This is a genomic window from Aliivibrio sifiae (assembly GCF_002954715.1).
GTDB classification, from domain to species: domain Bacteria; phylum Pseudomonadota; class Gammaproteobacteria; order Enterobacterales; family Vibrionaceae; genus Aliivibrio; species Aliivibrio sifiae.
The window spans coordinates 2183141-2239277 of sequence record NZ_MSCP01000001.1 but is presented as its reverse complement, the minus strand read 5'-3'; the positions used below and the strand labels follow the sequence as shown (position 1 = coordinate 2239277).

62 protein-coding genes and 10 tRNA genes (1 of these 72 only partly in view) are annotated in these 56137 nt (G+C 40.0%); 23 read left to right on the top strand and 49 right to left on the bottom strand.

The features are described 5' to 3' along the window. Window positions 1-448, top strand: partial view of a metalloprotease PmbA gene (gene pmbA, locus BTO23_RS10105; RefSeq protein ID WP_060992748.1) — the final stretch only. It extends 896 nt beyond the left edge of the window; 448 of the gene's 1344 nt are visible here — the last part of the coding sequence; its start codon lies beyond the left edge, outside the window; the stop codon is at window positions 446-448. A gap of 89 nt (window positions 449-537) precedes the next feature. On the opposite strand, the gene mgtE is transcribed toward pmbA, so the two are convergent. From mgtE to BTO23_RS10045, 12 genes are all read right to left on the bottom strand, one after another. Beyond that, window positions 538-1893, bottom strand: coding sequence for a magnesium transporter (mgtE, locus tag BTO23_RS10100; RefSeq protein WP_060992537.1), 1356 nt, complete (start codon window positions 1891-1893; stop codon window positions 538-540). 150 nt (window positions 1894-2043) lie between these two features. Beyond that, the gene (locus BTO23_RS10095) at window positions 2044-2322 is read right to left on the bottom strand and encodes an HPr family phosphocarrier protein (RefSeq protein ID WP_060992536.1); all 279 of its coding nucleotides are present in this window, start codon (window positions 2320-2322) and stop codon (window positions 2044-2046) included. Between the two features lie 3 nt (window positions 2323-2325). Continuing rightward, entirely contained in the window at window positions 2326-3180 is an 855-nt protein-coding gene (gene rapZ, locus BTO23_RS10090; RefSeq protein WP_060992535.1) for an RNase adapter RapZ, read from the bottom strand. Between the two features lie 21 nt (window positions 3181-3201). After that, the gene (ptsN, locus tag BTO23_RS10085; RefSeq protein WP_060992534.1) at window positions 3202-3645 is read right to left on the bottom strand and encodes a PTS IIA-like nitrogen regulatory protein PtsN; all 444 of its coding nucleotides are present in this window, start codon (window positions 3643-3645) and stop codon (window positions 3202-3204) included. Between the two features lies 1 nt (window position 3646). Next, entirely contained in the window at window positions 3647-3934 is a 288-nt protein-coding gene (gene hpf, locus BTO23_RS10080; protein WP_060992533.1) for a ribosome hibernation promoting factor, read from the bottom strand. A 19-nt stretch (window positions 3935-3953) separates the two neighbouring features. Beyond that, on the bottom strand, window positions 3954-5381 hold the full coding sequence (locus BTO23_RS10075) for an RNA polymerase factor sigma-54 (protein WP_425427818.1): 1428 nt from the start codon (window positions 5379-5381) through the stop codon (window positions 3954-3956). 64 nt (window positions 5382-5445) lie between these two features. After that, entirely contained in the window at window positions 5446-6171 is a 726-nt protein-coding gene (lptB, locus tag BTO23_RS10070) for an LPS export ABC transporter ATP-binding protein (RefSeq protein WP_060992531.1), read from the bottom strand. Window positions 6172-6173: 2 nt separating this feature from the next. Then, window positions 6174-6671 (bottom strand): lipopolysaccharide transport periplasmic protein LptA, encoded by a 498-nt coding sequence (gene lptA, locus BTO23_RS10065; protein ID WP_060992530.1) that lies wholly within the window; start codon window positions 6669-6671, stop codon window positions 6174-6176. After that, on the bottom strand, window positions 6652-7215 hold the full coding sequence (gene lptC / locus BTO23_RS10060) for an LPS export ABC transporter periplasmic protein LptC (protein WP_060992529.1): 564 nt from the start codon (window positions 7213-7215) through the stop codon (window positions 6652-6654). Before lptC ends, lptA begins: the two co-directional genes overlap by 20 nt. Further along, complete coding sequence (gene kdsC / locus BTO23_RS10055) at window positions 7212-7772, bottom strand: 3-deoxy-manno-octulosonate-8-phosphatase KdsC (RefSeq protein WP_105063425.1); 561 nt, start codon at window positions 7770-7772, stop codon at window positions 7212-7214. The genes lptC and kdsC overlap by 4 nt, the downstream gene beginning before the upstream one ends. Then, window positions 7772-8746 (bottom strand): arabinose-5-phosphate isomerase KdsD, encoded by a 975-nt coding sequence (gene kdsD, locus BTO23_RS10050; protein ID WP_060992527.1) that lies wholly within the window; start codon window positions 8744-8746, stop codon window positions 7772-7774. The genes kdsC and kdsD overlap by 1 nt, the downstream gene beginning before the upstream one ends. Before the next feature lie 203 nt (window positions 8747-8949). Then, a complete protein-coding gene (locus BTO23_RS10045; RefSeq protein WP_060992526.1) occupies window positions 8950-9918 on the bottom strand; it encodes a calcium/sodium antiporter in 969 nt (322 codons plus the stop codon). Between the two features lie 197 nt (window positions 9919-10115). On the opposite strand from BTO23_RS10045, the gene mlaF reads away from it, so the two are divergent. The 9 genes from mlaF (at window position 10116) to idi (ending at window position 16146) form a co-directional block, all read left to right on the top strand. Further along, window positions 10116-10922, top strand: coding sequence for a phospholipid ABC transporter ATP-binding protein MlaF (gene mlaF / locus BTO23_RS10040; protein ID WP_170066727.1), 807 nt, complete (start codon window positions 10116-10118; stop codon window positions 10920-10922). After that, a complete protein-coding gene (gene mlaE / locus BTO23_RS10035) occupies window positions 10915-11709 on the top strand; it encodes a lipid asymmetry maintenance ABC transporter permease subunit MlaE (RefSeq protein WP_105063423.1) in 795 nt (264 codons plus the stop codon). Before mlaF ends, mlaE begins: the two co-directional genes overlap by 8 nt. A gap of 2 nt (window positions 11710-11711) precedes the next feature. Beyond that, window positions 11712-12206, top strand: coding sequence for an outer membrane lipid asymmetry maintenance protein MlaD (mlaD, locus tag BTO23_RS10030; protein WP_060992524.1), 495 nt, complete (start codon window positions 11712-11714; stop codon window positions 12204-12206). After that, window positions 12206-12847, top strand: coding sequence for a phospholipid-binding protein MlaC (gene mlaC / locus BTO23_RS10025; protein ID WP_105053969.1), 642 nt, complete (start codon window positions 12206-12208; stop codon window positions 12845-12847). The genes mlaD and mlaC overlap by 1 nt, the downstream gene beginning before the upstream one ends. After that, complete coding sequence (locus BTO23_RS10020) at window positions 12847-13167, top strand: STAS domain-containing protein (protein ID WP_060992522.1); 321 nt, start codon at window positions 12847-12849, stop codon at window positions 13165-13167. The genes mlaC and BTO23_RS10020 overlap by 1 nt, the downstream gene beginning before the upstream one ends. Then, on the top strand, window positions 13167-13424 hold the full coding sequence (gene ibaG, locus BTO23_RS10015) for a BolA family iron metabolism protein IbaG (protein WP_060992521.1): 258 nt from the start codon (window positions 13167-13169) through the stop codon (window positions 13422-13424). The genes BTO23_RS10020 and ibaG overlap by 1 nt, the downstream gene beginning before the upstream one ends. A gap of 12 nt (window positions 13425-13436) precedes the next feature. Further along, entirely contained in the window at window positions 13437-14705 is a 1269-nt protein-coding gene (gene murA / locus BTO23_RS10010; protein ID WP_060992520.1) for a UDP-N-acetylglucosamine 1-carboxyvinyltransferase, read from the top strand. An 88-nt stretch (window positions 14706-14793) separates the two neighbouring features. Beyond that, the gene (locus tag BTO23_RS10005; RefSeq protein ID WP_060992519.1) at window positions 14794-15513 is read left to right on the top strand and encodes a 1-acylglycerol-3-phosphate O-acyltransferase; all 720 of its coding nucleotides are present in this window, start codon (window positions 14794-14796) and stop codon (window positions 15511-15513) included. A 90-nt stretch (window positions 15514-15603) separates the two neighbouring features. Then, entirely contained in the window at window positions 15604-16146 is a 543-nt protein-coding gene (gene idi / locus BTO23_RS10000) for an isopentenyl-diphosphate Delta-isomerase (protein WP_081091586.1), read from the top strand. Window positions 16147-16197: 51 nt separating this feature from the next. On the opposite strand, the gene BTO23_RS09995 is transcribed toward idi, so the two are convergent. The 5 genes from BTO23_RS09995 to arcA form a co-directional block, all read right to left on the bottom strand. Further along, the gene (locus BTO23_RS09995; RefSeq protein ID WP_060992517.1) at window positions 16198-16587 is read right to left on the bottom strand and encodes a RidA family protein; all 390 of its coding nucleotides are present in this window, start codon (window positions 16585-16587) and stop codon (window positions 16198-16200) included. Window positions 16588-16707: 120 nt separating this feature from the next. After that, window positions 16708-17172, bottom strand: coding sequence for an aspartate carbamoyltransferase regulatory subunit (gene pyrI / locus BTO23_RS09990; RefSeq protein ID WP_060992516.1), 465 nt, complete (start codon window positions 17170-17172; stop codon window positions 16708-16710). Window positions 17173-17185: 13 nt separating this feature from the next. After that, window positions 17186-18115: an aspartate carbamoyltransferase gene (gene pyrB, locus BTO23_RS09985; protein WP_061004642.1), complete on the bottom strand. Its 930-nt coding sequence runs from the start codon at window positions 18113-18115 to the stop codon at window positions 17186-17188. A gap of 279 nt (window positions 18116-18394) precedes the next feature. Further along, the gene (gene argF, locus BTO23_RS09975; protein WP_060992514.1) at window positions 18395-19399 is read right to left on the bottom strand and encodes an ornithine carbamoyltransferase; all 1005 of its coding nucleotides are present in this window, start codon (window positions 19397-19399) and stop codon (window positions 18395-18397) included. A 96-nt stretch (window positions 19400-19495) separates the two neighbouring features. Further along, on the bottom strand, window positions 19496-20716 hold the full coding sequence (arcA, locus tag BTO23_RS09970) for an arginine deiminase (protein ID WP_060992513.1): 1221 nt from the start codon (window positions 20714-20716) through the stop codon (window positions 19496-19498). A 153-nt stretch (window positions 20717-20869) separates the two neighbouring features. Here arcA and rraB point away from each other — a divergent pair, with 153 nt between their 5' ends. Beyond that, complete coding sequence (rraB, locus tag BTO23_RS09965; protein ID WP_060992512.1) at window positions 20870-21286, top strand: ribonuclease E inhibitor RraB; 417 nt, start codon at window positions 20870-20872, stop codon at window positions 21284-21286. Between the two features lie 87 nt (window positions 21287-21373). Then, window positions 21374-22210 (top strand): glycosyl hydrolase 2 galactose-binding domain-containing protein, encoded by an 837-nt coding sequence (locus BTO23_RS09960; protein WP_061004638.1) that lies wholly within the window; start codon window positions 21374-21376, stop codon window positions 22208-22210. Between the two features lie 110 nt (window positions 22211-22320). Here BTO23_RS09960 and BTO23_RS09955 read toward each other — a convergent pair whose 3' ends face one another. From BTO23_RS09955 to pepA, 3 genes are all read right to left on the bottom strand, one after another. Next, a complete protein-coding gene (locus BTO23_RS09955) occupies window positions 22321-25182 on the bottom strand; it encodes a valine--tRNA ligase (RefSeq protein ID WP_105063421.1) in 2862 nt (953 codons plus the stop codon). A gap of 110 nt (window positions 25183-25292) precedes the next feature. After that, window positions 25293-25736: a DNA polymerase III subunit chi gene (locus BTO23_RS09950; RefSeq protein ID WP_060992509.1), complete on the bottom strand. Its 444-nt coding sequence runs from the start codon at window positions 25734-25736 to the stop codon at window positions 25293-25295. 93 nt (window positions 25737-25829) lie between these two features. Further along, the gene (pepA, locus tag BTO23_RS09945; protein WP_060992508.1) at window positions 25830-27338 is read right to left on the bottom strand and encodes a leucyl aminopeptidase; all 1509 of its coding nucleotides are present in this window, start codon (window positions 27336-27338) and stop codon (window positions 25830-25832) included. A 189-nt stretch (window positions 27339-27527) separates the two neighbouring features. On the opposite strand from pepA, the gene lptF reads away from it, so the two are divergent. After that, window positions 27528-28640: an LPS export ABC transporter permease LptF gene (gene lptF / locus BTO23_RS09940; protein ID WP_060992507.1), complete on the top strand. Its 1113-nt coding sequence runs from the start codon at window positions 27528-27530 to the stop codon at window positions 28638-28640. Beyond that, the gene (gene lptG, locus BTO23_RS09935; protein WP_060992506.1) at window positions 28633-29709 is read left to right on the top strand and encodes an LPS export ABC transporter permease LptG; all 1077 of its coding nucleotides are present in this window, start codon (window positions 28633-28635) and stop codon (window positions 29707-29709) included. The genes lptF and lptG overlap by 8 nt, the downstream gene beginning before the upstream one ends. A gap of 76 nt (window positions 29710-29785) precedes the next feature. On the opposite strand, the gene BTO23_RS09930 is transcribed toward lptG, so the two are convergent. Continuing rightward, on the bottom strand, window positions 29786-30250 hold the full coding sequence (locus BTO23_RS09930; RefSeq protein WP_060992505.1) for an RDD family protein: 465 nt from the start codon (window positions 30248-30250) through the stop codon (window positions 29786-29788). 179 nt (window positions 30251-30429) lie between these two features. Between BTO23_RS09930 and BTO23_RS09925 the strand changes: the two genes are divergently transcribed. Beyond that, a tRNA-Leu gene (locus BTO23_RS09925) sits at window positions 30430-30514 on the top strand. Window positions 30515-30646: 132 nt separating this feature from the next. Here BTO23_RS09925 and BTO23_RS09920 read toward each other — a convergent pair. The 14 genes from BTO23_RS09920 to mutY form a co-directional block, all read right to left on the bottom strand. Next, window positions 30647-30904, bottom strand: a complete 258-nt coding sequence (locus BTO23_RS09920) for a DUF2999 family protein (RefSeq protein ID WP_060992504.1) — start codon at window positions 30902-30904, stop codon at window positions 30647-30649. Window positions 30905-30961: 57 nt separating this feature from the next. Then, window positions 30962-31348 carry a diacylglycerol kinase gene (locus BTO23_RS09915; protein WP_060992503.1) on the bottom strand — a complete coding sequence of 129 codons (387 nt, stop codon included), beginning with the start codon at window positions 31346-31348 and terminating at the stop codon, window positions 30962-30964. A gap of 154 nt (window positions 31349-31502) precedes the next feature. Next, a tRNA-Asn gene (locus BTO23_RS09910) sits at window positions 31503-31578 on the bottom strand. Window positions 31579-31584: 6 nt separating this feature from the next. Beyond that, window positions 31585-31660, bottom strand: a tRNA-Phe gene (locus BTO23_RS09905). Window positions 31661-31667: 7 nt separating this feature from the next. Beyond that, window positions 31668-31743: transfer RNA gene (locus BTO23_RS09900), tRNA-Thr, on the bottom strand. A gap of 75 nt (window positions 31744-31818) precedes the next feature. Next, window positions 31819-31894, bottom strand: a tRNA-Asn gene (locus BTO23_RS09895). Between the two features lie 32 nt (window positions 31895-31926). Then, window positions 31927-32002: transfer RNA gene (locus tag BTO23_RS09890), tRNA-Thr, on the bottom strand. A 43-nt stretch (window positions 32003-32045) separates the two neighbouring features. Then, window positions 32046-32121 (bottom strand) — tRNA-Asn (locus tag BTO23_RS09885). 6 nt (window positions 32122-32127) lie between these two features. Next, a tRNA-Phe gene (locus BTO23_RS09880) sits at window positions 32128-32203 on the bottom strand. 7 nt (window positions 32204-32210) lie between these two features. Next, window positions 32211-32286: transfer RNA gene (locus BTO23_RS09875), tRNA-Thr, on the bottom strand. 76 nt (window positions 32287-32362) lie between these two features. Continuing rightward, a tRNA-Phe gene (locus tag BTO23_RS09870) sits at window positions 32363-32438 on the bottom strand. A gap of 109 nt (window positions 32439-32547) precedes the next feature. Continuing rightward, window positions 32548-33684: a membrane-bound lytic murein transglycosylase MltC gene (mltC, locus tag BTO23_RS09865; protein WP_060992502.1), complete on the bottom strand. Its 1137-nt coding sequence runs from the start codon at window positions 33682-33684 to the stop codon at window positions 32548-32550. Between the two features lie 108 nt (window positions 33685-33792). Then, window positions 33793-34065 carry an oxidative damage protection protein gene (locus BTO23_RS09860; protein ID WP_060992501.1) on the bottom strand — a complete coding sequence of 91 codons (273 nt, stop codon included), beginning with the start codon at window positions 34063-34065 and terminating at the stop codon, window positions 33793-33795. A gap of 2 nt (window positions 34066-34067) precedes the next feature. Beyond that, on the bottom strand, window positions 34068-35120 hold the full coding sequence (mutY, locus tag BTO23_RS09855) for an A/G-specific adenine glycosylase (RefSeq protein WP_061030290.1): 1053 nt from the start codon (window positions 35118-35120) through the stop codon (window positions 34068-34070). 216 nt (window positions 35121-35336) lie between these two features. Between mutY and trmB the strand changes: the two genes are divergently transcribed. Together trmB and glsB are read left to right on the top strand one after the other, a co-directional pair. Continuing rightward, window positions 35337-36053 (top strand): tRNA (guanosine(46)-N7)-methyltransferase TrmB, encoded by a 717-nt coding sequence (gene trmB / locus BTO23_RS09850; RefSeq protein ID WP_061004624.1) that lies wholly within the window; start codon window positions 35337-35339, stop codon window positions 36051-36053. A 128-nt stretch (window positions 36054-36181) separates the two neighbouring features. Next, window positions 36182-37102 carry a glutaminase B gene (glsB, locus tag BTO23_RS09845; RefSeq protein WP_060992498.1) on the top strand — a complete coding sequence of 307 codons (921 nt, stop codon included), beginning with the start codon at window positions 36182-36184 and terminating at the stop codon, window positions 37100-37102. Between the two features lie 303 nt (window positions 37103-37405). Here glsB and hemW read toward each other — a convergent pair whose 3' ends face one another. The 7 genes from hemW to BTO23_RS09810 form a co-directional block, all read right to left on the bottom strand. Beyond that, complete coding sequence (hemW, locus tag BTO23_RS09840) at window positions 37406-38566, bottom strand: radical SAM family heme chaperone HemW (RefSeq protein ID WP_060992497.1); 1161 nt, start codon at window positions 38564-38566, stop codon at window positions 37406-37408. A 3-nt stretch (window positions 38567-38569) separates the two neighbouring features. Continuing rightward, window positions 38570-39166, bottom strand: a complete 597-nt coding sequence (locus BTO23_RS09835; protein ID WP_061004618.1) for an XTP/dITP diphosphatase — start codon at window positions 39164-39166, stop codon at window positions 38570-38572. A gap of 10 nt (window positions 39167-39176) precedes the next feature. Further along, window positions 39177-39608 (bottom strand): DUF4426 domain-containing protein, encoded by a 432-nt coding sequence (locus BTO23_RS09830; protein WP_105063420.1) that lies wholly within the window; start codon window positions 39606-39608, stop codon window positions 39177-39179. A 45-nt stretch (window positions 39609-39653) separates the two neighbouring features. Next, window positions 39654-39947: a DUF167 family protein YggU gene (yggU, locus tag BTO23_RS09825; RefSeq protein ID WP_060992746.1), complete on the bottom strand. Its 294-nt coding sequence runs from the start codon at window positions 39945-39947 to the stop codon at window positions 39654-39656. Between the two features lie 7 nt (window positions 39948-39954). Next, the gene (locus BTO23_RS09820) at window positions 39955-40509 is read right to left on the bottom strand and encodes a YggT family protein (RefSeq protein WP_060992494.1); all 555 of its coding nucleotides are present in this window, start codon (window positions 40507-40509) and stop codon (window positions 39955-39957) included. Between the two features lie 62 nt (window positions 40510-40571). Then, entirely contained in the window at window positions 40572-41390 is an 819-nt protein-coding gene (gene proC, locus BTO23_RS09815; RefSeq protein ID WP_060992493.1) for a pyrroline-5-carboxylate reductase, read from the bottom strand. Between the two features lie 48 nt (window positions 41391-41438). Beyond that, window positions 41439-42149: a YggS family pyridoxal phosphate-dependent enzyme gene (locus BTO23_RS09810; protein ID WP_060992492.1), complete on the bottom strand. Its 711-nt coding sequence runs from the start codon at window positions 42147-42149 to the stop codon at window positions 41439-41441. A 23-nt stretch (window positions 42150-42172) separates the two neighbouring features. On the opposite strand from BTO23_RS09810, the gene BTO23_RS09805 reads away from it, so the two are divergent. Next, window positions 42173-43210, top strand: coding sequence for a type IV pilus twitching motility protein PilT (locus tag BTO23_RS09805; RefSeq protein WP_061004615.1), 1038 nt, complete (start codon window positions 42173-42175; stop codon window positions 43208-43210). 2 nt (window positions 43211-43212) lie between these two features. Further along, window positions 43213-44319, top strand: coding sequence for a PilT/PilU family type 4a pilus ATPase (locus tag BTO23_RS09800; RefSeq protein ID WP_060992490.1), 1107 nt, complete (start codon window positions 43213-43215; stop codon window positions 44317-44319). A gap of 135 nt (window positions 44320-44454) precedes the next feature. On the opposite strand, the gene ruvX is transcribed toward BTO23_RS09800, so the two are convergent. The 7 genes from ruvX to metK all read right to left on the bottom strand — a co-directional run bounded on the left by ruvX (window position 44455) and on the right by metK (window position 49858). Beyond that, window positions 44455-44880: a Holliday junction resolvase RuvX gene (gene ruvX / locus BTO23_RS09795; protein WP_105063419.1), complete on the bottom strand. Its 426-nt coding sequence runs from the start codon at window positions 44878-44880 to the stop codon at window positions 44455-44457. Continuing rightward, a complete protein-coding gene (locus tag BTO23_RS09790; protein ID WP_060992745.1) occupies window positions 44877-45440 on the bottom strand; it encodes a YqgE/AlgH family protein in 564 nt (187 codons plus the stop codon). Before BTO23_RS09790 ends, ruvX begins: the two co-directional genes overlap by 4 nt. Before the next feature lie 65 nt (window positions 45441-45505). Then, on the bottom strand, window positions 45506-46453 hold the full coding sequence (gshB, locus tag BTO23_RS09785; protein WP_105063418.1) for a glutathione synthase: 948 nt from the start codon (window positions 46451-46453) through the stop codon (window positions 45506-45508). Window positions 46454-46466: 13 nt separating this feature from the next. After that, window positions 46467-47198 carry a 16S rRNA (uracil(1498)-N(3))-methyltransferase gene (rsmE, locus tag BTO23_RS09780; protein ID WP_060992487.1) on the bottom strand — a complete coding sequence of 244 codons (732 nt, stop codon included), beginning with the start codon at window positions 47196-47198 and terminating at the stop codon, window positions 46467-46469. Between the two features lie 78 nt (window positions 47199-47276). Beyond that, window positions 47277-47981 carry an endonuclease gene (locus BTO23_RS09775; protein ID WP_060992486.1) on the bottom strand — a complete coding sequence of 235 codons (705 nt, stop codon included), beginning with the start codon at window positions 47979-47981 and terminating at the stop codon, window positions 47277-47279. 114 nt (window positions 47982-48095) lie between these two features. Further along, window positions 48096-48590 (bottom strand): SprT family zinc-dependent metalloprotease, encoded by a 495-nt coding sequence (locus BTO23_RS09770; protein WP_060992485.1) that lies wholly within the window; start codon window positions 48588-48590, stop codon window positions 48096-48098. A 113-nt stretch (window positions 48591-48703) separates the two neighbouring features. Beyond that, window positions 48704-49858: a methionine adenosyltransferase gene (gene metK, locus BTO23_RS09765; protein ID WP_060992484.1), complete on the bottom strand. Its 1155-nt coding sequence runs from the start codon at window positions 49856-49858 to the stop codon at window positions 48704-48706. A 387-nt stretch (window positions 49859-50245) separates the two neighbouring features. Here metK and tkt point away from each other — a divergent pair, with 387 nt between their 5' ends. The 4 genes from tkt to fbaA all read left to right on the top strand — a co-directional run bounded on the left by tkt (window position 50246) and on the right by fbaA (window position 55977). Further along, a complete protein-coding gene (gene tkt / locus BTO23_RS09760; protein ID WP_061004607.1) occupies window positions 50246-52240 on the top strand; it encodes a transketolase in 1995 nt (664 codons plus the stop codon). A gap of 156 nt (window positions 52241-52396) precedes the next feature. After that, window positions 52397-53416, top strand: a complete 1020-nt coding sequence (epd, locus tag BTO23_RS09755; RefSeq protein ID WP_060992482.1) for an erythrose-4-phosphate dehydrogenase — start codon at window positions 52397-52399, stop codon at window positions 53414-53416. A gap of 166 nt (window positions 53417-53582) precedes the next feature. Next, on the top strand, window positions 53583-54746 hold the full coding sequence (locus BTO23_RS09750) for a phosphoglycerate kinase (RefSeq protein WP_060992481.1): 1164 nt from the start codon (window positions 53583-53585) through the stop codon (window positions 54744-54746). A gap of 154 nt (window positions 54747-54900) precedes the next feature. Beyond that, on the top strand, window positions 54901-55977 hold the full coding sequence (gene fbaA / locus BTO23_RS09745; RefSeq protein ID WP_060992480.1) for a class II fructose-bisphosphate aldolase: 1077 nt from the start codon (window positions 54901-54903) through the stop codon (window positions 55975-55977). Window positions 55978-56137 lie beyond the last annotated feature (160 nt).

Below are 56137 nucleotides of genomic sequence, written 5' to 3'. Positions count from 1 at the left end.
AAGTAGTCCATTTGATAGCGAAGGGCTATATACGCAAGATCGTGAAATTATTACCGATGGTGTGTTAGCTACGTATTTATTAACAAGTTACGCTGCTCGTAAATTGAACATGACTCCAACTGGTCATGCGGGTGGGATTCATAACTGGTTTGTTAAATCAACAGGCCAGAGTTTTGAACAGATGCTAAAAACAATGGGAACCGGTCTTTTAGTCACAGAGCTTATGGGTCAGGGCGTAAATACAGTGACGGGTGATTACTCTCGTGGCGCGGCTGGTTTCTGGGTTGAGAATGGTGAGATCCAATACCCAGTTTCAGAGATAACTATTGCGGGTAATTTAACTGAAATGTACCAAAATATTATTGCCGTTGGTAGTGATGTTGAAACGCGTTCACAAATTCAAACCGGTTCTATCTTAATTGAATCGATGAAGATTGCAGGTCAGTAATACCGCCTGAAGCGATACCAATAAAAGAGATACAAAAAAGCGCGCTGTCATTAATGAGAGCGCGCTTTTTTAATTGGGGGTACTTGGTATTACATTAAAATAGTAGCTAAACCTAGGAAAGCAGATAAACCAATAATATCGGTGATGGTGGTTAATGCCATTCCTCCCGCTAATGCAGGGTCTATATTCATTTTCTTTAGAAGTACAGGGATTGCAACACCAGCAACTCCGGCTACCGTTAAGTTAACGAGCATTGCAGCAGATATGATTGCTCCAAGCATAATGTCACCTTTCCAAACCATGACGATACCGCCAATGATAGATGCCCACAAAATACCATTGAGTAGACCAATGCCTGCTTCTTTGAGTAATAATTCTTTTTGGTTACTGTCACCTATATGACCAACGGCTAAACCACGGATCACTAGAGCAACCGTTTGGTTTCCGGCAACCCCCCCCATTGAAGGTACAATGGTCATTAACACGGCAATAGATGCCATTTGTGCTAATGTCGCTTCGAACATATTAGAAACAGATGCAGCAGCAAGTGCTGCCAGTACATTCATACCTAACCATACACTACGACGTCGAGCTGATTTAACCACTGGCGCAAAGGTATCTTCTTCATCGTCCATACCCGCCATACTCATCATTGAGTGTTCGGCATCCTCACGAATAACATCTACCACATCATCAATCGTGATACGACCAAGAAGTAAATGGTTTTCATCAACAACAGGCGCGGAGACCCAGTTTCGACGTTCAAATAGGTTGGCGACTTCACCATCGTCAGTATTTACTGGAATGGCTTCATCTGCATCATCCATGACTTCACGAACTAAAGTATCTTGTTGAGTAGTAAGTAATGTCGTTAAGGATAAGTGACCAATTAAACGGCTTTCTTCATCCAGAACATAGAGAGCATCGGTTGATTCAGGAAGATCGCCTTTCATGCGCAAATAACGCAAAACAACATCGATCTCAACATCCGCTCGAATTGTGATGAAGTCGGTATTCATCATACCGCCAGCAGTATCTTCTGGATAAGATAGAGCCGTTTCTACACGAAACCTGTCTACCGTATCCATCTGACTTAATACTTCACGAGAAACATCGTCAGGTAAGCTACGAAGAACGTAAGCGACATCATCTGTCTCCATACCTTCAGTTGCTTCTGCAATGCTCTCTGGAGCCATTCTAGAGACAATACCGTCTTTTACGTCTTCGGACAGTTCGTCAAGAATTTCACCGTAATCTTCAGGATCGGTTAATTGCCATAATACATTACGGCTTTTCCTGGGTGATGCTTCTAATAGATGGGCAATATCCTCGGGTTCCATGTCTTGTAATAAACGACGTACATGGACAAACATCCCACTATCAAGCGCATTAGATACTTCTTGAAGAGTTTGATGGGTTTGATCGAAATCTTGTGGTTCTTGCATGCTCTCCCCCATTTAATAGCAGTTCTAACTCGAATTATGAGTATAGACAATCTAGATTAGATAATGGGCTGAATAGTAACGTAATTTAGAGGGGACGATAAGTGAATTTTGTGAGGATTAGGTCAAACTATTGATGTTATAAATAATAACTCATTCATCTTCGTCAAAACCGGCTTCAATAAGATCGCAAATAGCATTCAGAGCGTGTTCAGCATCAGGACCATCGGCTGAAACATCAACAAATTGTCCTTGCGCAGAATCAAGCATAAGTAACCCCATGACACCGTCAGCGGTTGCTTGTTTATTTTCATCATTCGTTAATGTTATTACTGCATCAAAGCTTTGTGCCATCTCTACTAGTTTAATAGCAGCTCTTGCGTGTAAACCAAGACGATTTTTAATTAAGAGGTGACGAGATGAAATTGGCATCGATTAGTGTCTCTCTAGCGTCTTGTGACGGATTTGAACTTGTTTTCCTTGCAGCTTAAAGTACTCACCTAGTTGCTGAGTAATATAAACAGAGCGGTGTTGTCCACCAGTACAACCAATAGCAACCGTTAAATAGCTACGATTGTTTTTCTCTAGCGCGGGTAGCCAAGTTGTGAGGAAATCTTGGATTTGTTCTTTTAATTTAATGACATCATCGTGCTTTTCTAAGTAATCAGCGACTGGTTTATCTAAACCTGTCATTGGTCTTAGCCCTGGTTCCCAGTGTGGATTAGGTAAGAAACGAACATCAAATACGTAATCAGCATCAGTTGGTAAACCGTGTTTAAAACCAAAGGACTCAAAGACCATAACTAATTCTTTTGATTCTCGCCCAAGAATTCGAGAGCGTAATGTTTCACTTAAATCATGAATTGATTTTGTTGTGGTATCGAGGACAAGATCGGCTTCTTCTTTAAAATCACTAAGAATATTTTTCTCTAACTCAACGGCTTGTTCTAAAGAGCATTGCTCTCCGATGAGAGATAATGGATGTAGGCGGCGCGTTTCACTGTATCGTTTTATTAGCTCTTTATCTTCGGCATCTAAAAATATCACGGTAACATCATGAGACTGCTTTAATTCAGCTAACGTATTTTTTAGTAATGACGGATCTTTAGGCAGGTTTCTAATATCAACACTCACAGCCACATTTTGGCTGCTGTGTTGAATGGATTCAACAAACTGTGAAAGAAGGTCAACAGGTAAATTATCAACACAATAATAGCCTAAATCTTCTAATACTCGAAGTGCGACAGATTTACCTGCCCCCGAGTTACCACTAACTACCATGAGTTTCATTATGATGACCTTTGAATCGATTTAAGAAGTGAAAAGTTGATACAGTTCTTGATCAGTTTCGGCGTGGCGAAGTTGACGTAAAACGTGTTTATCATTGAGTTTTTCAGCAACACTGGATAATGTTTTTAGGTGTAACTTACATTGCTCATCTGGCACCAGTAAGGCAAAAAGAATATCGACAGGACGGTTGTCTATCGCATCAAACTCGATTGGTTCTTGGCACTGAAGTAAAACAGCTACTGCATTATCACAGTTAAAAATTCGACCATGAGGAATAGCGATACCGTTACCAATACCCGTACTTCCCATTTTTTCTCGGTTTAATAAACTTTCAAAAAGATCTTGAGGATTTTGGTCTATATGAGGGGCAGCAATTTCACTGATAAGTTCTAATGCGCGTTTTTTGCTTGTGCATTGGACTGCACTTTTAGTGCAATCCAATGAAAGAATGGTGCTTAATTGCATGTTAATGACTACTTAGTTTTTCTTTATGTTTATTGAGTTGGCGAACAAGTTTGTCCACCAAACCATCAATAGCGGCATACATATCTTCTGCGTCAGAATGGGCGTGTATGTCACCTTGATTTACATGAAGTGTTGCTTCGGCCACATGCAGTACTTTTTCTAGCTTTAATACCACATGCACATGATTTATATGTTCAAAAAAACGGTCTAATTTTTGGAATTTGGTCTCTACATATTCACGAAGGCTATCTGTTAGTTCGACGTTTTGACCTGCGATGTTTATTTGCATAACACTTCCTTTCTGTTAATTAAAGTAAACGTTTACGCTGATTCGACGGGGCAATCCCAAGTGATTCACGATATTTTGCAATGGTTCGTCGTGCTACTTGGATCCCTTGCTCAGCTAATAAAGTGGCGATTTTACTGTCACTTAATGGTTTGGCTTGATTCTCAGCCGCAACCAATTTTTTCACTAGTGCCCGAATAGCAGTTGATGAGCATTCACCACCATTATCCGTACTAACATGACTAGAGAAGAAATATTTTAATTCAAAAATACCACGAGGGGTATGCATGAATTTTTGTGTTGTTACACGAGAAATAGTTGATTCGTGCATTTCAACATCCAGCGCGATGTCATTAAGTACCATTGGCTTCATCGCCTCAGCACCATATTCGAAGAAATCTTGTTGATGTTCAACTATACAACGTGCAACTTTGAGCAGCGTCTCGTTTCTGCTCTCTAAACTTTTAATTAACCATTTTGCCTCTTGCAAATTGGTTCTAATAAATTGTCCATCAGGACTGTTGCCCAACCCTTTACCTAATGCTGCATATTCGGCATTAACTTTTAAGCGAGGAACGCTGTCTGGATTAATTGTTACTACCCATTTTCCGTTATGTTTAAATACTGAAACATCCGGAATTACGTATTCTGTATCTGTATCAATTACACGGTTACCCGGGCGAGGATCAAGCTTATGAATCAGCATCATCACTTGCTTTAAATCTTGTTCTTTAAGCTTAGTCTCTTTTGCTAGTTGTCGGTAGTCTCGATTACCTAATAAATTGATATGCTCTGTTAAAATAAGCTTTGTTTCAGGAAGCCAAGGGGTATCCTGAGGGTAGGTAGCCAGTTGTAATAGCAGGCATTCAGCCAGATTGCGTGAAGCTACGCCTAATGGGTCAAATTGCTGAATTCGCTTCAATACGGCTTCTACTTCGTCCATCTCTACGTCATCATTGCCAATACATTCGAGTACTTCATCAAGGTTAATTGTGAGGTAACCGTAGTCATCTAGAGACTCAATAATAGTGGTGGCAATAGTACGGTCAATATCACTGAATGGCGTTAAATCAGCTTGCCACATTAAATAATCTTGAAGGCTTTCTGTCGTTTCACCTTGATATAGTGGCGTATCATCATCAATGGCTAATCCAGTACTTCCACTGTTAGCACTATAAACATCATCCCAGCTCGCATCCATTTCTAACTCTTCAGATATATTATTGCTATCAATAACATCACTGCTGTCAGTTACAGGTGCTTCTTGTTCTGCTGTGGCAGTTTCTTTTTCAGGTGTCGGCTCTGGAGATAATAAACTTTCAGGCGTGCTTAATTGCTCTTCTTCAACATCAAGAAGAGGATTCGAGTCGAGAGCTTCTTGAATCTCTTGCTGCAGGTCAAGTGTCGATAACTGTAGTAATCGAATGGCTTGCTGCAACTGTGGAGTCATTGCAAGCTGTTGGCCCATTTTTAGCTGAAGAGATGCTTTCATTATTTAGCGATACCTTTATATATTACAACTTAAATTGATCACCAAGATAAACGCGTTTTACGTGTTCATCATTCAATACGTGATCTGGGGTGCCGTTTGCAATCATGTGACCCTGACTTACTATGTAAGCGTGTTCACATACATCAAGGGTTTCACGAACGTTATGGTCTGTAATTAACACACCTAAACCGCGATCTCTTAAATGTTGAATGATTTTTTTGATATCGATTACAGAAATAGGATCAACACCAGCAAAAGGTTCATCAAGCAGTATGAACTTTGGATTTGCAGCTAGGGCTCGAGCTATTTCTACTCGACGACGTTCACCACCAGAAAGGGCCATACCATTACTGTTACGAATATGCTGAATATTAAACTCATCCAATAACTCTTCAAGCTTATCTAAACGCTCTGGTTTTGATAAATCTTTACGAGTTTGAAGCACTGCCATTATGTTATCAAAAACAGATAACTTTCTAAAAATAGAGGCTTCTTGCGGTAAGTAACCAATCCCCATCTTTGAACGGTTGTGCATTGGTTGCAGTGATATATCAACACCATCGATAGTGATAGAACCTTCATCACGAGAAACTAAGCCTACGATCATATAGAAAGAGGTTGTTTTCCCTGCACCATTTGGTCCTAATAAACCGACAATTTTGCCCGATTCAACGGTCAGGCTTACATCGGAAACCACTTTACGGCTACCGTATGTTTTTGCGAGATTTTTTGCTTCTAAGATGGCCATAATTATTTATTATTCAATTGGCTAGGCTGAAGGATAGTTGTAACGCGTTCGTTTTTACCACCATCAGCAATTAGTTTTTGGGTCTGCATATTATAAGTAATAACTTTACCTTGGATAATACTGTCATCTTGAGTTAATTCAGCATTATCAGTCATTTTTAGAAATTCATTTTCTAACTCATAACGTAATTTATTTGCCTTGCCCTTCAGTGTTTTACCATCATCAGTCAATTGACTAAAGCGAGCTGGTTTACCGTAAGCTTCTAGGATCTCACGGCCTTCTTGACCTTGAGGTCGAATCACGACCAATTTGTCTGCAAAGATTTTAATGCTGCCTTGCTTTAAGGTGACATCACCAAGAAAAGTCACTTGGTTACTTTGCATATCAAAGTTTTGTGAATCTGAGTTTATGTGAATTGGCTGCTCTGTATCGCTGCTTAGTGCCCAACTTGGAGAGCTAAATAGCAGGCCAGCAAGTAGACTAATTTGTGAAAGCTTCATAGATACCTTGTACATTCTTTAATAGGGTCGCTTGTTGACTGGTAAAATTACCTTTCATTCCTACGCCTGTTGTTTCAAACGTTGGGCCAACAAGGTTAACGACATCTTCTGTCATAAAATCTTTAGTAGAGAGCTCTATTGTTAAGCTATCGGTTGTCATGGTTTCAAATGCTGCTTCTGGCAGTAAATTTTTGACAATCACATTACCGCTTAAGTAGAGGACATGCTTTTTGTTTAAAACGCCAATATCTGAAATTATTTCCCATTCTTTTACTTTGCCATCTTGGTAGACAAAAAGATGAGGAGTAGTAAAGTTAGTTTCACCTGTTTTAGCAAAACGTTCTAATGCTTTCGCGTTAATTTGATAATTGCGAACACCATTTTCATCATAATTATTATTACTTGTGTTCCTACCGGTAAAAACAGGAACTTGCTGATCAGGAACGATTTGTTGACCATTCTTAGTATACTCATAATATAAGTAATACCCTGACCATGTAGATATCATTAATAATATTGTCATGAAAAGATGTTTTAAGGTCATATACTTAAACCTTTATGTTGTTCTAATTCACCTTTTGCCTCTAAGATCAAATCACTGACTTCTCGAACTGCGCCATGTCCGCCCTTGATCGTCGTTACATAGTTTGCTCGTTGAACGAGTAGTGGGTGACCATCTGCAACACATACTTTTAATGCAACTTTATCCATTACAGGCCAATCAATGAGATCGTCACCAATATAGCCCGTGTGTTCAGGTGCTATATTAAGCTTAGTTAAAATATCTTGGTATGCCTGCAATTTGTTATCTTGGCCTTGGTAGATCAATTTGATCCCAAGCGCTGTCATGCGGTTTTCTACAATTTTAGAATTTCGACCTGTAATGATAGCGATCTCTACGCCAGCAGACATTAATGATTTTACGCCGTAACCATCACGAGTATGAAATGTTTTTAGTTCTTCTCCGTCGTTGCCCATATAAACAAGACCATCAGAGAAGACCCCATCAACATCACAAATTAGCAATTTAATGTCTTTTGCAATGTTAAATACAGATTCTTCAACATCACCATAGAGTGTTGAAATGAATTTAACCGTCATTACATTACCCCTGCTTTTAATAAATCATGCATATTAAGAGCACCAACTAAACGATTATTTTCATCACACAGCAACAAACCATTAATTTTCTTATCTTGCATTAAATTTAAGCCTTCTACTGCTAATAAGTTTGGGTTTGCAACTGCTGGTGAAGGTGTCATTACTTCACCAATCGTTTGGGTATGAATATCAACTCTATTATCCAATAAGCGACGTAAATCACCATCAGTAAAAATACCAATGACTTTTTGCTCGCTATCAACAATAGCTGTCATGCCAAGTCCTTTTTCAGAAACCTCTAGCAGCGCCGTTTTAATTAATGCGCCTTCGGTTACCATTGGTAACTCATCATCTTTATGCATGATATCAGACAATAATAGCAGTAATTTACGACCTAGTGCGCCACCTGGGTGAGACAATGCAAAATCATCAGCGGTAAATCCTTTTGCTTGCAATAGAGCTACAGCAAATGCATCTCCCATCGCTAAGGTTGCCGTGGTACTTGATGTCGGTGCCAACCCTAATGGACAAGCTTCTTGAGGAACGGTAATTTGTAGATTTACATCTGCTACTTTTGCCATGCTTGAATCAGGGTTTCCCGTCATGGTAATAAGAGTAATACCAAGGCGTTTAATTACGGGCAGTAAGGCTAAAATTTCTCCCGCTTCCCCTGAGTTTGAAATGGCAATAACTACATCGCCTTTTTCAATCATGCCTAAGTCACCATGACTTGCTTCACCTGGGTGAACAAAGAAAGAAGGGGTGCCAGTACTTGCTAAGGTAGCCGCAATTTTATTACCGATATGTCCCGATTTCCCCATCCCCATTACAACGACCTTACGCTTACATTCCAGCATTAATTGGCATGCTTTGGTAAAATCATCATTAATGTAGTTATTCAGTTGGGTGAGTGCATCAATTTCAATTTGAAGAACATTTTTTCCTGCTTTGCAGAAATCAAACTGAGTTGCCATCGGGTTACCACCTTTTATTTTGGTTATAGCAGATGTAAGAGCTAGAAGAGTAGCGTATACAATTATTATGCCATATACCAGAGGTAGTTCAAGGTAGAGTGGTTTCTAATGAGGAAGGGAATGTGAAAAATAGATAGGTCATCAATTAATACTAAGTTTTATTGATGACCTATTTGTGTTTTTGTGGCTATTTAACGATAGAGTTACATTGAGTAAAACAGGTAACCTTGATAAGCCAAGAAGCATGTAACTAAGATGCTACCTTCAATTCTGTTAATGCTACGGCTCTTACCTAGCGCCATAAACAATAATAAAATCGAGACCCCCATCATTACGTAAAAGTCTCGTCCCATTAAATCTGGGCTTATTTCTGATGGGTTAATAAGTGCAGGGATCCCCATAACCGCGAGAATGTTGAATACATTCGAACCGATAATATTACCCGCAGCCATATCGTCTTCACCTTTTAGAACACCAGCTACTGAAGCTGCAAGTTCTGGAAGGCTTGTCCCTAAAGCAATAATCGTCAAACCAATAACGAGATCACTCATACCAAAATACTTAGCAATAACAACCGCATTGTCGATTAGCATGTTTGCGCCAACAGGCAGTAAGATTAAACCAACAACGACCCAAAATAGAGCTTTTTTATTTTCAACACCTTCTGGAATTTCAGATTCTTGCTCTTCAAGAAGGTTGTCACCATTTTTTTGTTCGCTTTTGCTAATGTAGAGCATCGCAATAATGAAAGCCGCAAAAAGGGCAATTAACAATAAACCTTCATTAAAACCAAGGTAATTGTTGTACATGATGCCGCCAGCTAACAAGGTTACAATTAGCATCAGGGGTAATTCACGACGGATGATGCCAGAACTGATAGCAAGTGGTTTGATTATCGCGGTAATACCTAAAATTAACGCAATGTTAGCAATGTTTGAGCCAATTACATTACCTACGGCGGTATCTGTTTTTCCATCAAGTGCAGCAGCTGCTGATACCATCATTTCAGGTGCAGAAGACCCCATGGCTAAGATAGTCATACCAATGACTAATGGCGAAATTCCGTAGTTTCTCGCTAACGCGGCAGAACCAAATACCAGTTTATCTGCGCCCCAAACAAGTAGAGAGAGCCCAACGATAAGAAGTAGAGATGGCATGAGCAGCTCTGTCATGGTGTTAATTTCCTTTTGTAAAAGATGTTTTTATAGTTAACCATCAATTTTGACGCTTCTCTGACGAAAAGGAAAGAAAAAAGGCGACTCAGGAAGGGGATATTCGAAAGAATGTTAAAAATAATAAGTTTGATGGATAAGTTAACGTATACTTATCACTATGTTGCTAGGAAGGGCTTTTGATGAAAAGTAATGATATGAATATAGGCACAACTTTAATAAAAGTCGAAAACTTAACCTTTAAACGTGGTGATAGAATTATTTTTGATGATATTAATTTATCAGTACCAAAAGGAAAGATAACGGCGATTATGGGGCCGTCAGGTATTGGTAAAACCACGTTGCTAAGATTAATTGGTGGTCAAATTCCTCCAGAGTCGGGAAATATTCATTTTGAAGAGTGGAATATTCCTAAGCTAGGCCGAAAAGAATTGTATTTAGCCCGTAAAAAAATGGGCATGCTATTTCAATCTGGCGCTCTTTTTACTGATATGAATGTGTTTGATAATGTGGCTTTCCCGTTGCGCGAACATACAAAATTATCAGAGGAATTCATTCGTACATTAGTATTGCTAAAGCTTGAGGCGGTAGGATTACGTGGTGCAGCCGAGTTAATGCCAAGCGAATTGTCTGGTGGTATGGCTCGTCGAGCAGCATTGGCACGAGCGATTGCATTGGACCCAGATCTCATTATGTATGACGAACCTTTTGTTGGCCAAGATCCTATAACAATGGGAGTCTTGGTTGATCTAATTCGTAATTTAAATGATGCTTTAGGACTTACTTCAGTTGTAGTATCTCATGATGTTCCTGAAGTTATGAGTATTGCTGATCATGTGTATCTATTAGCTAATGGACAGATCATTGCTCAAGGTTCACCGCAAGAACTTGAAGATAACCCTGATCCTCAAGTGCGTCAGTTTTTGGATGGTCGTTCTGATGGACCTGTTCCTTTTCGTTTTCCAGCGAAACCATTAAATGAGGCATTGTTTACTCATGAGTAATTTTTCACTTATTTCGTCAATTGAGAAACTTGGTAAGCGAGCCTTATCGGTTTGTGAAATGTTCGGGCGAGCCACTTTTATGTTACTTGGGGCAATTATTGCCAAACCTCAACCAGTAAAAATGTTTCCATTGTTACTAACTCAACTGTATTCAGTTGGGGTTCGTTCTTTGGTCATCATAATGGTTTCTGGTTTATTTATTGGCATGGTCATCAGCCTTCAAGGCTATGTCATCCTTGTGGATTATGGCGCAGAAACCAGTTTAGGCCAGTTAGTATCGTTGTCCTTACTACGAGAGTTGGGCCCTGTGGTTACAGCATTACTATTTGCAGGGCGTGCAGGATCTGCATTAACGGCTGAAATTGGTTTAATGAAAACGACAGAACAACTTTCTGGTATGGAAATGATGGCCGTTGATCCTTTGCGTCGAATTATTGCTCCGCGTTTGTGGGCTGGTGTTATTTCAATGCCACTATTAGCAATGATTTTTATGGCGATCGGTATTTGGGGAGGGCAGATAGTTGGTGTCGAATGGAAAGGTATTGATTACGGTAGTTTTTGGTCATTAATGCAATCATCAGTTGATGTGCGTTATGACATAGTAAACAGCATTATTAAATGTGTGGTGTTCGCCTTTATCGTGACGTGGATTGCGTTATTTAATGGCTACGATGCAACACCGACCTCTGAGGGGATCTCATTGGCAACAACACGAACGGTAGTGCATTCGTCACTGGCGGTATTAGGTATTGATTTTGTGCTGACAGCACTGATGTTTGGGAATTAATTATGCAACAGACACGTAAAGTAGAGTTTTTTGTTGGTCTTTTTGTTTTAGCCGGGATGGCAGCGTTATTAATGTTATTGCTTAAAGTGGCGGACGTTCGTAGTGGCGGTAGCGGTGAGTATTACACGCTAAATGCACAGTTTGATAATATCGGCAGTTTGAAATCTCGCTCTCCAGTTAAAATTGGCGGCGTAGTGGTTGGTAGAGTTGAGGGTATTACTTTAGATACAGAAAGTTATTTGCCTGTCGTTAGTATGGAAATCGATAAGCAGTTTGGTCAATTTCCTGAAACTTCTGCAGCTCAAATTTTAACGTCAGGATTAATTGGCGAGCAATACATCGGGATCGTACCTGGATTTATTGATGAAGATATCGATATGTTAGGCAATGGTGATTATATTGAAGATACTAAATCGGCTTTAGTTCTTGAGGATATGATAGGACAAGTACTGTATAGCATTGGTGGTGACTCATCAGATAAAAGTGAGGAAGAATAATGAAACAATGGTTGAGTATGTTTGTAGCGGTAATTACTCTGTTCTCAGGAGCAGCTCACGCTCAAGAAATTGATAAAACAAAACCTTATGAAATGATGGCGCAAGTGTCAGAAGATACTTTTGCTCGTTTAAAAGCAGAACAACCTGCAATTCAAAAAGATCCTAATGTATTAAAAACGGTCGTTGAAGAAGAATTAATGCCGTACGTTAATGTTAAATATGCCGCTTATAAATTACTAGGTCCTCACCTGAAAAAGACAAGTTCCGAAGAAAGAGAGCTATTTGTGACGGCTTTTCGTGAATATTTAGTATCATCTTACGCTCAAGTATTAACGTTATACACGGATCAAAAAATCATTTTAGAGAAACCAAAAGCAATCCCTGAAAAGAAATCTATAATTAGTGTCCGTGTTGATATTCTTGACTCCGCTCGACCAACGGTAAAAGTTGACTTTAAGCTTCGTAAGAATAAAAAGACGTCAGAATGGCAAGCGTTCGATATGGTTGCGGAAGGTGTGAGCCTATTATCAACAAAACAATCTGAGTGGAGCGCAAAAATCCGTAAAGATGGTATTGATTCGGTAAGCAAAGAATTGACTTCATTAGCAGCTCAACCTATTCGTTTAGAGGGAAGCAAGTAATGAGTTATGTGGATTTATGTGAGTCTAACTCTGATGAAATTTACTTCAAAGGGGCTCTTGATCGTGAGACTGTGCCTAATATTTGGAATAAATTGACACAATGGAAACCTAATATTACACAAGTAAAGGTAGACTTAACTCACGTTAATCGTATTGACTCAGCAGGTGTTGTGTTACTTTTACACCTAATAGAGCATGCAAAAAAACAAAACTGTCATATAATGCTTGCTTTCGTCCCTGATCAGCTCGTTACTTTAATTAAATTAAGTAATGTGGAATCATTGTTTGCTGATCACTTAATAACGCAAAAGGTAGAGTAATGGATAGCGCCGAGATTAAAGAATTATTAGACGCAGCACTTCAACTTCAAGAGATTCACGTTAAAGGTGAAGGAAGCCATTTTGAAGTTATTGCTGTGGATGAATCGTTCAATGGAATGAGCCGAGTTAAGAAACAACAAACCATCTATGGACCTTTGATGGAACACATCTCAACAAATACTATTCACGCTCTATCAATAAAAGCGTTTACTCCGGAAGAGTGGGCACGTGATAAAAAATTAAATAGCTTATTCTAAGAGGCCCTTTGAATGTATAAGTTTCGAATTCAAGGAAGTGAAAAACCACTTTCTGGAGAGGTTACGATTTCTGGTGCAAAAAATGCTGCACTGCCAATTTTATTTGCTGCACTGCTTGCTGAAGAGCCAGTAGAAGTAGCAAACGTTCCAAAGCTACGCGATGTAGATACAACGATGGAGTTGTTACAACGTTTAGGTGCTAACGTATCACGTAATGGTTCAGTTCATATTGATGCAAGTGGCGTTAATGATTTCTGTGCTCCTTATGATCTTGTGAAAACGATGCGAGCATCAATTTGGGCGTTAGGTCCTCTTGTTGCTCGTTTTGGCAAAGGACAAGTGTCTTTACCTGGTGGTTGTGCAATTGGTGCTCGTCCTGTCGATCTTCATATCCACGGACTTGAGCAGCTTGGTGCAACGATTAAGCTTGAAGAAGGCTACGTTAAAGCAGAAGTTGATGGTCGCTTGAAGGGCGCTCATATCGTTATGGATAAAGTGAGTGTTGGTGCAACAATCACAGTAATGTGTGCAGCAACTCTAGCTGAAGGCAAAACTGTTTTAGAAAACGCAGCGCGTGAACCTGAAATTGTTGATACCGCTAACTTCCTTAATGCCATTGGTGCGAAAGTATCTGGCATGGGTAGTGATACTATTACTATTGAAGGCGTAGAACGTCTTGGTGGTGGTTATCACGAAGTGGTTGCTGACCGTATTGAAACTGGAACATTCCTTGTTGCCGCAGCGGTATCTGGTGGTAAAGTTGTTTGTAAAAACACTAAAGCACACCTTCTTGAGTCTGTACTAGCGAAGCTTGAAGAAGCAGGTGCTAAAGTTGAAACTGGTGAAGACTGGATCAGCTTGGATATGACTGGACGTGAGTTGAAAGCGGTAAATATCCGTACAGCGCCACATCCTGCATTCCCAACAGACATGCAAGCGCAATTTACGCTATTAAACATGATGGCAAAAGGTTCAGGTATTATTACAGAAACGATCTTTGAAAACCGTTTCATGCATATCCCTGAACTACAACGCATGGGGGCTCACGCTGAAATTGAAGGTAATACTGCTATTTGTGGTGATACAGACGGTTTAAGCGGCGCTCAAGTGATGGCAACCGATTTACGTGCATCTGCAAGCCTTGTGATTGCTGGTTGTATAGCGAAAGGTGAAACAATTGTTGATCGTATTTATCATATCGACCGTGGTTATGATAAGATCGAAGACAAGTTAACCGCATTAGGCGCGAATATCGAGAGAGTTCGTAGTAGCGATTTATAATCTTACTGATTATTTTGCTGAAAAGCTAAGCGGAAACCGGGTATATAATTACCCGGTTTTTTATTGTTTGTATGTAGGAGAAACACTTATGATCGCATTGTTACGCCTAGTTGCTCTGGCTATCTTTGCTGTCTTTACGTTTGTATTTGGCTGTGGCTATTGTTTACTGAGTCCACGTAATCCAAAACACGTTTATACTTTTGGTCTATGGTTTGCTCGTATGTCACGAGTGTTTGGTATTAAACTTGAAGTTCGCGTTCCTGAGAGTGTTAAGAATGCAGGCCCAAGTTTATATATTGCTAACCACCAAAATAACTGGGATTTATTTACGGTTTCTGGTGCTATTCAGCCTCGAACGGTAACGGTAGGCAAAAAAAGCTTAGCGTGGATGCCATTATTTGGTCAGCTTTATTGGATCACGGGTAATATTCTTATTGACCGTAATAACCGTAGTAAAGCCGTTGGTACCATTGCTCAAGTAGCGGATAACATAAAAAAACGTAATGTGTCTGTTTGGATGTTTCCTGAAGGAACTCGCTCTCGTGGCCGCGGATTATTGCCATTTAAAACGGGTGCGTTTCATGCTGCAATAGCTGCTGAGGTTCCTGTAACGCCAATTGTATGTAGTAATACTGAAGGCGTAAAATTAAACCGTTGGAATAATGGTGTTGTGATTGTTGAAATTTTACCGCCGGTAAGTCTTGATGGTTACGATAAAACAAACGTTCGTGAGCTAGCGAATGAGTGTCGTGAACAGATGAAAACTAAGCTAGAAGAATTAAACAAAGAGGTTGCGGAGCGCAGCTAAGTTTAAGTTTTTATTATAATTTTAAGGGTATGCAGCTTGCTGTATACCCTTTTGTTTTGATGTGTATATCCTTAAAACGTGTAGATAATAATGAAAGAAGAAGTCGTCCTTGTAAACCAACAGGGTCAAGCTATTGGTACAATGGAAAAGTTAGAAGCGCATGAAAAAGGCCTATTACATTTGGCTTTCTCAGTTTTGCTTTATCGTAATGGTAAAGAAGAAAGAGAATTTCTTTTACAAAAACGTGCGGAGTGTAAATATCATAGCAAAGGCAAGTGGAGTAATACCTGTTGCTCACATCCAAGACTTCATGAGTCGATTGAATCAGCTGGAGAGCGTCGATTAGAAGAAGAAATTGGCATTACTGATGTCGCTGCAAATGCATTTGAAAATTTGGGTTGGTTTATTTATCAAGCAGAGTTAGAGAATGGTTTAAGTGAGCATGAATTGGATTATATTTTATTAGCAAACTCCCCTGACGTTAACTTTACGATTAATCCAGAAGAAGTTAGTGATATTCAATGGTGGCGAGAGAGTGATATTGCAAAAGAGTTAGAAAAAAATCCTACTATTTTCTCTGTATGGTTTGAAACAGTCTATTCTCAAACAATACAATATTTGAATAAAAAATAAGGCAGAAACTTATAGGGCCTGCCTTAATTACGTTACTTATTGCTTTTGAGCTTATTTGCGGACGGCAATAGCTTCGATTTCAATGCCAACATCTTTTGGAAGACGAGCAACTTCAACACAAGAACGTGCAGGGTAGTTTGCTACTTTATGTTCATCAAAGAAGTTGCCATACACTTCATTTACAGTACCAAAATCATTTAAGTCTTTAACAAATACCGTCATCTTTACAATATCAGAAACAGTTAGGCCAGAAGATTCCACAACCGCTTTTACGTTTTCTAGAGATTGACGAGCTTGTTCTGCAATATCATCAGATACTTCCCCAGTTGCTGGATTGACAGGGATTTGGCCAGAAGTCAGTACCATGTTACCAAGATCAACACCTTGAATGTATGGACCAATTGCTGCTGGTGCGTTATCTGTATGAAGAACTTTAGTCATTGTCTGATTCCTTTTTAAGTGAAGTGAACCTTAAGTTCACCGATAAGTTCAATATAAAACAAATGTTAGAAATAAAACAGCCCCGACAATATCGAGGCTGAGAAGATGGCTCTATTTATCTTAATTTAAATCGGCAACGACTTCTTGAGAGTACACTTTTTCGCAATATTTGCATTTTAAATGAATGCTTTCTTTCTTTGTTATTACTTTAAAGCTGCTATCTACTGGCTCACCATGAGTAATACAATTACTGTTTGGACATTCAAACACTCCCGTAATTTGCTCAGGTAAAACTAATGGGATTTTTTTAATTACTTCATAGTTTTCTATTTGGTTCACTGTTGCGTGAGGGGCATATAAAGCTAATTTACTTGCTTGCTCAGGCGTGACGAATGTATTTTCTATTTTTAGTAGATCTTTTGCTCCTAATGCTGAAGAGGGTAAGTTTAAACCAATGGTGACACGCTCTGCTGTTTTATCCATCTGGAATAACTTAAGCACTTTAACGCCAATATTTGCAGGAATATGATCGATTACTGTACCGTTTTTGATCGCTTCAACACGTAATTGAGTTTTGTTAGCCATGTTAATCTCTCCCTTAAAGTGTTTCATTAAGAACAAGCGCTAATAGAGCTTGTCGTGCATAAACGCCATTTTCAGCTTGTTGGAAATAATAAGCGTGTGGTGTTTTATCAACGTCGATATTAATTTCGTCGATACGAGGAAGAGGGTGAAGCACTTTTAAGTTGTCACGAGCTGGTTGTAAATCTTGTGCAGAAAGAATATAAGCTGACTTGATATGTGCATATTCAGATTCATCAAAGCGTTCCTTTTGAACTCGAGTCATATACAGAATATCTAACTCAGGAATTGCATCTTCCATACTATTAAGTAGTTGGTATTCAATGCCTAATTCATCTAACTCTTCACAAATATAGTCTGGCATTGCTAATACTTCAGGTGCGATAAAGAAGAATTTAACGCCATTAAATTTAGCTAGCGCTTGAGTTAAAGAGTGAACTGTACGACCGTATTTTAAATCCCCAACAAAGGCGATATTTAGATTATCTAAGCGACCTTGAGTTTCATAAATAGTATACAAATCTAATAGAGTTTGCGTCGGATGTTGGTTTGCACCATCCCCTGCATTTATGACTGGCGTTCCGTTTGAGAACTCAGAAGCAAGACGAGCGGCTCCTTCTTTAGGGTGGCGCATTACATAAGCATCAGCATAAGAAGTAATGATCTGAACTGAATCGGCTAGGGTTTCACCTTTTTGAGCAAGAGATGTGTTACCTGCGGTATCAAAACCAATGACTGAACCACCTAAACGTTGAATCGCAGTTTCAAAAGATAGGCGAGTACGAGTCGAAGCTTCAAAAAAGCAGCTCGCAATAACCTTATTCTTCAATAATTCAGGTTGAGGTTCTTTTTTTATTTTCCCTGCAGTTTCTACGATCAGTTCTAACTCTTCACGAGATAGTTCTGGAATAGAAATGATGTGCTTGTTATATAGCGAGTTAGCCATAGTCTCTCTTCCCTTTAGTGTGTCAGTCATATTTAAATCAAAAAAAAGCCCCCTATAAAATAGGAGGCTTTAAAAATATCGGTAATTAGGAAACTCAAAAAATAGGGGACCACCACACGTTGTCAGTGCAGATTCTCGGTCGACCGCTGTATGAAGATAAGTTAATAACATCATAATTTCCTAGTAAATTGCGCGAGATTATACTCGTATCAAAATCCTAAGCAAGCGTTTGCATCAAACTTATTTTGATTTTTCCTTTTCTTTATTGGTATCTTAGATTTACTTACCTAGCGTAGCAACCATAATAGCTTTGATTGTATGCATGCGGTTTTCTGCTTCATCAAATACAATAGAGTATTCCGATTCAAAAACTTCTTCAGTCACTTCTAAGCCATTCATACCGTACTTTTCCGCAATTTCTTTACCGACGGTTGTTTCATCATTGTGGAAAGCAGGTAAGCAGTGCATGAATTTAACATTTGGATTATGTGTTGCTTTAATAACATCCATATTAATTTGGTAAGGCGTCATTAGCGCAACTCGCTCATCCCATGCCTCAGGCGCTTCTCCCATTGACACCCAGACGTCGGTGTATAAGAAATCACATCCTTTAACACCCGTTTCTACTTCTTCAGTAAGAATAATTTTAGCGCCTGTTTGTACAGCGATACTTTGGCATTGAGCGACTAATTCATCTTCTGGCCAGAATTGCTTAGGAGCAACAAGGCGGATCTCCATCCCCATTTTGGCAGCGCCAACCATGAGAGAGTTACCCATGTTATTACGAGCATCACCAAGGTAGGCAAAAGTAATTTGATGTAGTTGCTTTCCGTTTGCATATTCTTGCATTGTGAGGAAATCAGCTAAAATCTGAGTTGGATGAAATTCATCAGTTAATCCATTCCAGACGGGAACGCCGGCATATTGCCCCAATTCTTCAACAATTGATTGGCCAAAACCACGATATTCAATACCATCGTACATACGACCCAGTACACGAGCTGTATCTTTCATTGATTCTTTGTGACCAATTTGAGAACCGGAAGGACCAAGATAAGTCACTTTAGCACCTTGGTCAAAAGCGGCAACTTCAAAGGCACATCGAGTACGAGTAGAGGCTTTTTCAAAAATTAGCGCAATATTTTTACCTGATAATTGAGGTTGTTCATAGCCTGCGTATTTTGCTTTTTTTAAATCAGCAGATAACTCAAGTAAATGCATAATCTCTTTAGAGGTAAAATCTAATAATTTTAAAAAATTTCTATTACGTATATTAAAAGCCATACCGTGCTCCTAGCTGATAGTATCAATCCGATAAAACTCATTTAAACATAAAAATGCATTAAATGTGAATTTTTATTTTAATTTATTTTGTAGGAGTTAAATGCCATCTCTTTCTATAGGGCAACTCATACAGCGAGCACCACCGCGGCCTCTGCCTAATTCATCTCCTGTAATCGGTAGTACCTTTATACCGGCTTTATCGTATTTCTCATTGGTATAAGTATTTCTTTCATAGGCAACGACAACCCCCGGTTTAATGGTTAATACGTTATTTGCATCGTGCCATTGCTCACGCTCAGCTTCGTAGCTATCACCACCCGTTGTAATAATATTAAGAGAATCTAATTCTAAAGCGGACATTAGAGTTTGCTGAAAATTTGGCATCTCTTTAATCGCAAGTTGTTGTTCACCGCAAGCGGTAATTGACCAGCAGGACATTGTCATATCAATGACTCTTGGATAGACAGAAAATACATTATGGTCCATGTGAGTCATAACGGTATCTAAATGCATACAAGAGCGGTCTTCTGGTAATTTAATCGCAATGACTTGTTTAGCTTGGTGTGTTCTAAATAGCTGTTTAGCTAAATTTTCAATACCTTGTGGCGTGGTTCGTTCTGAAATACCAACTAAGACATTCCCTTTACCGATGACTAATACATCGCCACCTTCTATGGTTGCATTGTCATAATCTCGGTTTTCATCTTCAAAATACTGAGGGAATAGCTGTTGAGAAAACAAAGGGTGCCAGCGGTAGATGGCGCGTAAATGGTTTGATTCTCTTTTTCGTGCGTCTTTGGCCATTGGGTTTATAGATACGCCGCCATAGATCCAGCATGAAGTATCTCGAGTAAATAAATGGTTTGGTAATGGGTCAATGACAAAATCGAACGGGTCACTTAACTGTTGCAACATTGAGGGGGCTTTAAAAGGCAGTTCAATAAAGGCAAGGCCACCCAATAAAATTGAAGCCAGTTCTTTATTGTCTTTTTCGAGTAAGAAGGCCCGAATTTGATTGGCAAAGGTTGGCCCAAAACGATAATGAGAGATTTGATGCTTTAACAGCCATTGCTTTGCTTCTGGGTGTTGTAGTGTTTCTTCGAGTAAGTTCTGTAAGAGTAGAACTTCAACATCTTGAGATTGTAAGGTTGAAACAAATTGATCATGCTCATAGAGTGCCTTTTCAACTGACAGTACATCATCAAAAAGTAAGTTACGGCAATTGGTAGGGGTTAGGTGACTCAATGCTCTTTCTGGACGATGAAGAATAACTCGGCGAAGTTGACCAATCTCAGAGCCAACAAATAGCTTATTCATAAGATTCCTTTCTAATATCTACAGCTAGTAAGAGAAATAATACCGTATAGCAGCTAAATATTCTTTAATTATTGAAGTGCTAGGGAATTTGGTTTGAGCAGGCTATAATGCCCAAGTTAATTTCTATTATTTTATACAGTGTGGAGTCTTACTATGTCTCAAGAAGATGAATATCTATCGGTTGAGCAATTTCTTGAATTGCAAAAAGCGGAAACGCGTGAAATTATTGAATCGCTAAAAGCCGACGGAAGTGAGCCTGACGCACTGTATGCTATCGAGCACCACTTAATGGCGGAAGACTTTAAAGCGCTTGAAAATGCGGTTGTTGAAGCATTTAAAATGGGCTTTGAAGTATTAGAAGCTGAAGAGCTTGAAGATGAAGATGGTGCTAAGATCCTTTGCTGTGATGCAGTAATGGATTCAGCGTTAGATGCTGAAGTTATTGATGCTCAAGTAGAAAAATTGGTTCAACTGGCTGAGAAATTCGACATTATCTATGATGGTTGGGGCACATACTACGAAGGCGAAGACGCTGAGTATGATGTTATCGAAGATGGTGACGACGAATAAAAAATTGTCGAATAGCGACAATTGAGAGACTGTGCCCTAGGCTTGTAATAACAAGTGTAGGGCATTTTTTTAGGGATGAATATAGTAATGAACTCAAGAATTATACTTAATGGTAAAGAAGCATTATGGCAACTTTCACCGTTAACTGACACAACATTGTCCATTAAAGACATTCCAATTCAACAAGGCGTTGCTTCTGCTCATGATGCTCTTTCTGTTGAAGATGCAGATAGTCAAGAATGGCATTTAATGCGTTTTTTTGAAGTAGATGAAACGCTGCTGAATTATCCTGCGGTTGAATTAGTGATGAGTGGGATCTCTCGCTATGCCGAGGTGCGAATTAATGGTGTAGCCGTATTTGATTGTACTGAAAAAATGACTCGTTACCGTAAAGACATCAAAGAGTTTTTACAGTTAGGTGGTAATCGTTTCGAAGTTCTCTTTTTAGAAGAAGATGACGATGATTGGTTATTAGATGATGATGACGTCAGTAATGTCTGTGAAATAAATCAGGCATATCATTATCGTTTTGGTGCAGTAAAAGACAGCGATATTAAAGATGATATTGGTGTGTTTGGTGTCTGTTTTTTCCAGCCAATTCCCCATCTTTCGTTGAATCATATTAGTGTAGAGCAAATATGGCACCACGGTTGTGAGCTTAAAGTCGATGTTCATTTTAAAATGTATAAACCAAATTTAATTTCAGCTAGCATTAAATTTGATGGCATGACATTAACGATCCCTGTTGATGTAAGAGGCGATCATGTTTCTGCGTTATTTCAGGTTGAAGCGCCGAAATATTGGGATGACCAAACGAAAAACCCAAATGATTTGTATGTGGTTTCTGTCATGCTTGACGGGCAACATCATGAGCTTGAGATTGGGTTATCAAAAACTGAAAACGTAATTCACTTCCCTTTGTAAGTTACCCCATTAATTTTAGTGAATTGATTTTTATTGATAAAAAGAGACAGATAATAAAAAGGCCGATGCGTTAACATCGGCCTTTTTTATGCTTCACGGTAAGTGTTTACTTATAGCGCAGCGATTGTTTCTTTTTGCGCTTCTAGTTTAACTAATGTTTCTTTATAGCCTTCTAGTTTTTCACGCTCTTTAGCGATAACGACTTCTGGTGCTTTAGCAACGAAACCTTCGTTACCTAATTTACCTTCGATACGTTTAATTTCGCCTTGGATTTTAGCCACTTCTTTATCTAAACGAGCAAGCTCTGCATCTTTATCGATAAGACCTGCCATTGGGATCATCAACTCAGACTTACCAACAAGAGAGGTTGCACATGCTGGCGTCTCTTCATTGTCTGCAAGCACTTTGATGCTGTCTAGTTTTGCTAGAGAAGTCAGAACAATCTCATTGGCTTGAATACGCGCAGCGTCTTTTTCGTCAGCTACTTTAATCATCACATCTAAGCCTTTGCTTGGTGCGATATCGTATTCAGCACGTAAGTTACGAATGCTTGTAATGAACGCTTTGACCCACTCAAGATCAGCAACTACATCAGCATTGAAGTTTTCTTCATTAAACTGAGGTAACGCTTGAGTCATGATTGTTTCACCTTCAACACCATCAACTAATGGCTTAACGCTCTGCCAAATAGATTCAGTGATATAAGGAAGAACAGGGTGAGCAAGACGTAATGTCTTCTCTAAAACCGTAATTAGCGTGTAACGAGTAGCACGTTGTTGTGCTTCAGTACCTTTCCAAAGAACAGGTTTAGTCAGCTCTAAGTACCAGTCACAGAATTGGTTCCAGATGAATTCATACAGCGTGTTCGCTGCCATATCTAGACGGTAATTGTCTAGGTGAGCGTTAAACTCTTTAGCGGCAACTTCAAACTGAGATGCGATCCATTGGTCAGCCAGTGAGAACTCAAGCTCTGCACCTTCAGCCATACCACAATCGTGCTCTTCTGTGTTCATTAATACGTAACGGCTTGCGTTCCATAGTTTGTTACAGAAGTTACGGTAACCTTCAAGACGTTTCATATCCCAGTTTATATCACGACCGGTAGACGCCATTGCTGCAAGAGTGAAACGTAGGGCATCTGTACCGTATGGTTCGATACCACCTTCAAATGTTTTACGCGTTGCTTTTTCGATCTTTTTCGCAAGTTGAGGTTGCATCATGTTGCCGCAACGTTTTTCAACTAACTCTTCAAGGCCAATACCATCGATCATATCGATAGGGTCAAGTACGTTACCTTTAGACTTAGACATTTTATCGCCATTTTCATCACGGATAAGGCCCGTCATGTAAACTGTCTTAAATGGTACTTGTGCATTGCCTTCTTCGTCTTTTACGAAGTGCATGGTCATCATGATCATACGCGCAACCCAGAAGAAGATAATATCAAAACCAGATACTAATACTTCTGATGGGTGGAATGTTTTTAATGCATCTGTGTTTTCAGGCCAGCCTTGTGTGCCGAACGTCCAAAGTGCAGAAGAGAACCATGTATCAAGTACATCGTCATCTTGCTTAAGAACGATAACTGGAGAAAGGTTGTTTTTCTCACGAACTTCTTCTTCAGTACGACCAACGTAAACTTTACCGTCGTTGTCATACCATGCAGGAATACGATGACCCCACCAAAGTTGACGAGAGATACACCAATCTTGTACGTCACGCATCCACGCAAAGTACATGTTTTCGTATTGCTTAGGTACGAATTGGATTTGACCATCTTCAACTGCTTTAACTGCAGGCGCAGCTAGAGGTGCAGTACGTACATACCATTGGTCAGTTAGCATTGGTTCGATAACAACGCCACCACGGTCACCGTAAGGTACAGTTAAATCGTGATCTTTAATCTCTTCAAGAAGACCCAGTTCATCAAACTCAGCAACGATAGCTTTACGAGCAGCAAAACGTTCCATGCCGTGGTATTTCGTAGGAAGTTCTGCGCTGTATACATCACTTTCTTCACCGTTAGTTGTGAATACTTCAGCAGAATCACGGATATCAGCGTTGAACGTTAAGATGTTGATCATTGGCAGGCTATGACGTTTACCTACTTCGTAATCGTTAAAGTCATGAGCTGGAGTGATTTTCACGCAACCTGTGCCTTTATCCATATCCGCATGCTCATCGCCTACGATAGGAATTAAACGACCAACGATAGGCAGTTCTATGTGTTGACCGATCAGATCTTTGTAACGAGGATCTTCAGGGTTTACAGCAACACCAGTATCACCAAGCATGGTTTCTGGACGTGTCGTTGCAACTACGATGTAGTCTTTACCGTCAGCAGTTTTAACACCATTTGCTAGTGGGTAGCGGAAGTGCCACATGAAGCCTTTTTTGTCTTTGTTTTCAACTTCAAGATCAGAAATTGCAGTGTGCAGTTTAGGATCCCAGTTTACTAGACGCTTGCCACGGTAGATAAGGTCTTCTTCGTATAGACGAACAAACACTTCTTGAGTTGCAGCAGATAGGCCGTCATCCATTGTGAATCGTTCACGATCCCAATCGACAGATGCACCTAGACGACGAAGTTGTTTCGTGATTGTGCCGCCTGACTCTGCTTTCCATTCCCAAATTTTGTCGATGAAAGCGTCACGACCGTAATCGTGTTTTGTTTTGCCTTCTTCAGCCGCAATCTTACGCTCAACAACCATTTGAGTTGCGATACCTGCGTGGTCGGTACCTACTTGCCAAAGGGTATTTTTGCCTTTCATACGTTCAGCACGGATAAGTGTATCCATGATCGTATCTTGGAAAGCGTGACCCATATGTAGGCTACCAGTGACGTTTGGTGGCGGGATCATGATGCTGTAAGCTTCTTTTGATGTATCGCCATGAGGCTTAAAGTAGCCTTTTTCTTCCCAAGTCTGGTACAGAGCTTGTTCTATTGATTGCGGGTTATATGTCTTTTCCATAGTGTTCGTCACGAATATCTCTATTAAAAAGTGGAATGTCAAATATCATAATTAATAGCTCAAGCAGATAATTATCTTTTAATTAAGTTACTTAGCTATGATGATTGACATTATTCTAGTGTCTCGGTTTGCATGGCTCGGCCTGCATTTCGGTATATTTTATACCTTTCTCGAGCGTGTTGTTTGCTTTTTTCTTCACAGGGTACGAAGTCTACCACTTGAGCAAAGGAAACCGCAAAAGTTGCGACCTCTTGAGCTAAATTTATTAACACATGTCGACGACCTGATGAACGTAATGTTCCCCAGCCAATCTCAATCGGAGAGCCTGATTTAGGTCCTTCCCCAATAAGATTGTGTGGCGTAAATTCAGAAACTTCGTTTTGCCAAAGTGCTTCATCAATCAATAACGCTTGTTCTTTGTCGTTACTTAAAATATAGACACGAGCATTTTCAGAGTAGTAGTAATGAGCAAGTTGACACACAAATTTCAACAGCCCTTCTTGAGTCGCTGTTGATGATGTGGGTTCAATAACATAAAACAATGCTTGGCTCATAATCTCTCTTATTTATTACAGCGTGTATGACCATAAATAAGTCATTAAAAAAGGGCCTGTATATAGGCCCTTTATATCATAAAACGAAGTGGTTTATTCTACGTTTTCTTGGCCTGAACGATTCAGTAAGAATTGGACAAGCAATGAGACAGGTCGGCCTGTTGAGCCTTTGTTTGCACCAGAGACCCAAGCAGTTCCTGCACTATCAATGTGAGCCCAGTGGTATTTCTTAGCAAAGCGGGCAAGGAAACAACCAGCAGTGATTGTGCCTGCGGCTTTTCCGCCAATGTTAGCCATATCTGCAAACGGGCTATTCAATTGCTCGTTGTATTCGTCTGCCATAGGTAAGCGCCATGCACGGTCACCAGATTGTTCAGACGCATTAATTAACTCATGAGCTAGTGGGTTATGGTTCGCGATTAAGCCATTGATATGATGACCAAGAGCAACCACACATGCCCCAGTTAATGTTGCAACATCAACAACGCATTCAGGTTCATAACGTTCAACATACGTTAATGCATCACAAAGCACTAAGCGGCCTTCAGCATCGGTATTTAATACTTCAACCGTTTGACCTGACATTGTCGTTAAAATATCACCCGGACGGTAAGAATTACTGCTTGGCATATTTTCACAACCAGCAAGTACACCAACAACGTTCAAAGGAAGGTTTAACTTAGCAAGCGCTTTCATTGCACCAAAGACAGAGGCTGCACCACACATGTCGTACTTCATCTCATCCATACCATCACTTGGTTTGATAGAGATACCGCCTGAATCAAAAGTTAGGCCTTTACCGATAAGAACGATAGGTTTTGCATCTGGGTTAGGGTGGCCCTTGTATTCCATCACCGACATCATAGATTCATTGTGAGAACCTTGACCTACGGCTAGGTAAGATGTCATGCCTAGTTTCTTCATCTCTTCTTCACCGATTACTTTTGTTGTAACGGTTTCGTAGTCATCGGCTAGGCGACGAGCTTGAGATGCAAGATAAGCTGGATTGGCAACGTTTGGTGGCATATTGCCTAAATCTTTTGATGCTTTCACACCAGAGGCAATAGACAAACCATGATTAATCGCTTTTTCGCCTAAGTTTAGTTCACGACGAGTCGGAACATTGAAGACTAACTTGCGTAATGGGCGACGAGTTTCAGGTTTGTTACTCTTGAATTGGTTAAAAGTGTATAAGCTGTCTTTAGTTGATTCAACGGCTTGACGAACTTTCCAATAAGTATCACGACCTTTAACGTGCAGTTCAGTAAGGAAACATACTGCTTCCATAGAGCCCGTTTCATTTAGTGTGCTGATGGTTTTTTTGATGATTTCTTTATATTGACGCTCACCAAGTTCACGCTCTTTACCACAACCTACTAATAAAACACGCTCAGAAAGAATATTTGGTACTTGATGCAACAACAGCATTTGACCAGGTTTACCTTCTAGATCACCACGGCGAAGTAATGAACTGATGTAACCGTCACTGATTTTATCTAGCTGTTCTGCGATTGGAGATAAACGACGTGGTTCGAAAACACCGACAACGATACATGCGCTGCGCTGCTTCTCTGGACTGCCACTTTTTACACTGAACTCCATGCGTACTCCTACATCCTAAAGACAAATAGAACTAAATGTTAGATAATGAGCAAAATCTAGTTAGATACTATACTATTAGTGTTCCGATTTCGCAGGCTAACATTTAGCCAAAGATTAAAAAATAAATGGTTTACACGGAAATTATAGTGATTCTGGCAAAAATACAAGTTTTCTATAGGTAGATTCGACGTGATTATTATTAGATATTTGATCAAGGAAACATTAAAGAGCCAATTTGCGATCTTTTTTGTTTTATTTTTGATCTTTATGAGCCAAAAATTTATTAGTGTTTTAGCAGACGCTTCCGATGGAGATATCCCAGGAGGATTGATCTTATCTTTAGTTGGTTTAAACATGCCTGCAATGGGCTTATTGATGCTGCCTTTGAGTATTTTTATCGGCATTCTTCTTACTTTTGGGCGTTTATACGCAGAGAGTGAGATCACAGTAATGAATGCAACGGGGATGGGGAATTCAATTCTTATTCGCGCTGCACTTTATTTAGCATTAATTACAGGAACCGCTGCTGCGTTTAATTCATTATGGTTATCACCTTGGAGCCAAGAAAAAACAACGCAATTAATGGAAACGGTGGAAACAGATGCTGGCGTTGATCTGTTGCAAAAAGGTCAATTTCAGCGCTCTCCTGATGGCCAAGCTGTCGTATTTATTGATGATATTAATACGAAAAATGGTAAAGAATTAGAACACGTTTTTCTCGCTCAACCGATACCTCGTGATTCATTGCGCCCAAGCGTTTTAGTTGCAGAACGAGGAGTCGTAAAGGAGTTACCTGATGGTCGTCAAGTTTTAGATCTTCAAGATGGTACTCGATATGAAGGTATTCCAACTCGTCTAGATTATCTTGAAAGTAAATTTGAATCTTATGAGCTGTTAATTGGACAAAAAGAAGTTAAAGAAAAGCGTCGTGATTGGGATGCTATTCCTACACTTGATTTGATTAAGCGTAATGAGCTTGAAGCGAAAGCTGAGTTGCAATGGCGTATTTCTCTTATTATCTGTATACCACTATTAACTATGGTGGTGGTGCCGTTGTCAGCTGTAAACCCCCGACAAGGGCGTTTTGCTAAATTAGGTCCAGCAGTGCTGTTGTATCTTGCCTATTTCTTATCATTAAGTGCAGGTAAATCAGCAGTAGAGGACGGTGGATTAGCGCCTTATATTGGTTTGTGGGCCATAAATGCTGTGCTATTAATTATTGGTATTGTATTGAACTCGATGGACAGCGTGTTTGTTAGAAAGTTAAAAGATAAAATGCGGAGAAAACCAAAACATGTTTAAGATTTTAGATTGGTATATTGGCCGTACTATTATAGCAACTTCTGCATTATGTTTGGTGACCTTGGTTGGGTTATCTTCGATCATCAAATATGTTGAGCAATTACGAAAAGTAGGCAAAGGCACATACGATCTTTTAGATGCGCTTTATTTTGTTATTTTAAGTATGCCTCGTGACATTGAAATGTTCTTTCCTATGGCGGCCTTACTTGGTGCTTTGATTGGTCTAGGGATGTTAGCTGCGAGCTCTGAGCTTGTAGTAATGCAAGCGGCGGGTTATTCAAAATTAGATATTGGCGTATCGGTACTGAAAACGGCGATTCCATTGATGTTGATGGTCATGGCTCTTGGTCAATGGGGAGCACCACAAGCCCAAAAAATGGCTCGTGATTTACGAACTTTTGAAACATCAGGCGGTAATATAGCAGCTGTGAGAGCAGGGGTTTGGGCTAAAGATGCTGATGACTTTATTTATTTATCTCGTGTTGATAACCAAGAAAAACTATACGGTGTCACCGTGTGGCAATTTGATGATAACAGTCAATTAGATAATATTATTTTTGCACGAAAAGCAGATTATCAATCTAAAGAAGCAGGTTGGCTAATGAGTGATGTTTCTATTACTCAAATGGAAGATGATGCCGTCATTAGTGAAAAGAAAGTCGATAGTCTGAATTGGTCAACGACACTAACGCCAGATAAATTGGCTGTGGTAACCGTAAAACCAGAAGAGCAATCTCTTACTGGGTTATATGATTACGTTACTTATTTAAAAGATTCTGAATTAGATGCATCGCGTTATGAATTAGCTTTTTGGCGTAAAGCATTGCAACCTATATCAGTTGCAGTAATGATGTTATTAGCTCTTTCTTTTGTCTTTGGGCCGCTACGAAGTGTGACCATGGGAGCAAGAATACTGTCAGGCGTTATTGCTGGTTTTACCTTCTATATATCTAATGAAGTGTTTGGGCCTATGACCTTGGTATATAACATCCACCCCATATTTGGTGCATTAGGACCGAGTTTAATTTTCTTGTTAATTACTTTGGCCTTGTTAAATCGGAAGTTATAAACGATTCAATAAAAAAGGAGATACTGAAAAGTATCTCCTTTTTTTGTGTCTATAAATTGATTTTACGTGAACAGAGCTATACGGCTTTATCCAGAACAATTACTCGAGTTTTTGCCCATGTATCTTGGAAAGCGGCGTTATCATGAGACATGAACACTAGAAGGTTACCTAAACCAAATGCCGAGGTAGACATTCGGATAATGGCTTGAGTTAATGTAATTGGTGAGCCATCAAGTTGTTGAACTTGTAGTTTCCAAGCTCGCATTCCCAGTGTTTGTCCCTGACACCAAAAGTAAGCAAAGAAGCCAACAAAAACAGAAATGAGAGTGATAGGGTACAGATTGCTCCACATAGGGTCATGGTTTAGATATGAACTAACATCAGGGTACGAGCCATAACTGACTATGCCGACGCCATATAGCATCTCAAGAGTTGCTACAATAGCACCACCGGTTAACATCATCACAGCACTGATGATTAGAGTATCGTAAAACCAAGCCCCCATGCGGCGCATAAATCCTGCTTGTTTTTGTGTTGTCATTTTATCTTCCATAAATTAAAAAACTGACAGCAGTATAACGATAGATTCGATAAAAATGAAAATCAGATTGTAAATAACTGTTGAATATTTCAGCAAACAAATATCTTAGAGTAATAAAGAGCTTGCGCCACGATCATCTCTGAGTATAATCAACCACATCAAGCAGCAATGCTGATAAAGCCGGTATGGTGAAATTGGTATACACGAGGGATTCAAAATCCCTTTCCGAAAGGAGTGGCGGTTCAAGTCCGCCTACCGGTACCACATTTAAATGATAAAGCCTCGATGAAAATCGGGGCTTTGTTGTATCTGCGATACAGAAAATATTCAATAATTATCCTTAAACAAAAAAGCCCCAACCGAAGTCTGGGCTCTAGTATTACTCATTGAAAAGATTTATTGATTTTCTTCAAGCTTTGCTTTTGCTTCTTCTACTTTTGAAAAATCCAAACCTAATTCTTCTACAGCTTCTTTAATTAAGCTTGGATTTGTCATTACTTGCATCATTAATGGTTGAAGTTGTTCTTGTGGAATTCCTAAGCTTTGGATTGTTGCAATCGCAGCTAATGGATTTTGTGTTAGTGCTTGAAATACTTCTGTGATTTTGTCATCACTAACATTGTGTTCTTTTAGTGTTTGAATAATAGGGTTCATTAAAATCTTCCTCTTTAAAATGAATACGTTCTATTTATCTATTCAAGATAAATAAAATTACAAATAATGGTTACCTAGGATCATTAGCCAGGTAAAGCCTGCAAAGCACAGAGCGACAAATACGGCTGCAGAGCCGATATCTTTAGCTCTGCCACTTAATTCATGTTGCTCAGGCCCAATACGGTCTACAACGGCTTCTATAGCTGAATTCAGTAGTTCTACGATAAAGATTAAAACAAAGACACCAATTAATAAAATTTGCTCTATCGTGGATACATCAAGTAATAAAGCGATAGGGGTGGCGATAACTAACATCGCGAATTCTTGACGAACAGCTGCTTCATGTTTAAATGCAGCTTTTAAACCTTGAATAGAAAACCCTGTAGCTTTAATTACTCGTTTAATACCAGTATTGCCTGGTTTACCTGATGGAGTATCTGTCATGGTGTAACCTTAGTGAAATAAGTGGTCTCAATCCTTATTGTATCGTAATGATAGTACGTTTGTGGATTGGTATGAATGGAGGTTATGGTAGTGTTGAGTTTGCCAAATAACAAGCATAAAAAAAGCCTCATCAAAATGATGAGGCTTTTTAATATGGCTCCCTTTGCTGGACTTGAACCAGCGACATACGGATTAACAGTCCGGCGTTCTACCAACTGAACTAAAAGGGAATTATATGGTGCCTCGAGGCGGAATCGAACCACCGACACGAGGATTTTCAATCCTCTGCTCTACCGACTGAGCTATCGAGGCAAAAAAATGGTGCCGACTACCGGAGTCGAACTGGTGACCTACTGATTACAAGTCAGTTGCTCTACCTACTGAGCTAAGTCGGCACACTATATTTTTTTGCTATTACTAAATTAAATAAGTAATAAAAAAACCTCGTCCTACGACAAGGCTTTTGAATGTGGCTCCCTTTGCTGGACTTGAACCAGCGACATACGGATTAACAGTCCGGCGTTCTACCAACTGAACTAAAAGGGAACAGATTTTGTGTTCTTCTTACAAGGAAGAAATGGTGCCGACTACCGGAGTCGAACTGGTGACCTACTGATTACAAGTCAGTTGCTCTACCTACTGAGCTAAGTCGGCACTAATTTTTTATTAATCTTTAAAACGTAAAGACTAAGTTGTATGGCTCCCTTTGCTGGACTTGAACCAGCGACATACGGATTAACAGTCCGGCGTTCTACCAACTGAACTAAAAGGGAATTGTATGGTGCCTCGAGGCGGAATCGAACCACCGACACGAGGATTTTCAATCCTCTGCTCTACCGACTGAGCTATCGAGGCAAAAGAATGGTGCCGACTACCGGAGTCGAACTGGTGACCTACTGATTACAAGTCAGTTGCTCTACCTACTGAGCTAAGTCGGCACACTAAATTCTTTTGACTATTCGTGATCTAGCATTTAACTAATAAATCTAGAACTACACCAACAATCTTATTGTATGGTGCCCGGAGGCGGAATCGAACCACCGACACGAGGATTTTCAATCCTCTGCTCTACCGACTGAGCTATCCGGGCAACGAGCGCTATTAAACGGATTTTTGCCCCTACCGTCAACTTTTTTTTTCAATATTCGCTATTTTTTTGGTTGTTTGATTGATTATTCATCGAATAGCTCGTTTTATCGCTAAATCTTTCCCGAATTAAACTCTTTTTTAAAAGCGGTAACCTTTTCGAGGTAGCGACGAGCTTCTTTATTTTTGTGTTTTTTCGTCAGTGCCCAGTAAACTTGGTTGGGATTTAAGTTATTAATATCATTAATAGCTCGGGTACGGCTGCTATTAAAGGTATTTAACACGCCTCCTGCCCCACCATTGTAAGCAGATATCATGCTGTACTGTTTTGAAATTGGATTGCGGATATCTTTTAAATAACGAGTTTTTAAAATGTGAAAGTAAGCCGTTCCGGTATCAATATTATTGTGTGGATTAAATAAGTATTCAGGAGTAGGGTCCCCAGACTTTTTCTTTACTAATTTAAATACATCGCGACCTGCGGTTTTAGGGACTACTTGCATTAATCCATAAGCATTGGCCCAACTAACTGCATAAGGATTAAAACTACTTTCTGTTCTTATAATTGAATAAATCAGATCTTCAGGGATGTCATAGCGTTGAGAAGCACCACGAACAATATCGGCATATTGGTATTCCCGTAGTTGTGTGTGGTTTTTTACCATTGGAATATCGACATAAAGGGCTTTTTTATAATCAATATTTTTTGTTTTTAAGTGATTAGCAATTAAATAATCAGCATAACGACTTGCACGCCATGACCATTCAATTGGTTTCTTATCTTGGTCGAGTACTTGTTGATACAGAAAAGGCTTTCCACCTAAAGTAATGGCAGCGTCAGAATAAAGATCGACACCAGCGGGATCATCGGGTGTAAGTAATGTTGTGATAATGGCTTGGCGTAAATGGGCTTTGGGATCGGTTCCTGCGACGGTTTCTACGGTAACTCGACCTGTAGAAAAATCAACTTGAGAGCGGCTTAAATAGCCATCGGTATATTTTACATAAGAGCGCTTACCTGCAATAACAAGGTTTTTTTTCCCCCAGCGCTTTTCAATATTGCCGCTAAAACTGCCAATTAGAGAATCGAGAGCTTTAAGGTCTTTGGTAAATTGACCTGGAAGTGGGGCTAGGTTTTTTGCAAAACGATTGGTTGCATCGTAATTAACACCAAAAGTTGATTCTATGGATTCTCGGCTACAGCTAGTAAGAAAAAGACAAGCAGAGGCAATCAGGATAATTTTTTTCATAAAGACAATATAGATAAGAACTCGGTAATAATGTTAACGGCAGAATGCCCTCGAACTAAAAAAGAATAAAAATAAAGCAGTCATTAGACTGCTTTATATTAAAATCTATTATTCACTTGGTGGCGTGTAACCATCAATGATGACTTCTTTGCCATCAAATAAGAAACCTTCCATTTCTGTTTCCAGTAGTTTGCGGTGCTCTGGATCCATCATGTTCAGTTTCTTTTCATTAATAAGCATGGTTTGTTTATGCTGCCATTGGCCCCATGCTTCTTTGGAGATATTGTCAAAAATACGCTTACCTAGTTCACCAGGGTAAAGTTGAAAATCTAGGCCATCGGCTTCTTTATTTAAAAGAACGCAAAATACAGTGCGACTCATGGTTATTCTCCATTAGAAATTTCATACGGAAGGGCATCCAACAGTTTTTGAACTGGGGCTGCTAATCCTACCGTCATTGGTTGAGATAAGTTATACCAAACTCCACGCGTTCCTTCCATCACCATATTCGGTTTCTTGGTCAGAGTGATAAGTACAGGAGTGATATCTAAGTGGTAATGGCTAAAGGTATGGCGAAAAGCAATTAATTGTTGGCTTGATTTGACTTCCATACCATAGCGGTCAGATAAATCATTTAAGGTATTTTCTGGTTGCTCGGGAAAACAATACAGTCCTCCCCAAATTCCTGTTTGTGGTCGTTGCTCTAGTAAAACATCACCATCGTGATAATAGATCGCAAACCATGCCTCTTTAGTTGGCTTGTCTTTTTTAGGTTTTTTAGTTGGGAAGTCTAATTGACGATCTTGCGCTTTTGCTTGGCAGAGATCATTCACTGGGCAAATCTCACACTTAGGCTTAGAACGAGTACAGACAATCGCCCCCATATCCATCATAGCTTGATTGTAGCGTTCAACGCCTAACTTTGGTGTATGTTCTTCTGCTATTTCCCACATGGCATTTTCAACGGACTTTTTACCAGACCAACCTTCAATAGCAAAGCAGCGAGAAAGCGTACGTTTTACATTGCCATCTAAAATAGGGTGGCGTTGTTTGAGAGAAAGTGACAGAACAGCGCCGGCAGTAGAGCGGCCAATTCCTGGAAGGGCGATGACTTCGTCGATGGTTTCGGGGAATTTACCGTTATATTGCTCTGCAATGATTTGTGCTGTTTTGTGCAAATTACGAGCACGAGCGTAATAGCCAAGTCCGGTCCATAAATGCAGGACTTCATCTTGTTCTGCATTAGCTAAATCAACAACCGTTGGAAAGCGGGCCATGAAACGCTCGAAATAGGGAATAACGGTAGTTACTTGGGTTTGTTGAAGCATGATCTCAGATAACCATACCTTATAAGGCGTTTTTTCTAATTGCCAAGGTAACGTCTTACGGCCGTAATTGTCGTACCACTCTAAAATGGCGTGAGAGAAAGATGTCATGACATGCTCGATTGCTTTTTATAATGGTGTGAATTGCACCACAGTAGAATGAATTTGTACACCCGACAGAAAATAGGGGTATTCATTAGATAGTATAAATTCGAGTATTGAGTGAGTTTATGACGAAAACGAAAGATAATACTTGAACACTGGGCTAAACTTTGGATAATGCCGGATCCACAATCCTTGTTCAGAGAATAACCAGGTTATCCAATCATGACTGAAGTGACTAAAAACGACTTTACCGAAGAAGGTAAAATTGTTCGTAAAATTCGCAGCTTTGTACGCCGCGAAGGACGTTTAACGAAAGGCCAAGAAGGCGCTATTACTGAGTGCTGGTCTACCATGGGCATCGATTTTGTTGAGCAAATGCTTGATTGGAACGAGGTGTTTGGTAACAATAACCCTGTCGTTTTAGAAATCGGTTTTGGTATGGGTGCATCTTTGGTTGAGATGGCGCAAAAAGCACCAGAGCTTAATTTCCTTGGCATTGAGGTTCACCGTCCAGGTGTTGGCGCATGTCTTGCTGCTGCAAAAGAAGCTGGCGTAACTAACTTACGTGTAATGTGTCATGATGCAGTTGAAGTATTTGAATCAATGATCCCTGATTCATCTGTACATACATTACAACTATTCTTCCCTGACCCATGGCATAAAGCGCGTCATCATAAGCGTCGTATCGTTAAAGCTGAGTTTGCAGAGATGATCCGTCCTAAGCTAAATTCTGATGGTGTTTTCCACATGGCAACTGACTGGGAAAACTACGCAGAGCATATGATCGAAGTAATGAACGTAGCACCAGGTTACGAGAATATCGCAACTGATGGCGATTATATTCCTCGCCCAGATGAACGCCCACTAACAAAATTCGAAGCACGTGGCCACCGTTTAGGTCATGGCGTTTGGGATATAAAATTCCGCCGTAACGCTTAATCAGTTTTTTAAAGCTGTATGACAGCGCACCATAAGCGCTGCATGGCTCTTATGCCAATCTAAATAAGTATTAAAGCCAACCTCTGTGTTGGCTTTTTTGTCCTTGCGCTCAAAAGGAAATAAGAATAATGAAGCCAACAAAACAAATATTAGATGATATTTTGAATGAAGTGCGTCCTCTTATTGGACAAGGAAAAGTTGCCGATTACATCCCAGCTCTAGCTTGTGTCCCAAACGATAAATTGGGGATCGCGGTATATACCAATGATGGTGAAATGATCACATCAGGTGATGCCGATGAACGCTTTTCGATTCAATCAATCTCTAAAGCGTTGAGCTTAACCCTAGCAATGGAATTGTATCAGCCTGAAGAATTATGGCAGAGAGTAGGAAAGGAGCCGTCAGGACAAGCGTTTAATTCCCTTATTCAGCTTGAGATGGAACAGGGGGTTCCACGTAATCCGTTTATTAATGCGGGTGCGATTGTTGTTGCCGACATGTTGTTTAGTCGTTTTTCTGCACCAAAGCATAGATTATTAGAATTTGTACGAAAGCTTTCTGGCAATGAGCACATTATTTATGATCGTGTTGTCGCTAATTCGGAGATGGATCATAGTGATCGAAATGCATCGATTGCCTATTTGATGCGTTCATTTGGTAATTTCGATAATGAAGTGATGCCAGTATTAAAAAACTATTTTCATGCTTGTGCACTCAATATGAGCTGTATTGATTTGGCAAGAACATTTGGTTATTTAGCCAATAAAGGCATTCAACCGGAGACAAATGAATTCATTGTAACGCCAATGCAGAGTAAGCAAATTAATGCATTAATGGCGACGTGTGGTTTGTATGATGGTGCTGGCGAGTTCGCCTATCGTGTTGGTATGCCAGGTAAATCGGGTGTTGGTGGCGGTATTATTGCTATTGTTCCTGGGGAGATGACGATAGCAGTATGGTCGCCAGAGTTGGACCCATCAGGTAATTCACTAGCAGGAACGCAAGCATTAGAATTGCTTTCAGAGCGTATTGGTCGTTCGATATTTTAAGATAAAAACAGGTTTCAGGAAAAGCAGAGTCGTGAAATGTTCGATTTTATCACTAACAATCCCCTCTACCCCCCCTTCTATTAACATCATCGATCTCAATGATTGGTCGATAAAGTGGAAGAATTTTCTTTGATGCTGGTATATCAACGATCACAATACTGTTCCTCCCCTTGTTCACCACTGTTACTTGGTAGTCAGTATTGATATAAGGGGAGGCTAGGAGGGGTTGCTGGTTGTTTAATTTAGAGTTTTGATTCTTTGCACTTCCTGAAACCTTTAAGCGAAGCGTTCTGAACCCTGTTTTTAATCCTCATCACTCACAAACGCCTCCAATAAATCATTCAAAAACAACTTCCCGTGCTCTGTGATCTGCCAGTGAGTTTCTGTTTCTTCTAGGTACTTCTTCTCTTTAGCCCAATCCATTGTTTCTTGAATTGATTCAAACCCTAACCCTGTTTTATCAATGAAATCTTGCTTTGGACAGGCTTCTAATAGACGAAAACGGTTCATAAAGAACTCAAAAGGTCTATCGTGATCCGCAACCTTTTGTTCGTCAATTAAGTAAGGTTTCATTAAATCTAGAAAGCCGCGTGGGTGCTTAATTTTAGTTGTACGAACAATGCGCCCATCAGCAAAACTCAGTTTGCCATGAGCACCACAACCAATACCTAAATAGTCACCAAAGCGCCAATAATTTAAGTTATGGCGACATTGATAACCGACTTTACTGTAGCCTGAAATCTCATATTGAACATAACCGGCGTCAGCAAGAATTTGATGCCCTTGTTCAAAAATATCCCATAAATCATCGTCATCTGGCAAAGTCGGTGGCTTATAGTAAAACACCGTATTTGGCTCGATAGTCAGCTGATACCAAGACAAATGTGGCGGATTAAGTTCAATTGCCTGTTTTAAATCAGACAAGGCATCATCAATAGTTTGGTTTGGTAAACCATGCATTAAGTCGAGATTAAAACTGTTTAATCCTGCTTCATGAGCCAGACGAGCAGCGCGAACGGCTTCATCTTTACCATGGATTCGTCCCAGTTTTTCGAGTTTTTCTTGTTGGAAACTTTGTACACCAATAGAAATGCGATTGACACCTGCTTCACGATATTCAATGAATCGTCCAGCTTCTACGGTTCCTGGATTCGCTTCCATCGTGATTTCAATATCGTCAGCAAAGGGTAAACGTTTTTCAACTTCGATCAGTAAACGCTTAATTTCTGGAGCAGTAATCAAGCTTGGTGTACCACCACCAATAAAAATAGAGTGCAGCTTACGTGGGTCATTTTCCATATTATAACGAGCAAGATCGGTATCAAGATCGTCAATTAACGCTGAAATGTATTGTGCTTCAGGGATTGTCGTTTTCAAGGCGTGAGAGTTGAAATCGCAATATGGGCATTTTTGAATACACCATGGAATATGAATGTATAAGCTAAGTGGTGGTGGAACTAGCATCAATTATTGACCTTCTTTTAATGCAGCGAACAGTTTTTTCAGTGCTTGACCACGGTGAGAAAGTTGTTTTTTACGTGCAGGCTCAAGTTCTGCAGAAGAACAGTTATCTTCACTCACCCAAAAAATAGGGTCATAACCAAAGCCATTTTCACCTTGTTGTTCTGTAGTGATGTGACCTTCCCATGAGCCGTGGCAAATTAATGGTGTAGGATCGTTTTCATGCTTCATTAAAACTAAAACACAATGGAAGCGCGCAGTACGTTTTTCAGTAGGGATGCCTTCCATTGCTGCGAGCATCTTATCGATGTTCTTTTGGTCGGTAGCGCCTTCGCCTGAATAGCGTGCAGAGTAAACACCAGGTGCGCCATTTAATGCGTCGACCTCTAGGCCTGAATCATCAGCAATCGCAGGTAGTCCTGTTTCTTTAGCGGCATGACGCGCTTTAATAATGGCATTCTCAATAAAGGTTGTGCCTGTTTCTGCTACGTCAGAGACGTTGAATTCACTTTGTGCAACCACATCAAACCCAAAGTCAGACAGAACTCCTGCCATTTCACGAACCTTACCTTGGTTGCCTGTTGCTAATACGATTTTGCTCATAATGATTCTCTTACTCTTCTACGTAAAATTTTTGATTGAATTTTAATTTACCCGCGCCTTTGGCATCAGCAAATACATCGATATCAAAGCGAAAGGTTTCTTCGTTAGTGATTGGTAGCTCAGCGATATAGTAAATCGCGTTTTGTTCTTTAATTTCACGGAAGGTTAACGTTTTTGTTTGGCCGAGTAAATTCTTAGCGCTGCCTGTGATTTTTGCAGGAATAGCAGGCTTACCGGCTTGTGATATATCTAACACGCTAATATTAATTAAGGCATTGTAACCTGAACGTTTTAATTGATAAGCGCGGGCTACTTTTGGGGTAAGAAAGGTTGAGTTAAACGCAGAGTAATGGACCTCTACATTTTTAATTTGTACAAATTGTCCTGCAAAAGTAGGTAAGCTAAAAAGAAATAGGGACAAAAGTAAGATTATTTTTTTCATAACGATCCTCATATAAAAAAGCCGAGGGTTAACTCGGCATTAGTATTATTTTGATGGTAACAGCTGCTTAATTACTTCAGGAATAATTTCTGGTGAATGAATTCGAACTTGCTTGTGACGATTTAGTTCTCCTTTTTCTACCGTAATTTTTCCTTTAGCAACTTTAAACAGTTTGGAGAAGTACTTAATTAAATGTGCGTTTGCCTTTCCATCGACTGGAGGGGCTGTAATCGCTATTTTGAGTTCTTCACCATGTATTCCTACAATTTGATCTCGACTGGCTTTAGGTTGTAAATACAGTCGTAAGATCAAATCGTCGTTATCGTATTTAACTGGCATAACTGATTTACAAGCTATACCAAACTGGGCCAATTAAGTCGCCCATTAAGAAGTTAGCGAATTGAAGTACGATAAATAACACCAATACGCTTAAGTCTAGTCCACCCATTTGAGGCAGGATCTTACGAATAGGAGAAAGCATTGGTTCTGTTAATTGGTGCATAACATACTCAATTGGGCTGCGGCCTTGGCTAACCCAGCTTAGGATTGCACGTACTAATAAGATCCAGAACAGCAAACCACCAGCGGCTTTAGCTAGTGCGATTAGACCAATGAATAAGAATTCTGGGCCAAAATTAATACCACCTGCAACGACAACTTGTAATGCAACAAATTTAACGACACATAGAACATAAGCAAATAATACGGTTGCTAGGTCTAGGCTGCCAATTGATGGGATAATACGACGTAAAGGAGAAACTACGGGTTGAGTTGCCTTTACAATAAATTGAGAAAATGGATTATAAAAATCAGCACGTGCGACTTGTAGCCAAATTCGTAGGATCACGACCATAATATATAAATCAAAAACGGTCGAGATTAAAAAGCTCATTGCATTCATAGTTAATTAACCTTAAAAATCATTGGTTTTGTAAATAGAGTAATTGAATGAGGAAATGTTATTTAAAATAACGATTCCATTTCTTCTGCACGAGATACAGCTGCTTGCATTGCTTTGCCTACAATCTCTTGCAATTGATGTTCATTAAATGTGCGTAGCGCCTCTGCTGTTGTTCCGCCTTTTGAGGTCACTTGTTCACGCAATGTTGATAACTGAATTTCAGGGTTAGCAACTACCATTTCAGCCGCACCAAGTGCAGACTGTTGTACTAGCAGTCGAGCGGTTTCTTCACTAAAACCTTGTTTAATTGCTTCTGCTTGCATCGCTTCCATGAACAGAAAGAAATACGCTGGAGCACTTCCCGCTGCTGCAATTACTGAGTTAATACCTGATTCTTTTTCTACCCAACATACTTCACCAACGGCAGACATTAAATCGCTCGCATAGGTCTTATCTTGTTCAGATGTATGTTCAACAGCAAACAAACCACTCATGCCTTTGCCGACTAATGCAGGGGTGTTAGGCATTACTCGTACTAAGTTTAATTCGGTTGCAAACATCTCGTTTAAACGTTTTGCAGAAATACCAGCAGCAATAGAGATCACTAACTTAGTCGAGTAATCGATCGTTTGTAATGGCTCAGCCGCGGTTGCCATCATTTGTGGTTTTACCGCCAGAACGATAACGTCTGCATTTTGAGCGGCAGTCACATTATTGGTCGAGGTATTAATGCCGTAACATTTTTTTAAATTCTCAAGCTTTTCTGTGCTTGGGTTAGTGGCTGTGATTTTATCTTTTGGGTAACCACTGCTAATTAGACCAGCAATAATCGAGCGAGTCATGTTGCCAGCACCAATAAAAGCAATATTGCGATGTTCCATTCGTATTCCTTACTTTATACCCATCGATAGGTATCATTCGAGTTGAGGTTATTCTTTATTTTTATAGTCTCTAGCACCAAAAATAGCAGTGCCAATTCGAACCATTGTTGAGCCAGCTTCGATAGCGGCATCCATATCGCCACTCATTCCCATTGAGAGGGTATCTACTTGAGGATATTGTGCGCGTAATTGGTTTTGAATGGAAGCAAGTTGTGTAAATGCAACCAGTTGTTCATCGTAATTAGAGACGTTAGCAGGGATTGACATTAATCCACGCAACGTTAAATTTGGCATATTATTAATTGCTGCAGCAAGTTCCATTACTTCGTCGCTTGTTGTTCCTGATTTACTGTCTTCCGAACTAATATTGACCTGAATAAGTACATTTAGTTCGCCAAGCTCTTTTGGACGCTGTTCATTTAATCGTTGTGCAATTTTAAGGCGTTCAACTGAGTGAACCCAATCAAAATGTTCCGCTATTGGACGAGTTTTGTTAGATTGAATTGGACCAATAAAATGCCATTCTAATTGTGTTTCAGAGTGGCTATTTTGGAAGTATTGAACCTTTTCAATGCCTTCTTGAACGTAGTTTTCACCAAAAGCACGCTGACCAATTTCTATCGCTTGTTCGAGCAACTCGATAGGTTTGGTTTTGCTTACTGCTAACAATTGCACTGAATTTGGGTGTCGACCACATTTTTGAATGCTATTCTCTATCTGAAGAGTGATTTGGTGGATATTTTGCTTAATACTAGTCATAGAAACGATTACCGAGGAAAATTATGGACATCACAGAACTACTGGACTTTAGTGTAAAACAAAACGCATCAGATCTACACCTATCTGCAGGAGTTCCTCCTATGGTACGTGTTGATGGTGAGGTGCGTAAACTGACATTGCCTGATTTTACACATGCAGAAGTTCATCGTTTAGTGACTGACATTATGAACGATTCTCAACGCAGTGAGTTTGAAGAAAAGTTAGAAGTCGATTTTTCATTTGAATTACCTAATGTTGGACGTTTTCGTGTGAATGCATTTAATCAATCGAGAGGCTGTGCTGCGGTATTTCGAACTATCCCAGTTGATATCCCATCATTAGAGCGACTTTCTGCTCCTGAAATTTTCACAACAATTTCAAATTATCAAAAAGGGTTGGTGTTAATTACAGGCCCAACAGGGTCGGGTAAATCCACCACGCTTGCAGCTATGGTGGATTACATTAATGAGAATCATAATAAACATGTATTAACGATTGAAGATCCGATTGAGTTCGTACATAAGAATAAGAAATGTTTGATTAACCAACGTGAAGTTCATCGTGACACCCATAGTTTTAAAGCTGCACTACGTTCAGCATTGCGTGAAGACCCTGATGTTATTTTAGTGGGGGAGCTTCGAGATCAAGAAACCATCAGTTTGGCACTAACGGCGGCAGAAACTGGTCACTTAGTATTTGGCACTTTGCATACTAGCTCAGCAGCAAAAACCATTGACCGTATTATCGATGTATTCCCTGGTAGTGATAAATCTATGGTTCGTTCTATGCTGTCTGAATCATTAAGAGCTGTTGTGGCTCAAACTTTATTAAAGCGTACTGGTGGTGGTCGTGTTGCATGTCATGAAATCATGATAGCGACTCCTGCAATCCGTAATTTGATTCGTGAAGATAAAGTCGCTCAAATGTATTCGATTATCCAAACTGGCTCTTCTTTTGGTATGCAGACAATGGAGCAAAATGCGAAGAAAATTATTGCTCAAGGTTTGGTTGATCCTGATGAAGTTGCAAAGAAAGTTGAAATAACAAGCATGGGCTTTTAATTATGACGTTAGATGAATTGCTACATCAAATGGTAAAGCAAAAAGCATCGGATGTTTATTTAACGGTTGATGCTCCATGTTTATTACGAATTCATGGTGAGCTTAGAGCGATTGGTCATAAACAGACCAATGAATCTGTTTCTGCTTTATTAGCTGAAATGATGGATGAAGATCGTCAAACTGAATTTAATCAAACATTAGAAGCTAATTTTGCCATTGTAAAAGAAAGTGGTCGTTTTCGTGTTAGTGCATTTTGGCAGCGTGAGCAACCGGGTGTAGTTATCCGTCGTATTGAAACCAAAATACCATCAATGGAATCTCTATATTTACCAGAAGTAATGAAAGAGTTGGCGGTCGCTAAGCGTGGTTTGGTCCTTGTCGTTGGTGCTACTGGGTCAGGTAAATCGACAACGATGGCAGCAATGACTGGGTATCGTAATGACAATAAATCAGGTCATATCTTAACGGTGGAAGACCCAATTGAATTTGTTCATCCTCATCATAAATGCATAGTTACTCAACGTGAAGTGGGTTTAGATACAGAAAGTTATGAAGTGGCGTTAAAGAACTCTTTGCGACAGGCTCCTGACATGATTTTGATTGGTGAAATCCGTAGTCGAGAGACGATGGAATATGCCATGACTTTTGCGGAGACGGGACACCTTTGTATGGCAACACTTCATGCTAATAATGCCAACCAAGCGTTAGAGCGAATTCTTCATTTAGTACCAAAAGATCAGAAAGAGCAGTTCTTATTTGACCTTTCGATGAACTTAAAAGGGATCATTGCTCAGCAATTGGTTCCTGATATAAATGGTCACGGGCGTCATGGTGTTTATGAAGTGCTGTTAAATACTCCTCGGATTTCGGATTTGATCCGTAGAGGTGAGTTGCACGAACTAAAAGTAACTATGACAAAATCGCGAGAATCAGGCATGCAGACGTTTGATCAGTGTTTATTTGATTTAGTGGTGGCAAATAAGATTTCGGAAGATGAGGCATTGCACAGTGCGGATTCTGCGAACGACTTGAGATTGATGCTGAAGACGAAGCGTGGTGATTCATTTAGCTCGTCGAAATTTGATAAAGTGTCGATTTCATTAGACTAAAAGCGATACGCTTCGCTAACTAGAACGCTACGCTCTAGAAACTATAAGAGCAGTAATACGTAAAATAATTACTGCTCTTAATATCTGCTTTTGATCTTATAGGAGCGAAGCGTTCTAGTACCTAGTTTCTAGTCCCTAGCGCCACTGACTCTCAAACCAGCTTTCTAAAATAACTACCGCTGATTGACAGTCAATATTGCCTTTCGATAATGCTTTATAACCACCGAACTCAAATAAATCAGCGCGAGCTTCAGCTGTTGATAGACGTTCATCGTGTAACTCAACTTGATTACCAAAACGACCATGTAAACGGTTAGCAAATTTCTTTGCTTTCGGTGTAATCGTCTCTAGCTCTTTACCATGTAGATCGGTAGGTAGACCAACGACAATTAAGTCTGGTTGCCATTCTTTAATTTGTTTTTCTATATCGTCCCAATTAGGGGTGCCATCTTGTGCTTTAAATGCTTTTAATGGGCTTGCTGTACCTGTAATTTCTTGGCCTATGGCTGAGCCAATACTTTTGGTGCCAAAATCAAATGCCATGATGGTACGTGAACTCATGCGTGTCCAACCTCGCTGGATAAATTTGCAGGATTGATACCTAATATCCCAATCGCTTTTCTCCAACGATCATGAATAGGAGTATCAAAGATAACGGAAGGATCTGCTTCTAGGATAAGCCATGTGTTTTCTGACAACTCCTTTTCTAACTGACCCGCATCCCATCCAGAATAACCAAGAGCAACCAAATACTTACGAGGTTGAGATTCTGTACCTAATGTCGCTAAAATATCTTTTGATGTCGTGACATAAAGCTCGTTAGTTACTCGTATACTCGAAGTGTAAGCGTCTTTTTCTGAATGAAGAACAAAACCACGATCGTCAGAAACTGGGCCGCCATTAAGTACTGGTTGAGTTAAGGTTTTTGGAAATATAATTGGAGAGGGGTTATCTAGTTCAATTTGTTCCAGCATACCTTTTAATGAAATAGGAATCGTTTCATTAATGCGTAACCCCATGGTTCCTTCTGAATCATGTTCACAAATATAGATAACACTTCGCTGAAAGAAAGGATCTTTCATACTAGGCATTGCGACTAAAAAATGATTCTTTAAATCCACATAGCCTCCTAAATCATTCAGTTCCATTGAAGGGAGCTTAGCTCCCTTCATATTACTTGGAAGTATTAAGCGTTAATTCGGCGCTCAATTGTATCCATTAGTTTACCTGTGATTGAAATATCGAACGCCGCTTCAATTTCTTTAATACAAGTCGGGCTAGTTACGTTAATTTCAGTCAGTTTGTCACCAATAACATCAAGTCCAACAAAAATTAAGCCTTTTTCTTTCAATGTTGGTGCAACGGCGTTAGCAATTGCCCAATCGGTTTCACTTAGTGGGCGAGCTTCACCAGTACCACCTGCAGCTAAGTTACCGCGCGTTTCACCTTTTGCTGGAATACGAGCTAAGCAATAAGGCATTGGTTCACCATCAACCACTAGAATACGTTTATCACCATTGCTGATATCTGGAACAAAGGTTTGTGCCATGCAGTAGTTTTGTTCGTGGTTAGTCAACGTTTCAATGATAACCGATACGTTTGGATCGCCAGCTTTTACACGGAAGATAGATGCACCACCCATGCCATCAAGTGGTTTAAGGATAATGTCGCCATGTTCTTCACGGAATGCTTTAATCTTTTCAGCTTTACGGGTAACTAGTGTTGTTGGTGTTAGTTCTGGGAACCAAGCAGTAAACAGCTTTTCGTTACAATCACGTAGGCTTTGCGGTTTATTTACAATTAAAGCACCTTGAATTTCAGCACGCTCAAGAATGTACGTTGCGTAGATGTATTCGGTATCAAATGGTGGATCTTTACGCATCAATACAGCATCAAGATCAGCTAGGTCAATAGTTTGTTCTGATTTGAACTCATACCAATTTGTTGGGTCTTCTTTTAGTTCAACCACTTTGGTATCAGCGACTGCTTTACCTTGATCTAGGTGTAGATCTGCCATTTCCATGTAATGGATTTCCCAGCCACGCTTTTGAGCTTCAAGCATCATGGCAAAGCTAGAGTCTTTCTTGATGTTAATGGATGAAATTGGATCCATTACGATACCGAGTTTGATCATTGTGTTTCTCCAGTTAGCCAAGATCGCCAAAACGAACTTGTAAGGCTGTAATTGCGGTAAGCGCTGCGGTTTCGGTTCTAAGAACGCGAGGACCAAGCAGAGTTTCTTCAAATTGATACTGTTCAGTCATGTTAATTTCATCAGACGATAACCCGCCTTCTGGTCCAATTAACAAGCGAACATTAGTGACTGGTTCTGGCAGTGTGTTGATTGAGTATTTTGCTCTTGGGTGAAGATTTAATTTCAAACCTTCATATTCTTCAGCACACCACTCTTCTAATGACATAATCGGACGTATCTCTGGAACGATATTGCGTCCAGATTGCTCACATGCAGCAATCGCAATTTTTTGCCATTGGTCGAGTTTCTTTTCAAAACGTTCTTTGTTTAATTTGACACCACAACGTTCTGAAATCAAAGGAGTAATGATATTTACGCCTAATTCTACGGATTTTTGAATGGTGAATTCCATTTTATCACCACGAGAAACCACTTGGCCTAAATGTAAATTTAATGGTGATTCACTGCTGCGATCAATACGTTCACTGATCTCAACTTCTACACTTTTCTTTGATGAAGAAGTGATTACTGCAGGAAACTCAGCACCGCTACCATCAAATAATAGTACAGCTTCACCTTCTTTCATTCGCATAACACGGCCAACATGATTGGCGGCATCATCGCTTAAGTTTACTTTACCTTGTGAAGGAAGCAGTTCTGGATGATGGATTCTTGGTATTCTCATGGTCTACTTTTCTTTAACTATCTTATATTTAAGGATGGAGGTTAAAATGTACTTTTTCAACCTCTAGCTCTGTCTAATTTATTTAGTGCATGCTTTGTAGACAAATTGGTTATGATTGCCTTGAATCTTGGCAATGCGCTTATCTCGTTCACATTCCCATGCTGATACTGGATACTGCTTATTCCATGCTTCCATTAATTGGCGTTGGGCTTTGGATAGATTAAAGCGGTACTCATTATTCATGTATAAATAAGTGCGAGCAATTGCACCTCTTGATTGTGCTGGTGGCTCTGCAACTCTGCTTTTGAAATCGACCTTAAAAGCACATTGCCCATAATAAGCGCCTTTATTACCATTCCATTGTGAAAAACGAAAATTAGAACGGTCCCCATTTACTTCACCCACCGCTGGAACTAGGTTATGTAAATCGGCTTCCATTGATTTGAATTGTTTATCGTTTCGAGTGCAATTTTTGCGTCCGCCATTTTGCCAGCATTGGCGCTGGTGTCCAAATTGCCAAGCAGGGACTACGTGTTCCCATTCAATACGACTGGCTCGTTTTTCTTGTTTGCGAACTTGGTAGCCGCAACTTTCTAGATCCGGAATACCTTTCTTTTTATTTTTCCAAGTAATGTCACAACCACAATAGAATGAAGTCGGATAATCAAGGTAAATTTTGACCGCTTCCTTTTTGGCTTTTGAAAAAGAAGAAGGGGGAGCGGCAAAAGCATGAAAAGTGATAGAAAAAATAAAGGCTGCAATAGCTAAGCGAATTAATCTCATAAGAGGCTCTACTGATTATTGTATTAATGCAGTAAGAGTAGCTTATTGTTAATTCTCATTATAGATAATTTAATAAACAGAATGGGGAAATCTGTTTATTTTTAGACGTTATGTCTATGAAGTTTGGTGCTTAGAGAGCTTTAATGGTGATTGGCACGACTTACAAAGGTATTGAGTTTCTTTACGTTGAACTCGATTATGGCGACGTATCGTAAGTTCATGTTGTGTGCATTTACAGCGATAAGAAAACGTTTTTCCTTTAACCGATTCAATATTAAAACTATGAGTGGTTCTTGCCGGTAAATTAAATACTTGATTCATTATTCCTTGCCATTCTTTACCGTGTGGTCGTACCCGACCATATAATTTGAATACGATTAAATGCGCGATTTCGTGAGGGATTACTTCATTAATAAAGGAGTGTTGGTTTTCTTCTAATAAAATAGGATTAATTCGTATCTCCCACCCTTGTAGTCGTGCAGTACCTGCAATTTTCCCACGTTGCGTAAAATTAACCGCAGCCTGAGCAAAAGGGCGATTAAAGAAAGTGGAAGCTTGTTGAATACATTGTTGAGCTTTAGCTATGGATGCTTGTTGAAGTGGGGTCATTGAATCTCTTTATTTGGAATGCAGATATTGAATCAAGATAAGAGAGTATATGGGGTTAGAAAACAAAAAAGGAAGCCGAGGCTTCCTTTTCTAGCGTTAATTTAAGTAATAAATTACTTAATACCAGCGAAATCACGAAGGATATCTGCTTTATCAGTCGCTTCCCATGGGAATTCCTCACGACCGAAATGACCGTAAGCTGCTGTCTTCTTGTAGATTGGCTGAAGAAGGTTAAGCATTTCTTGTAGACCGTATGGGCGTAGGTCGAAGTGCTGACGAACCGCTTCAATGATGATGTCGTGAGATACTTTTTCAGTACCAAACGTTTCAACCATGATTGATGTTGGGTCTGCAACACCGATAGCGTATGACAGTTGGATTTCACAACGGTCAGCCATGCCAGCTGCAACAATGTTTTTTGCTACGTAACGTGCAGCGTATGCTGCAGAACGGTCAACTTTTGATGGATCTTTACCAGAGAATGCACCGCCACCGTGACGGGCTGCGCCGCCGTAAGTATCTACGATGATTTTACGGCCAGTAAGGCCACAGTCACCCATTGGACCACCAATAACAAAACGACCTGTTGGGTTAATAAAGAATTTAGTGTCTTTATTTAACCATTCTTGAGGAAGTACTGGCTTGATGATTTCTTCCATTACGGCTTCACGAAGATCTGGCGTCGTTACTGAATCACAATGTTGTGTTGAAAGAACAACAGCATCGATACCAACGATTTTACCTTGGTCGTATTGGAAAGTTACTTGAGATTTTGCATCTGGACGTAAGAAATCCAGTTTGCCACTCTTTCGTACTTCAGCTTGCTTTTTAACAAGTAGGTGAGAGTAAGTAATTGGTGCAGGCATTAAAATTGGTGTTTCGTTTGTTGCGTAACCAAACATGATACCTTGGTCACCAGCACCTTGATCTTTAGGATCGGCTTTATCAACACCTTGGTTGATGTCTGGTGACTGCTTACCAATTGTGTTTAGTACTGCACAAGAGTTAGCATCAAAACCCATGTCTGAATGTACATAACCAATTTCACGAACGGTTTCACGAGTGATTTCTTCGATATCAACCCATGCAGAAGTTGTTACTTCACCACCGACCATAACCATGCCAGTTTTTACGTACGTTTCACAAGCAACACGTGCTTTCGGATCTTGTTCTAAGATCGCATCAAGTACTGCATCTGAAATTTGGTCTGCAATTTTATCTGGATGACCTTCTGATACTGACTCAGAGGTAAATAGGTGCTTAGCCATGATGAGCTCCACTTCTATAGGTAATAAATTTTAAGAAAATACCCACAGTATATATAAGTCTATACGTTTAACAGTGTAGGTGTTCTTCCATCTAGACGGCTATAATAGAGAAAAATTGATTAATTACAACCCATTTCAGTGAATGATATGAATATAAGACATAACCAATCGTTTGCGTTTAATAATGAGATTTATCTGTAGAAATAAGGTTTTCTTTCAAAATCGTGAAAAAAAGCGCTTTATTTACTAAGTAAACGTTTGCAGTCACTATTAGCCTTTGCGACAATACGGCGCTGCAAATTTAAGTTAGTCCATATTATATGGGTAACTAATCAAGAGTTAAATTAGCTCAATAAACATATAGTCCTTCGAATTTCAGGAGCAGGCATGTCTTCACGTAAACATCTAGCAAATGCAATCCGCGCTTTAAGCATGGATGGTGTTCAACAAGCAAATTCTGGCCACCCGGGTGCACCAATGGGTATGGCAGACATCGCTGAAGTATTATGGCGTAGCCACCTAAATCATAACCCACAAAATCCAGAGTGGGCTGATCGCGACCGTTTCATTCTTTCGAATGGCCACGGTTCAATGCTGATTTATTCTCTGCTTCACCTTTCAGGTTACGACCTGTCTATCGAAGACTTAAAGAACTTTCGTCAACTGCATTCTAAAACGCCAGGTCACCCTGAATACGGTTATGCACCGGGCATCGAAACAACGACAGGTCCATTAGGCCAAGGCATCACTAACGGTGTTGGTATGGCAATGGCTGAAAAAGCATTAGCGGCACAATTTAACCGTGAAGGTCACGATATCGTTGACCATAACACATACGTGTTCATGGGCGATGGGTGCCTAATGGAAGGCATCTCTCACGAAGCATGCTCTTTAGCGGGTACGCTTGGTCTTGGTAAGCTTGTTGCTTTCTGGGATGACAACGGTATCTCTATCGATGGTGAAGTTGAAGGTTGGTTCTCTGACGACACGCCTAAGCGTTTTGAAGCGTACGGTTGGCACGTAATTCCTGCTGTTGATGGTCACGATGCTGACGCAATTAATGCAGCAATCATCGCAGCAAAAGCAGATCCTCGTCCTACTTTAATTTGTACTAAAACTATTATTGGTTTTGGTTCTCCAAATAAAGAAGGTACACACGATTGTCACGGTGCTCCACTAGGTGCTGATGAAATTGCTGCAACTAAAGCGAAGCTTGGTTGGGATCATGGTGCATTTGAAATTCCTGCTGACGTATATAGTGAGTGGGATGCAAAAGAAGCGGGCACTGCAAAAGAAGCATCTTGGAATGCAAAATTTGATGCATATGCTGCTGCTCACCCAGAATTGGCTGCTGAATATAAGCGTCGTGTAAACGGTGGCTTGCCAGCTGAGTGGGAAGAAAAAGCAAATGCAATCATTGCTGATCTTCAAGCTAACCCTGCAAACATCGCATCACGTAAAGCCTCTCAAAATGCACTAGAAGCATTTGGTGCAATGCTACCTGAATTTATGGGCGGCTCTGCTGACCTTGCTCCGTCTAACCTAACAATGTGGTCTGGTTCTAAATCACTAACAGCTGATGATTTCTCTGGTAACTACATTCACTACGGTGTGCGTGAGTTTGCCATGACTGCGATCATGAACGGTATTGCTCTGCACGGTGGTTTCGTACCATACGGTGCAACTTTCCTAATGTTTATGGAATATGCACGTAACGCAATGCGTATGGCTGCATTAATGAAAGTGCAAAACATCCAAGTTTATACACACGATTCTATCGGTCTTGGTGAAGATGGCCCAACTCACCAACCTGTTGAGCAAATCGCTTCTCTACGTCTAACACCAAACATGAGCACATGGCGTCCATGTGACCAAGTTGAGTCTGCTGTTTCTTGGAAACTGGCAATTGAACGTCGCGATGGTCCATCAGCTCTAATCTTCTCTCGCCAAAATCTTGCACAACAAGATCGTAACGCAGAGCAAGTAGCTAATATCGCTAAGGGTGGTTACATCCTGAAAGATAGTGAAGGCCAACCAGAGCTAATTCTTATTGCAACTGGTTCTGAAGTAGAACTAGCAGTTGAAGCTGCGGCTCAACTAACGGCTGACGGTAAAGCGGTACGTGTTGTATCTATGCCATCTACTGATGCATTTGATAAGCAAGACGAAGCGTACCGTGAAGCGGTTCTACCATCATCAGTAACTAAGCGTATCGCTGTTGAAGCCGGTATTGCTGATTTCTGGTACAAATACGTTGGTTTCGGTGGCAAGATCATCGGAATGACAACGTTTGGTGAATCTGCACCTGCAGACGAGCTATTTAAAATGTTCGGTTTTACTACTGAAAATGTAGTAAATACAGCAAAAGAACTTCTTGCTTAATAAAGCAATAGTTATTTGTTAATGAATATCTTGATGTAATTATCAAGTTATAATTGAGAGCGAAGCTATCGAAAGGTGGCTTCGTTTTTTTGATCCTTTAAGAAAAAAGTGAAAAGAGTACAATAGTCGGAAATGAGATAAAGGACGTAATGTATTATGTTGAGAGTCGCAATAAACGGATTTGGTCGTATCGGTCGTAGTGTATTACGAGCCCTGTATGAAAGTGGGAAAAGAGATCAAATTGAAGTGGTGGCTGTGAATGAATTATCGCAACCAGAAGGAATGGCGCATCTTCTTCAGTACGACTCAACGCATGGACGTTTTCAACATAAAGTAACTCACGATCAAGAATATCTTTATATCGATTTACCTGATGGCATTCAAGATAAAGTACGGATCCTACATCAAGCTGATATTACGCTTTTACCATGGCACTCATTAGGTGTCGATTTGGTTTTGGATTGCACTGGCGTTTATGGTTCAAAAGCGGATGGTGAAAAACATATTGAAGCAGGTGCTAAAAAGGTTCTGTTTTCGCATCCTGGCAGTAACGATTTAGATAACACCATCATTTATGGTGTTAATCATGACACTTTGTTGTCAGAGCATAGAATTGTCTCCAATGGTTCATGTACTACCAACTGTATTATTCCTGTTATTAAAGCGATAGATGATGCGTTTGGTATTGACTCTGGAACCATTACAACCATCCACTCATCTATGAATGACCAACAAGTGATTGATGCTTATCATCCTGACTTGCGCCGAACTCGTGCGGCAAGCCAATCTATTATTCCTGTCGATACTAAATTGCATAAAGGTATTGAACGTATTTTCCCGAAATTTTCCAACAAATTTGAAGCTATTTCCGTGAGGGTGCCTACGGTAAACGTCACTGCGATGGATTTAAGTGTAACAATTAATACAAATGTGAAAGTTAATGACATAAATCAAACCATTGTTAACGCATCTCGGTGTACATTACATAACATTGTTGACTATACTGAAGCGCCGCTTGTTTCTATCGATTTTAATCATGATCCCCACAGTGCGATTGTCGATGGTTCACAAACAAGAGTAAGTAATGGGCACTTAGTTAAAATGTTGGTTTGGTGTGATAACGAATGGGGATTCGCTAATCGAATGCTAGATACCGCATTAGTTATGAGAAAATAAAAGCGTCATTCAATAAATTTGTGATGGAAAGAGAAAAAAGATTAATTATCACCTTGAAAAAAGTGAACTCCATCCCTATTTACTGAATAATGCAGTAAGAATTTAATCGGTTTGGCAATGATGCCGAGCTTGAAAACTTTTTATTATTTAATTGAGAGGACAAAAAATGTCTGTAATCAAGATGACTGACCTGGAACTTGCAGGTAAACGCGTATTTATCCGTGCTGACCTAAACGTACCAGTTAAAGATGGTAAAGTAACTTCTGATGCTCGTATCCTAGCATCACTACCAACTATCAAGCTTTGCTTGGAAGCTGGCGCTAAAGTAATGGTTACTTCTCACCTAGGTCGTCCAACGGAAGGCGAATACAACGAAGAGTTCTCTCTAGCTCCTGTAGTTAATTACTTAAATGACGCGCTAGACTGTGACGTTAAACTAGCTAAAGATTACCTAGATGGTCTTGAATTAAACGCTGGTGAGCTAGTTGTTCTTGAAAACGTTCGCTTTAATAAAGGCGAGAAGAAGAACGAAGAAGAGCTTTCTAAGAAATACGCAGCATTATGTGACATCTTCGTGATGGACGCATTTGGTACTGCTCACCGTGCTCAAGCATCAACTCACGGTGTTGGCATGAACGCTCCTGTAGCGTGTGCTGGTCCTCTTTTAGCTGCTGAACTTGAAGCACTAGGTAAAGCAATGGACAAGCCTGCTCGTCCACTTGTTGCAATCGTTGGTGGTTCTAAAGTTTCTACTAAACTGACAGTTCTTGAGTCTTTATCTAAAATCGCTGACCAACTTGTTGTTGGTGGTGGTATCGCGAATACATTTATCGCAGCTGAAGGCCACAACGTAGGTAAGTCTTTATACGAAGCAGACCTAGTTGAGACAGCTAAAAAACTAATGAAAGAATGTGCAATTCCAGTTGCTACTGATGTTGCATGTGCAAAAGCATTTGATGAAAACGCTGAAGCTGAAATCAAACATGTTTCTGAAGTTCAAGACGACGACATGATTTTCGACCTTGGTCCTGATTCAACAGCAGCTCTTGCTGAAATCATCAGCAACGCGAAAACAATTCTTTGGAATGGCCCTGTTGGCGTATTTGAATTCAAAAACTTTGAAGCAGGTACAGCTGGTATTTCTAAAGCGATCGCTGATTCTGAAGGTTTCTCTGTAGCAGGTGGCGGTGATACGCTAGCAGCTATCGATAAATTCGGTATCAAAGCTGACGTTTCTTACATTTCTACAGGTGGCGGTGCATTCCTTGAGTTCGTTGAAGGTAAAGTACTTCCTGCAGTAGCAATGCTTGAAGAGCGTGCTAAAGCATAATTATTTGAAAGCGGGAATCTAAACATTCCCGCTTTTTACGTTTGTTGATGACAATGTTTATTGATACAATAAGAAAAGTTGTGAGCAAACGTTTGCAAAAATTTGAACGTAAGTTTTTTAATTTTAAAACGATAGAATAAATAGGACTATTTCCATGTCTAAGATCTTCGATTTTGTAAAACCTGGTGTAATTTCTGGCGACGACGTACAGAAAGTATTTGAAGTAGCAAAAGCAAACAAATTTGCTCTTCCTGCGGTAAACGTAGTAAACACAGACACAATCAACGGTGTTCTTGAAGCTGCGTCTAAAGTTAAAGCTCCAGTTGTTGTTCAGTTCTCTAATGGCGGTGCAGGTTTCTTCGCTGGTAAAGGCGTTAAACTTGAAGGTCAAGGTGCACAAATCCTTGGTGCTGTAGCTGGTGCAAAATACGTTCACGCTGTAGCTGCATCTTACGGTGTTCCAGTTATTCTTCATACTGACCATGCTGCTAAGAAACTTCTTCCATGGATCGACGGTCTACTAGATGCTGGTGAAGAGTTCTTCGCTCAAACTGGTAAGCCTCTATTCTCTTCTCACATGATCGACCTTTCTGAAGAGTCTCTAGAAGATAACATTGAAATCTCTGGCCAATACCTTGCGCGTATGGCTAAGATGGATATGACTCTAGAAATCGAACTAGGTTGTACTGGTGGCGAAGAAGACGGCGTAGATAACTCTGATATGGATGCATCTGAGCTTTACACTTCTCCTGAAGATGTTGCATACGCATACGAGAAATTAACGGCTATCAGCCCACGTTTCACTATCGCTGCATCTTTCGGTAACGTACACGGTGTTTACCAAGCGGGTAACGTTGTTCTTACTCCAACTATCCTACGTGATTCTCAAGCTTACTGTGCTGAGAAATTTGGTATCGCACCTAACGCACTTAACTTCGTATTCCACGGTGGTTCTGGTTCTTCTGAAGCAGAAATCCAAGAGTCTATTGGTTACGGTGTTATCAAAATGAACATCGATACTGATACTCAGTGGGCTTCATGGGATGGCGTTCGTGCATACGAAGCTGAAAACCGTGATTTCCTACAAGGTCAAATCGGTAACCCAACTGGCGAATCTGCGCCAAACAAGAAGTACTACGATCCTCGCGTTTGGTTACGTGCTGGTCAAGCTTCAATGGTTACGCGTCTTGAAAAAGCATTTGCTGACCTTAACGCAATCGACGTACTATAATTTTTATTATAGATCGCTCGAATTGAGTTAATAAAAAACCCGCTGATTGCGGGTTTTTTTATGTCTGAATCCTTTGAGCAAAGCGATCTGAAGCCTATCTATATTCTTTTAAATATAAAAAAAAGCAACCTGTAAATACAGGCTGCTTTTATTGTTTTAG

What these genes read in the sequence shown, in the direction of transcription:
- BTO23_RS09805 (WP_061004615.1), top strand. Translation starts at nt 42,173, where the DNA reads ATGGACATCACAGAACTACTGGACTTTAGTGTAAAACAAAACGCATCA.
- BTO23_RS09860 (WP_060992501.1), bottom strand. Translation starts at nt 34,065, where the DNA reads ATGAGTCGCACTGTATTTTGCGTTCTTTTAAATAAAGAAGCCGATGGC.
- glsB (WP_060992498.1), top strand. Translation starts at nt 36,182, where the DNA reads ATGAAGCCAACAAAACAAATATTAGATGATATTTTGAATGAAGTGCGT.
- lptG (WP_060992506.1), top strand. Translation starts at nt 28,633, where the DNA reads ATGTTTAAGATTTTAGATTGGTATATTGGCCGTACTATTATAGCAACT.
- BTO23_RS10075 (WP_425427818.1), bottom strand. Translation starts at nt 5,381, where the DNA reads ATGACTCCACAGTTGCAGCAAGCCATTCGATTACTACAGTTATCGACA.
- BTO23_RS09930 (WP_060992505.1), bottom strand. Translation starts at nt 30,250, where the DNA reads ATGACAACACAAAAACAAGCAGGATTTATGCGCCGCATGGGGGCTTGG.
- lptC (WP_060992529.1), bottom strand. Translation starts at nt 7,215, where the DNA reads ATGACCTTAAAACATCTTTTCATGACAATATTATTAATGATATCTACA.
- BTO23_RS10005 (WP_060992519.1), top strand. Translation starts at nt 14,794, where the DNA reads ATGATCGCATTGTTACGCCTAGTTGCTCTGGCTATCTTTGCTGTCTTT.
- hemW (WP_060992497.1), bottom strand. Translation starts at nt 38,566, where the DNA reads ATGCTAGTTCCACCACCACTTAGCTTATACATTCATATTCCATGGTGT.
- epd (WP_060992482.1), top strand. Translation starts at nt 52,397, where the DNA reads ATGTTGAGAGTCGCAATAAACGGATTTGGTCGTATCGGTCGTAGTGTA.
- mlaD (WP_060992524.1), top strand. Translation starts at nt 11,712, where the DNA reads ATGCAACAGACACGTAAAGTAGAGTTTTTTGTTGGTCTTTTTGTTTTA.
- BTO23_RS09775 (WP_060992486.1), bottom strand. Translation starts at nt 47,981, where the DNA reads ATGAGATTAATTCGCTTAGCTATTGCAGCCTTTATTTTTTCTATCACT.
- trmB (WP_061004624.1), top strand. Translation starts at nt 35,337, where the DNA reads ATGACTGAAGTGACTAAAAACGACTTTACCGAAGAAGGTAAAATTGTT.
- BTO23_RS10020 (WP_060992522.1), top strand. Translation starts at nt 12,847, where the DNA reads ATGAGTTATGTGGATTTATGTGAGTCTAACTCTGATGAAATTTACTTC.
- BTO23_RS09820 (WP_060992494.1), bottom strand. Translation starts at nt 40,509, where the DNA reads ATGAATGCAATGAGCTTTTTAATCTCGACCGTTTTTGATTTATATATT.
- ibaG (WP_060992521.1), top strand. Translation starts at nt 13,167, where the DNA reads ATGGATAGCGCCGAGATTAAAGAATTATTAGACGCAGCACTTCAACTT.
- pepA (WP_060992508.1), bottom strand. Translation starts at nt 27,338, where the DNA reads ATGGAGTTCAGTGTAAAAAGTGGCAGTCCAGAGAAGCAGCGCAGCGCA.
- kdsC (WP_105063425.1), bottom strand. Translation starts at nt 7,772, where the DNA reads ATGACGGTTAAATTCATTTCAACACTCTATGGTGATGTTGAAGAATCT.
- rraB (WP_060992512.1), top strand. Translation starts at nt 20,870, where the DNA reads ATGTCTCAAGAAGATGAATATCTATCGGTTGAGCAATTTCTTGAATTG.
- BTO23_RS10095 (WP_060992536.1), bottom strand. Translation starts at nt 2,322, where the DNA reads ATGCCAATTTCATCTCGTCACCTCTTAATTAAAAATCGTCTTGGTTTA.
- yggU (WP_060992746.1), bottom strand. Translation starts at nt 39,947, where the DNA reads ATGCCAGTTAAATACGATAACGACGATTTGATCTTACGACTGTATTTA.
- proC (WP_060992493.1), bottom strand. Translation starts at nt 41,390, where the DNA reads ATGGAACATCGCAATATTGCTTTTATTGGTGCTGGCAACATGACTCGC.
- rsmE (WP_060992487.1), bottom strand. Translation starts at nt 47,198, where the DNA reads ATGAGAATACCAAGAATCCATCATCCAGAACTGCTTCCTTCACAAGGT.
- pyrB (WP_061004642.1), bottom strand. Translation starts at nt 18,115, where the DNA reads ATGGCTAACTCGCTATATAACAAGCACATCATTTCTATTCCAGAACTA.
- BTO23_RS09835 (WP_061004618.1), bottom strand. Translation starts at nt 39,166, where the DNA reads ATGAGCAAAATCGTATTAGCAACAGGCAACCAAGGTAAGGTTCGTGAA.
- BTO23_RS09810 (WP_060992492.1), bottom strand. Translation starts at nt 42,149, where the DNA reads ATGACTAGTATTAAGCAAAATATCCACCAAATCACTCTTCAGATAGAG.
- gshB (WP_105063418.1), bottom strand. Translation starts at nt 46,453, where the DNA reads ATGATCAAACTCGGTATCGTAATGGATCCAATTTCATCCATTAACATC.
- metK (WP_060992484.1), bottom strand. Translation starts at nt 49,858, where the DNA reads ATGGCTAAGCACCTATTTACCTCTGAGTCAGTATCAGAAGGTCATCCA.
- BTO23_RS09770 (WP_060992485.1), bottom strand. Translation starts at nt 48,590, where the DNA reads ATGACCCCACTTCAACAAGCATCCATAGCTAAAGCTCAACAATGTATT.
- kdsD (WP_060992527.1), bottom strand. Translation starts at nt 8,746, where the DNA reads ATGGCAACTCAGTTTGATTTCTGCAAAGCAGGAAAAAATGTTCTTCAA.
- BTO23_RS09960 (WP_061004638.1), top strand. Translation starts at nt 21,374, where the DNA reads ATGAACTCAAGAATTATACTTAATGGTAAAGAAGCATTATGGCAACTT.
- rapZ (WP_060992535.1), bottom strand. Translation starts at nt 3,180, where the DNA reads ATGAAACTCATGGTAGTTAGTGGTAACTCGGGGGCAGGTAAATCTGTC.
- murA (WP_060992520.1), top strand. Translation starts at nt 13,437, where the DNA reads ATGTATAAGTTTCGAATTCAAGGAAGTGAAAAACCACTTTCTGGAGAG.
- arcA (WP_060992513.1), bottom strand. Translation starts at nt 20,716, where the DNA reads ATGAATAAGCTATTTGTTGGCTCTGAGATTGGTCAACTTCGCCGAGTT.
- BTO23_RS09950 (WP_060992509.1), bottom strand. Translation starts at nt 25,736, where the DNA reads ATGAGCCAAGCATTGTTTTATGTTATTGAACCCACATCATCAACAGCG.
- argF (WP_060992514.1), bottom strand. Translation starts at nt 19,399, where the DNA reads ATGGCTTTTAATATACGTAATAGAAATTTTTTAAAATTATTAGATTTT.
- BTO23_RS10045 (WP_060992526.1), bottom strand. Translation starts at nt 9,918, where the DNA reads ATGACAGAGCTGCTCATGCCATCTCTACTTCTTATCGTTGGGCTCTCT.
- hpf (WP_060992533.1), bottom strand. Translation starts at nt 3,934, where the DNA reads ATGCAAATAAACATCGCAGGTCAAAACGTCGAACTAACAGATAGCCTT.
- BTO23_RS09830 (WP_105063420.1), bottom strand. Translation starts at nt 39,608, where the DNA reads ATGAAAAAAATAATCTTACTTTTGTCCCTATTTCTTTTTAGCTTACCT.
- BTO23_RS09920 (WP_060992504.1), bottom strand. Translation starts at nt 30,904, where the DNA reads ATGAACCCTATTATTCAAACACTAAAAGAACACAATGTTAGTGATGAC.
- idi (WP_081091586.1), top strand. Translation starts at nt 15,604, where the DNA reads ATGAAAGAAGAAGTCGTCCTTGTAAACCAACAGGGTCAAGCTATTGGT.
- BTO23_RS09800 (WP_060992490.1), top strand. Translation starts at nt 43,213, where the DNA reads ATGACGTTAGATGAATTGCTACATCAAATGGTAAAGCAAAAAGCATCG.
- mltC (WP_060992502.1), bottom strand. Translation starts at nt 33,684, where the DNA reads ATGAAAAAAATTATCCTGATTGCCTCTGCTTGTCTTTTTCTTACTAGC.
- pyrI (WP_060992516.1), bottom strand. Translation starts at nt 17,172, where the DNA reads ATGGCTAACAAAACTCAATTACGTGTTGAAGCGATCAAAAACGGTACA.
- mlaC (WP_105053969.1), top strand. Translation starts at nt 12,206, where the DNA reads ATGAAACAATGGTTGAGTATGTTTGTAGCGGTAATTACTCTGTTCTCA.
- lptA (WP_060992530.1), bottom strand. Translation starts at nt 6,671, where the DNA reads ATGAAGCTTTCACAAATTAGTCTACTTGCTGGCCTGCTATTTAGCTCT.
- mgtE (WP_060992537.1), bottom strand. Translation starts at nt 1,893, where the DNA reads ATGCAAGAACCACAAGATTTCGATCAAACCCATCAAACTCTTCAAGAA.
- ruvX (WP_105063419.1), bottom strand. Translation starts at nt 44,880, where the DNA reads ATGAGTTCACGTACCATCATGGCATTTGATTTTGGCACCAAAAGTATT.
- BTO23_RS09955 (WP_105063421.1), bottom strand. Translation starts at nt 25,182, where the DNA reads ATGGAAAAGACATATAACCCGCAATCAATAGAACAAGCTCTGTACCAG.
- tkt (WP_061004607.1), top strand. Translation starts at nt 50,246, where the DNA reads ATGTCTTCACGTAAACATCTAGCAAATGCAATCCGCGCTTTAAGCATG.
- fbaA (WP_060992480.1), top strand. Translation starts at nt 54,901, where the DNA reads ATGTCTAAGATCTTCGATTTTGTAAAACCTGGTGTAATTTCTGGCGAC.
- mlaF (WP_170066727.1), top strand. Translation starts at nt 10,116, where the DNA reads ATGAATATAGGCACAACTTTAATAAAAGTCGAAAACTTAACCTTTAAA.
- lptB (WP_060992531.1), bottom strand. Translation starts at nt 6,171, where the DNA reads ATGGCCATCTTAGAAGCAAAAAATCTCGCAAAAACATACGGTAGCCGT.
- mutY (WP_061030290.1), bottom strand. Translation starts at nt 35,120, where the DNA reads ATGACATCTTTCTCTCACGCCATTTTAGAGTGGTACGACAATTACGGC.
- mlaE (WP_105063423.1), top strand. Translation starts at nt 10,915, where the DNA reads ATGAGTAATTTTTCACTTATTTCGTCAATTGAGAAACTTGGTAAGCGA.
- ptsN (WP_060992534.1), bottom strand. Translation starts at nt 3,645, where the DNA reads ATGCAATTAAGCACCATTCTTTCATTGGATTGCACTAAAAGTGCAGTC.
- BTO23_RS09915 (WP_060992503.1), bottom strand. Translation starts at nt 31,348, where the DNA reads ATGACAGATACTCCATCAGGTAAACCAGGCAATACTGGTATTAAACGA.
- BTO23_RS09995 (WP_060992517.1), bottom strand. Translation starts at nt 16,587, where the DNA reads ATGACTAAAGTTCTTCATACAGATAACGCACCAGCAGCAATTGGTCCA.
- BTO23_RS09750 (WP_060992481.1), top strand. Translation starts at nt 53,583, where the DNA reads ATGTCTGTAATCAAGATGACTGACCTGGAACTTGCAGGTAAACGCGTA.